Annotated in this window: 56 protein-coding genes, 1 tRNA gene and 2 pseudogenes (1 of these 59 cut by a window edge); 33 read left to right on the top strand and 26 right to left on the bottom strand. The window is 57.5% G+C overall.

Translation table 11 applies throughout. The annotated features are described in order from the left end of the window. Positions 1 to 3,176: the 5' portion of a translocation/assembly module TamB domain-containing protein gene (locus AB4072_RS15410; protein ID WP_441969324.1), read on the bottom strand. It extends 1,117 nt beyond the left edge of the window; only the first 3,176 of its 4,293 coding nucleotides appear in the window; the start codon lies at positions 3,174 to 3,176; its stop codon lies beyond the left edge, outside the window. Beyond that, positions 3,176 to 5,161 carry an autotransporter assembly complex protein TamA gene (locus AB4072_RS15405; RefSeq protein WP_441969323.1) on the bottom strand — a complete coding sequence of 662 codons (1,986 nt, stop codon included), beginning with the start codon at positions 5,159 to 5,161 and terminating at the stop codon, positions 3,176 to 3,178. The genes AB4072_RS15410 and AB4072_RS15405 overlap by 1 nt, the downstream gene beginning before the upstream one ends. Positions 5,162 to 5,434: 273 nt before the next feature. Between AB4072_RS15405 and AB4072_RS15400 the strand changes: the two genes are divergently transcribed. From AB4072_RS15400 to AB4072_RS15390, 3 genes are all read left to right on the top strand, one after another. Further along, a complete protein-coding gene (locus AB4072_RS15400; protein WP_441969321.1) occupies positions 5,435 to 7,021 on the top strand; it encodes a glycosyltransferase in 1,587 nt (528 codons plus the stop codon). A gap of 269 nt (positions 7,022 to 7,290) precedes the next feature. Further along, positions 7,291 to 8,076 carry an ABC transporter permease gene (locus AB4072_RS15395; protein WP_441969319.1) on the top strand — a complete coding sequence of 262 codons (786 nt, stop codon included), beginning with the start codon at positions 7,291 to 7,293 and terminating at the stop codon, positions 8,074 to 8,076. A 26-nt stretch (positions 8,077 to 8,102) separates the two neighbouring features. Continuing rightward, positions 8,103 to 8,864, top strand: coding sequence for an ABC transporter ATP-binding protein (locus tag AB4072_RS15390; RefSeq protein ID WP_441969317.1), 762 nt, complete (start codon positions 8,103 to 8,105; stop codon positions 8,862 to 8,864). Positions 8,865 to 8,885: 21 nt separating this feature from the next. Here the strand turns inward: AB4072_RS15390 and AB4072_RS15385 are convergent, their stop codons facing one another. Continuing rightward, a complete protein-coding gene (locus tag AB4072_RS15385) occupies positions 8,886 to 10,664 on the bottom strand; it encodes a glycosyltransferase family 2 protein (RefSeq protein WP_441969316.1) in 1,779 nt (592 codons plus the stop codon). A gap of 498 nt (positions 10,665 to 11,162) precedes the next feature. Between AB4072_RS15385 and AB4072_RS15380 the strand changes: the two genes are divergently transcribed. From AB4072_RS15380 to AB4072_RS15370, 3 genes are read left to right on the top strand one after another with little or no spacing between them, the layout of a single operon-like run. Beyond that, a complete protein-coding gene (locus tag AB4072_RS15380; protein WP_441969314.1) occupies positions 11,163 to 12,149 on the top strand; it encodes an SDR family NAD(P)-dependent oxidoreductase in 987 nt (328 codons plus the stop codon). A gap of 35 nt (positions 12,150 to 12,184) precedes the next feature. Further along, complete coding sequence (locus AB4072_RS15375) at positions 12,185 to 12,901, top strand: sugar phosphate nucleotidyltransferase (protein ID WP_441969312.1); 717 nt, start codon at positions 12,185 to 12,187, stop codon at positions 12,899 to 12,901. 4 nt (positions 12,902 to 12,905) lie between these two features. Beyond that, entirely contained in the window at positions 12,906 to 13,829 is a 924-nt protein-coding gene (locus tag AB4072_RS15370) for an NAD-dependent epimerase/dehydratase family protein (protein WP_441969311.1), read from the top strand. Positions 13,830 to 13,893: 64 nt separating this feature from the next. Here AB4072_RS15370 and AB4072_RS15365 read toward each other — a convergent pair whose 3' ends face one another. The 3 genes from AB4072_RS15365 to AB4072_RS15355 form a co-directional block, all read right to left on the bottom strand. Next, positions 13,894 to 15,033: a methyltransferase domain-containing protein gene (locus tag AB4072_RS15365; RefSeq protein ID WP_441969309.1), complete on the bottom strand. Its 1,140-nt coding sequence runs from the start codon at positions 15,031 to 15,033 to the stop codon at positions 13,894 to 13,896. 71 nt (positions 15,034 to 15,104) lie between these two features. Continuing rightward, positions 15,105 to 16,532 (bottom strand): hypothetical protein, encoded by a 1,428-nt coding sequence (locus AB4072_RS15360; protein WP_441969307.1) that lies wholly within the window; start codon positions 16,530 to 16,532, stop codon positions 15,105 to 15,107. Positions 16,533 to 16,665: 133 nt separating this feature from the next. Next, a complete protein-coding gene (locus AB4072_RS15355) occupies positions 16,666 to 18,771 on the bottom strand; it encodes a glycosyltransferase (RefSeq protein WP_441969306.1) in 2,106 nt (701 codons plus the stop codon). Positions 18,772 to 19,876: 1,105 nt separating this feature from the next. Here AB4072_RS15355 and AB4072_RS15350 point away from each other — a divergent pair. After that, a complete protein-coding gene (locus tag AB4072_RS15350) occupies positions 19,877 to 20,140 on the top strand; it encodes a GlsB/YeaQ/YmgE family stress response membrane protein (RefSeq protein ID WP_441969304.1) in 264 nt (87 codons plus the stop codon). Between the two features lie 326 nt (positions 20,141 to 20,466). On the opposite strand, the gene mgtE is transcribed toward AB4072_RS15350, so the two are convergent. Then, positions 20,467 to 21,840 (bottom strand): magnesium transporter, encoded by a 1,374-nt coding sequence (mgtE, locus tag AB4072_RS15345; RefSeq protein WP_441969302.1) that lies wholly within the window; start codon positions 21,838 to 21,840, stop codon positions 20,467 to 20,469. A gap of 476 nt (positions 21,841 to 22,316) precedes the next feature. Here mgtE and exbB point away from each other — a divergent pair, with 476 nt between their 5' ends. Both exbB and exbD read left to right on the top strand, forming a co-directional pair. Beyond that, positions 22,317 to 23,189, top strand: a complete 873-nt coding sequence (gene exbB, locus AB4072_RS15340; protein WP_441969301.1) for a tonB-system energizer ExbB — start codon at positions 22,317 to 22,319, stop codon at positions 23,187 to 23,189. Between the two features lie 41 nt (positions 23,190 to 23,230). Beyond that, positions 23,231 to 23,632, top strand: a complete 402-nt coding sequence (gene exbD / locus AB4072_RS15335; protein WP_441969299.1) for a TonB system transport protein ExbD — start codon at positions 23,231 to 23,233, stop codon at positions 23,630 to 23,632. 367 nt (positions 23,633 to 23,999) lie between these two features. Here exbD and AB4072_RS15330 read toward each other — a convergent pair whose 3' ends face one another. Beyond that, a complete protein-coding gene (locus tag AB4072_RS15330) occupies positions 24,000 to 24,251 on the bottom strand; it encodes a hypothetical protein (RefSeq protein ID WP_441969298.1) in 252 nt (83 codons plus the stop codon). 19 nt (positions 24,252 to 24,270) lie between these two features. Between AB4072_RS15330 and AB4072_RS15325 the strand changes: the two genes are divergently transcribed. Continuing rightward, positions 24,271 to 24,423, top strand: coding sequence for an energy transducer TonB family protein (locus AB4072_RS15325; RefSeq protein ID WP_441969296.1), 153 nt, complete (start codon positions 24,271 to 24,273; stop codon positions 24,421 to 24,423). Positions 24,424 to 24,433: 10 nt separating this feature from the next. On the opposite strand, the gene AB4072_RS15320 is transcribed toward AB4072_RS15325, so the two are convergent. From AB4072_RS15320 to AB4072_RS15310, 3 genes are all read right to left on the bottom strand, one after another. Beyond that, entirely contained in the window at positions 24,434 to 24,676 is a 243-nt protein-coding gene (locus AB4072_RS15320) for a hypothetical protein (protein ID WP_441969294.1), read from the bottom strand. Then, positions 24,663 to 25,304 carry an acyl-homoserine-lactone synthase gene (locus AB4072_RS15315; RefSeq protein ID WP_441969292.1) on the bottom strand — a complete coding sequence of 214 codons (642 nt, stop codon included), beginning with the start codon at positions 25,302 to 25,304 and terminating at the stop codon, positions 24,663 to 24,665. Before AB4072_RS15315 ends, AB4072_RS15320 begins: the two co-directional genes overlap by 14 nt. An 80-nt stretch (positions 25,305 to 25,384) precedes the next feature. Further along, positions 25,385 to 26,122, bottom strand: a complete 738-nt coding sequence (locus AB4072_RS15310; protein WP_441969290.1) for a helix-turn-helix transcriptional regulator — start codon at positions 26,120 to 26,122, stop codon at positions 25,385 to 25,387. 176 nt (positions 26,123 to 26,298) lie between these two features. Here AB4072_RS15310 and AB4072_RS15305 point away from each other — a divergent pair, with 176 nt between their 5' ends. From AB4072_RS15305 to AB4072_RS15275, 7 genes are all read left to right on the top strand, one after another. Further along, positions 26,299 to 26,637, top strand: coding sequence for a helix-turn-helix domain-containing protein (locus tag AB4072_RS15305; RefSeq protein ID WP_441969288.1), 339 nt, complete (start codon positions 26,299 to 26,301; stop codon positions 26,635 to 26,637). Positions 26,638 to 26,769: 132 nt separating this feature from the next. Beyond that, a complete protein-coding gene (locus AB4072_RS15300) occupies positions 26,770 to 27,291 on the top strand; it encodes a hypothetical protein (protein WP_441969287.1) in 522 nt (173 codons plus the stop codon). A 9-nt stretch (positions 27,292 to 27,300) separates the two neighbouring features. Further along, positions 27,301 to 27,693 carry a phage holin family protein gene (locus AB4072_RS15295; protein WP_441969285.1) on the top strand — a complete coding sequence of 131 codons (393 nt, stop codon included), beginning with the start codon at positions 27,301 to 27,303 and terminating at the stop codon, positions 27,691 to 27,693. After that, positions 27,690 to 28,052: a DUF3618 domain-containing protein gene (locus AB4072_RS15290; RefSeq protein WP_441969283.1), complete on the top strand. Its 363-nt coding sequence runs from the start codon at positions 27,690 to 27,692 to the stop codon at positions 28,050 to 28,052. The genes AB4072_RS15295 and AB4072_RS15290 overlap by 4 nt, the downstream gene beginning before the upstream one ends. 122 nt (positions 28,053 to 28,174) lie before the next feature. Beyond that, positions 28,175 to 28,717, top strand: a complete 543-nt coding sequence (locus tag AB4072_RS15285) for a hypothetical protein (protein WP_441969281.1) — start codon at positions 28,175 to 28,177, stop codon at positions 28,715 to 28,717. 476 nt (positions 28,718 to 29,193) lie between these two features. Further along, complete coding sequence (locus AB4072_RS15280) at positions 29,194 to 29,532, top strand: response regulator (RefSeq protein WP_441969280.1); 339 nt, start codon at positions 29,194 to 29,196, stop codon at positions 29,530 to 29,532. 647 nt (positions 29,533 to 30,179) lie between these two features. Then, positions 30,180 to 30,524 carry an SWIB/MDM2 domain-containing protein gene (locus AB4072_RS15275; protein ID WP_441969278.1) on the top strand — a complete coding sequence of 115 codons (345 nt, stop codon included), beginning with the start codon at positions 30,180 to 30,182 and terminating at the stop codon, positions 30,522 to 30,524. Between the two features lie 64 nt (positions 30,525 to 30,588). Here the strand turns inward: AB4072_RS15275 and AB4072_RS15270 are convergent, their stop codons facing one another. Then, positions 30,589 to 31,197 (bottom strand): hypothetical protein, encoded by a 609-nt coding sequence (locus AB4072_RS15270; protein WP_441969277.1) that lies wholly within the window; start codon positions 31,195 to 31,197, stop codon positions 30,589 to 30,591. Between the two features lie 118 nt (positions 31,198 to 31,315). Here AB4072_RS15270 and AB4072_RS15265 point away from each other — a divergent pair, with 118 nt between their 5' ends. Beyond that, positions 31,316 to 32,164, top strand: a complete 849-nt coding sequence (locus AB4072_RS15265; RefSeq protein WP_441969275.1) for a D-amino-acid transaminase — start codon at positions 31,316 to 31,318, stop codon at positions 32,162 to 32,164. Between the two features lie 69 nt (positions 32,165 to 32,233). Here AB4072_RS15265 and AB4072_RS15260 read toward each other — a convergent pair whose 3' ends face one another. The 3 genes from AB4072_RS15260 to AB4072_RS15250 all read right to left on the bottom strand — a co-directional run bounded on the left by AB4072_RS15260 (position 32,234) and on the right by AB4072_RS15250 (position 35,284). Further along, on the bottom strand, positions 32,234 to 33,313 hold the full coding sequence (locus AB4072_RS15260) for a hypothetical protein (RefSeq protein ID WP_441969273.1): 1,080 nt from the start codon (positions 33,311 to 33,313) through the stop codon (positions 32,234 to 32,236). 108 nt (positions 33,314 to 33,421) lie between these two features. After that, positions 33,422 to 34,024, bottom strand: coding sequence for a DUF1134 domain-containing protein (locus AB4072_RS15255; protein ID WP_441969271.1), 603 nt, complete (start codon positions 34,022 to 34,024; stop codon positions 33,422 to 33,424). A 192-nt stretch (positions 34,025 to 34,216) separates the two neighbouring features. Next, positions 34,217 to 35,284, bottom strand: a complete 1,068-nt coding sequence (locus AB4072_RS15250) for a Gfo/Idh/MocA family protein (RefSeq protein ID WP_441969269.1) — start codon at positions 35,282 to 35,284, stop codon at positions 34,217 to 34,219. Between the two features lie 469 nt (positions 35,285 to 35,753). On the opposite strand from AB4072_RS15250, the gene AB4072_RS15245 reads away from it, so the two are divergent. The 4 genes from AB4072_RS15245 (at position 35,754) to AB4072_RS15230 (ending at position 40,023) form a co-directional block, all read left to right on the top strand. Next, complete coding sequence (locus AB4072_RS15245; protein WP_441969267.1) at positions 35,754 to 37,043, top strand: ABC transporter substrate-binding protein; 1,290 nt, start codon at positions 35,754 to 35,756, stop codon at positions 37,041 to 37,043. 72 nt (positions 37,044 to 37,115) lie between these two features. Then, positions 37,116 to 38,078 carry a carbohydrate ABC transporter permease gene (locus AB4072_RS15240; protein WP_441969264.1) on the top strand — a complete coding sequence of 321 codons (963 nt, stop codon included), beginning with the start codon at positions 37,116 to 37,118 and terminating at the stop codon, positions 38,076 to 38,078. 10 nt (positions 38,079 to 38,088) lie between these two features. Next, entirely contained in the window at positions 38,089 to 38,922 is an 834-nt protein-coding gene (locus AB4072_RS15235) for a carbohydrate ABC transporter permease (protein ID WP_441969262.1), read from the top strand. A gap of 15 nt (positions 38,923 to 38,937) precedes the next feature. After that, positions 38,938 to 40,023 carry an ABC transporter ATP-binding protein gene (locus tag AB4072_RS15230; protein WP_441969260.1) on the top strand — a complete coding sequence of 362 codons (1,086 nt, stop codon included), beginning with the start codon at positions 38,938 to 38,940 and terminating at the stop codon, positions 40,021 to 40,023. On the opposite strand, the gene AB4072_RS15225 is transcribed toward AB4072_RS15230, so the two are convergent. Beyond that, positions 40,016 to 40,840 carry a 3'(2'),5'-bisphosphate nucleotidase CysQ family protein gene (locus tag AB4072_RS15225; RefSeq protein WP_441969258.1) on the bottom strand — a complete coding sequence of 275 codons (825 nt, stop codon included), beginning with the start codon at positions 40,838 to 40,840 and terminating at the stop codon, positions 40,016 to 40,018. The genes AB4072_RS15230 and AB4072_RS15225 overlap by 8 nt on opposite strands. A gap of 117 nt (positions 40,841 to 40,957) precedes the next feature. Between AB4072_RS15225 and chpT the strand changes: the two genes are divergently transcribed. Further along, on the top strand, positions 40,958 to 41,599 hold the full coding sequence (gene chpT, locus AB4072_RS15220) for a histidine phosphotransferase ChpT (RefSeq protein WP_441969256.1): 642 nt from the start codon (positions 40,958 to 40,960) through the stop codon (positions 41,597 to 41,599). Here chpT and AB4072_RS15215 read toward each other — a convergent pair. After that, entirely contained in the window at positions 41,589 to 42,476 is an 888-nt protein-coding gene (locus AB4072_RS15215) for a LysR substrate-binding domain-containing protein (protein WP_441969254.1), read from the bottom strand. The genes chpT and AB4072_RS15215 overlap by 11 nt on opposite strands. A gap of 98 nt (positions 42,477 to 42,574) precedes the next feature. Here AB4072_RS15215 and AB4072_RS15210 point away from each other — a divergent pair, with 98 nt between their 5' ends. Beyond that, a complete protein-coding gene (locus AB4072_RS15210) occupies positions 42,575 to 43,414 on the top strand; it encodes an EamA family transporter (RefSeq protein ID WP_441969252.1) in 840 nt (279 codons plus the stop codon). A gap of 2 nt (positions 43,415 to 43,416) precedes the next feature. Here AB4072_RS15210 and AB4072_RS15205 read toward each other — a convergent pair whose 3' ends face one another. Together AB4072_RS15205 and ctrA are read right to left on the bottom strand one after the other, a co-directional pair. Beyond that, the gene (locus AB4072_RS15205) at positions 43,417 to 43,854 is read right to left on the bottom strand and encodes an EamA family transporter (RefSeq protein ID WP_441969250.1); all 438 of its coding nucleotides are present in this window, start codon (positions 43,852 to 43,854) and stop codon (positions 43,417 to 43,419) included. Between the two features lie 77 nt (positions 43,855 to 43,931). Then, entirely contained in the window at positions 43,932 to 44,630 is a 699-nt protein-coding gene (gene ctrA / locus AB4072_RS15200; RefSeq protein ID WP_441969248.1) for a response regulator transcription factor CtrA, read from the bottom strand. Positions 44,631 to 45,243: 613 nt separating this feature from the next. Here ctrA and fliJ point away from each other — a divergent pair. Then, on the top strand, positions 45,244 to 45,660 hold the full coding sequence (gene fliJ / locus AB4072_RS15195) for a flagellar export protein FliJ (RefSeq protein WP_441969246.1): 417 nt from the start codon (positions 45,244 to 45,246) through the stop codon (positions 45,658 to 45,660). A 25-nt stretch (positions 45,661 to 45,685) separates the two neighbouring features. Here the strand turns inward: fliJ and AB4072_RS15190 are convergent, their stop codons facing one another. Beyond that, complete coding sequence (locus tag AB4072_RS15190; RefSeq protein WP_441969244.1) at positions 45,686 to 46,336, bottom strand: GNAT family N-acetyltransferase; 651 nt, start codon at positions 46,334 to 46,336, stop codon at positions 45,686 to 45,688. A gap of 178 nt (positions 46,337 to 46,514) precedes the next feature. Between AB4072_RS15190 and AB4072_RS15185 the strand changes: the two genes are divergently transcribed. Continuing rightward, positions 46,515 to 47,519, top strand: coding sequence for a lysylphosphatidylglycerol synthase domain-containing protein (locus tag AB4072_RS15185; protein ID WP_441969242.1), 1,005 nt, complete (start codon positions 46,515 to 46,517; stop codon positions 47,517 to 47,519). 7 nt (positions 47,520 to 47,526) lie between these two features. Beyond that, entirely contained in the window at positions 47,527 to 48,354 is an 828-nt protein-coding gene (locus AB4072_RS15180) for a class I SAM-dependent methyltransferase (protein ID WP_441969240.1), read from the top strand. A gap of 12 nt (positions 48,355 to 48,366) precedes the next feature. Here the strand turns inward: AB4072_RS15180 and AB4072_RS15175 are convergent. Both AB4072_RS15175 and sciP read right to left on the bottom strand, forming a co-directional pair. Beyond that, positions 48,367 to 48,558, bottom strand: a pseudogene (locus AB4072_RS15175) (helix-turn-helix domain-containing protein); the annotation flags it as partial. Positions 48,559 to 48,823: 265 nt separating this feature from the next. Beyond that, complete coding sequence (gene sciP, locus AB4072_RS15170; protein WP_009763782.1) at positions 48,824 to 49,099, bottom strand: CtrA inhibitor SciP; 276 nt, start codon at positions 49,097 to 49,099, stop codon at positions 48,824 to 48,826. Between the two features lie 253 nt (positions 49,100 to 49,352). Between sciP and AB4072_RS15165 the strand changes: the two genes are divergently transcribed. After that, a complete protein-coding gene (locus AB4072_RS15165; protein ID WP_441969238.1) occupies positions 49,353 to 50,174 on the top strand; it encodes a DMT family transporter in 822 nt (273 codons plus the stop codon). A gap of 70 nt (positions 50,175 to 50,244) precedes the next feature. On the opposite strand, the gene AB4072_RS15160 is transcribed toward AB4072_RS15165, so the two are convergent. Further along, on the bottom strand, positions 50,245 to 50,472 hold the full coding sequence (locus AB4072_RS15160; RefSeq protein WP_441969236.1) for a hypothetical protein: 228 nt from the start codon (positions 50,470 to 50,472) through the stop codon (positions 50,245 to 50,247). 167 nt (positions 50,473 to 50,639) lie between these two features. Here AB4072_RS15160 and mnmA point away from each other — a divergent pair, with 167 nt between their 5' ends. The 4 genes and pseudogenes from mnmA to AB4072_RS15140 form a co-directional block, all read left to right on the top strand. After that, entirely contained in the window at positions 50,640 to 51,794 is a 1,155-nt protein-coding gene (gene mnmA, locus AB4072_RS15155) for a tRNA 2-thiouridine(34) synthase MnmA (RefSeq protein WP_441969234.1), read from the top strand. Positions 51,795 to 51,819: 25 nt separating this feature from the next. Continuing rightward, positions 51,820 to 52,461, top strand: coding sequence for a class I SAM-dependent methyltransferase (locus AB4072_RS15150; protein WP_441969233.1), 642 nt, complete (start codon positions 51,820 to 51,822; stop codon positions 52,459 to 52,461). A gap of 189 nt (positions 52,462 to 52,650) precedes the next feature. Further along, positions 52,651 to 52,727: transfer RNA gene (locus AB4072_RS15145), tRNA-Met, on the top strand. A 90-nt stretch (positions 52,728 to 52,817) separates the two neighbouring features. After that, positions 52,818 to 53,012 (top strand): annotated as a pseudogene (locus AB4072_RS15140) (CsbD family protein); the annotation flags it as partial. A gap of 183 nt (positions 53,013 to 53,195) precedes the next feature. On the opposite strand, the gene AB4072_RS15135 reads toward AB4072_RS15140, so the two are convergent. The 3 genes from AB4072_RS15135 to AB4072_RS15125 are packed head-to-tail and all read right to left on the bottom strand — an operon-like array spanning position 53,196 to position 55,341. After that, positions 53,196 to 53,807: a cysteine hydrolase family protein gene (locus tag AB4072_RS15135; protein ID WP_441969231.1), complete on the bottom strand. Its 612-nt coding sequence runs from the start codon at positions 53,805 to 53,807 to the stop codon at positions 53,196 to 53,198. 10 nt (positions 53,808 to 53,817) lie between these two features. Continuing rightward, the gene (locus AB4072_RS15130; RefSeq protein WP_441969229.1) at positions 53,818 to 54,798 is read right to left on the bottom strand and encodes an SDR family oxidoreductase; all 981 of its coding nucleotides are present in this window, start codon (positions 54,796 to 54,798) and stop codon (positions 53,818 to 53,820) included. Between the two features lie 48 nt (positions 54,799 to 54,846). After that, complete coding sequence (locus AB4072_RS15125) at positions 54,847 to 55,341, bottom strand: YciE/YciF ferroxidase family protein (RefSeq protein WP_441969227.1); 495 nt, start codon at positions 55,339 to 55,341, stop codon at positions 54,847 to 54,849. Between the two features lie 222 nt (positions 55,342 to 55,563). Here AB4072_RS15125 and AB4072_RS15120 point away from each other — a divergent pair. Next, the coding region (locus AB4072_RS15120; protein WP_441969479.1) for a DUF3309 family protein at positions 55,564 to 55,708 on the top strand (145 nt) is incomplete at its 3' end.

The following is a 55,708-nucleotide window of genomic DNA, read 5'->3' as shown; positions in this document are numbered from 1 at the left end:
ATGCCTTGCACAGCATCCGTGAAGCTTCCTCCCGATAGGGACAGCGTTCCATCCAGTTGTGGCGCAGTGAAGGTACCGGATGCCCGCAGGTCGAGCGCGGCGCTGCCGGATATTCTCTGCCCGGATACGGAGAGGGCACTGTTGACAACTGCGAGATCGAGTCGACCCTGCGTTGTGATATCGAGAGCGCCTGTCTTGGTGAGCGGCGCACTGCCATTGATGCGCAGCGTTCCCGAGCGGCCGGCATCGATGGTGCCGCTCAGGGTGGTTCTGCCATTTGCAAGACGACCTTCGGCTCCCACATCGACAAGCGGCAGTCCGACGCCGCGGGTTTGCGGAAGGCCGAGGCGCGAGGCACGAACGCTCCAGTCACCGGATGGTGCCCGCGCCATCCCCGTAACGCGCGCATCGCCGGTGATTGTTCCCGTCAAACCAAGGCCAGGCATGACAATGTCGGTTGCGCTTAAGGGTAGGGCCTGGGCATTAACCTTCAGGTCGAGTGTCGAGCCAATGGTGCCATCGATGGCAAGCCGCCCCGTATCCACGGCAACGACAAACCCCTTCAGCGCGATTCCGTTGTCGATGAGCGTGATCGTCGCCGGTTGAGACAATGCGATCCGCCGCTCGCCACGCCGGGCAGTGAAACTCGCGATGTCGAAACGGATCTGATCCGCCGGCACGAGGCGTCCGCGCCCATCGAGATCGAACCCGCGCGCTCGCGCCGTCAACGCGATGTCGCTTGCGCTCGCTGTACCCTTGGCATCGATCCTGATTTGCGAAAATGCCTCGGCCCCGATCACAGCTTGGTCGATGACGATGACGCCATCGACGATGGGCTTTCCATAAATATCGGTGAGGGATGTCTGCACTGTCAGTCTATCGATTTTGACGCTGGCGATGCGAATGCCATTTCCTCGTGCATTGACGGTGACGTTCTGGTGACCGTTCGCCGCGTCGAGGCGGATATCAGCGTTCAGAGAGCCTGAAAGACGTGAGAGAACAAGCGGCGACAGATCGTCGAGATCTTTCGCATCGAGAGTGATTTGTCCGGAGGCGAGATGCGTCGCGTCGACGGCGACCTTGCCATTAGCGCGGACCGAGCCGATGACAAGGTCGAGTTCGTCGAGAAGCCAACCGCCACTGGCTTGCCGCGTAAGCCGCAATTGTCCATTGGCGGGTTTGCGATCGATTTCACCGCGCAGAGAGACACGGGCATCGAACGCGCCCAGCATGTCGTTGACATTCGCCGTCAGCTCAAGACGCGAAATAGGCCGATCGAGTGCGCGCGCATTGGTGATAACAGCGCTCGCCGTAACGTTCGGATGGTCGAGCGAGCCGGTGATGTGGGCAAGGATCTGCCCTTTGCCTTGCAAACGCCGATCGGCCTGTTGCAAGGCCGGGAGATCGATAGTCGCGTTGAGGTCCACATTTCCGGGTCGCGCATCGCCATCGATCATCGCGGTCGCATGAGCACCGGAAAGGTTAAATTGGCGAAACCCGAAACCGTCTCCACGCTGAAAGCTCATTTCTCCCGCAATCGAGAGTTGGCCGCCGATGAGTCCATCAATGGGCTGAACACCCGTCGCGAAGCGCGTCCCGCCGCCACTGAGTTTCGCCGTGACGGGCCCCTTCGACATCAGGCCGCGAATGTCGGCGTTGACATTCAGTGCGCCCTTGAGCGCGAGCGATGCGGCATCTCCGAAGCGCGAGAGATCGGGCGCTTTCATTTGCAGCGTCCCGGTAGCGTCCTCCGAGCCTACGCGGCCCGCGTAACGCGCTTCCATCGTCGGCGTCGAGAGTAGCGCAATGTCAACATCGGCCGTGCGTGCGGGCGAGGCGCTTGCCCGCAATGAAAGTTTGAGGGTGTCACCAACCGCGTTGGCAAGCGCCGAATCCGCAAGAGCGACACCACTGGCGTTGAGGTCGGCGATCAGCGCGATGCGGGTCGCGGGCTCCGCGATATCGCCATTCGGAATTGCGGAGAAGGTCGCGTCGAGCTTTGCGAAGCGACCTGAAGGCAGTTGCGCGTTTTCCGCATTCAACGTTCCAACGATATGTGGCGCGGACAGCGACCCCGACACCGTTCCGTCGAAGGCGAGCTTGCCGATTTCCGCCGCACCGGCCACGGTCTTTCCCTGCATTCCGGGGATCGCGCGAGCGATGACCTTGAAATCGAGGCTCCTGTCTGCGCTCAAACGGCCTGACGCGTCGAGCCGCGCGGTTTGGGAGACAATCGACAGCTCTTGAATGGTGAAGCCGCCGTCGTTCGCAAAGAGCGTCTGCGCGCGCAACCGCGTTGTGCCGGCAAAGATCGACCCCACAGCCTGTGGCAAAAGACCTTCGACACGGGCCTCCATGTCGAGGTCGAGACGACGCATTCCATCGGCTCGACGCAAATGGGCTTGTCCTGTCGCGCCGATAGTGTCGCCCGCATCGAATGCGAGCTGCGCATTGAAGGCATCGAGCGTGCCTTTACCATCGAGTGTCAATTTTACGGGCGGAAGGCCAGAGATGTTGAGGGCACGAGCTAAGATGCCTCCGGCAGGCTCGTCATGCGTCAGTGCGAGTTCGAGCGTTTCCTTCGCGTATACGAGTTTCGCCTTCACGGTTCCCGGTGCATCGAGACGATGCGCCTCGAAGTTCAAACGCAACCCCTCGGACGGATCGCCGAGCGACGCATCGCCTGATGCGACGAGTTGAGCAGGGACGCCGAGAATTGGCTCGCCCAGCGCAAGCTCGCGCAAAGCGAATGCATTGACCTCGATTTTCAGCGGGAGTTCGGGGAGCAGCGGCTGGTCGGCACCGGGTACGAGCTCTTCCGAGGGCAGAGGTTTGCGGAGAATTTCCAGTTTGCCGATTTCCAGGCGCTCGATTTCGAGACGTCGGAACAGAAGCGCCGAGCGACGCCACACAAAGCGCGCCTGATCGAGGCGCAGCCAGACGCCGTCCCGGTCTGCAATGGAAATGTTGCGGATGGTGGAATCGGACGAGAGCACACCATCGACAGCGCCGATAGAGACGCGGGATGTCGGCGTCGACAGCGCACGCGAAATGAAATCCGCGAGAAAGCCTTTGTCCGCTTCGTCGCTTCGCGTCCTGTCCGCGAAGATCATGAAAAGACTGCCAATGAGGACGAGGATGGCGAGCGATGCGAGAATGTGGCGAGGCATTCTCATCAGAAGGCCTGCCCTATGCTGACATAGATCGCTACAGGCTTGTCGCCATCGCGCCTGTTGAGCGGCGCTGCGACATCGAGCCTGATTGGACCAATGGCAGTGTAGTAGCGAAGGCCGAGGCCTGCCGAGACGAAGAGCTTGTCGTCAAAGGAAGGCGCGGCGGAATCGAATGCGTTGCCGGCATCCACGAAGGGGACGATGCCGATGGTGTCGGTGATCTTGATGCGCGCCTCGAGCGAGGCTTCGAAAAGGCTTCGTCCGCCGACCACGAGGCCGAAAGGTCCCGTCGGGCCGAGGCTTTGATAGCGGTATCCGCGAACCGAGCCGCCGCCACCCGCGTAGAAGCGCCAATTGGCCGGAATCTCGGCAAGGGATGGACCGGCAATCGAGCCGAGGCCGATCCTGCCTGCCAGAACAAAGCGCGCTTCCTCGTCGAACGCATAATAGGTCGAGGCGTTGCCCTTCGCGACGAACATGTTGACGGTCGAGCCGAGGAATGCCGGGTAGGGGGCAAGCGACGCCGTGATGCGCCAGCCACGCGTCGGATCGAGCGGGCGGTCAGTCGAATCGTAGGTCAGGGATGCAGGCGTGCCGACGAGGAAGTAGTCGACCTCGCCGAGGACATCGCTCGTCTGACCCTTCTGCAACTGGAGCCCGGCTTGAACCGAAAACGTATCGCTGAAGCGGTTTCGGATCACAGCGGTGCCGTCAGCAAATCGTGTCGTATAGCCGCCGAACCGATCTCCGCCGGTTCTGTCGCGCGCGATCTGGCCATCGATCAACAGATCGTTGCGGGTGCCATAAAGAGCGGGCTTCAGAAAGCTTGCACGGAAACGGCCGCCGAGATCCGACCGGTCAAAATCCTTGATGCGCTTGACATGCGTGCCGTCGTTGCGCGGCAGCAGCAGAAGATCGGATTCAAGACGAAGCCGCTCGGCTCCGCCAAACAGATTGCGATGCTCCCAATAGGCGCGCAGGGCAGGGCCATCGACAGTCGAGTAATTGGCGGACAATCCGACAAGGCGGGGCTTTCTTTCCGTCACCTCCACGAAGATCGGCAACTGACCCAGCGAATCGAGATGATCCGCCTCGCGAATGCGGACGGAGCTCAGCGCAGGAATCGAGGCGACCGACTTTCGAGTGTCTGCGATCGCCTTAGGCGAATAGGGGTCGCCAGGCTCCACGTAGACAAAAGATCGGACAACCGAAGCAGGCACATTCTGAGATCCCGAAACGCTGATCTCACCGAAGGGCGCGACGGGTCCGGGCGCGAAGATGTAGGTTACATCCATTGTCTTCGCAGCATGGTCGACAACCGGTTCCACCGCCACGGTCTTCGCGAGGGGATGCGATGTCGCCCGGAAATGATCGAGCATTCGGACTTCCGCTGCCTTCAAATCGGCCGAGCGCGCCGGCGCGCCTGGCTCGACCTCGATGACACTCGGCGGAAGGTCGGTGGAAGAGAAGGACTCCTTCGTGCCTGCATCGATCACCCGGATCTGACGCAAACTGAAAAGCGGGCCGGGATTGGCCCGCACCTTGATCGGTACAGCGGAGACGCCGCGATAACGCTCGGCTGCGCGAGCGGCGGCTGTGATATCGCCACCAAAGGACAGGGGGGCGCCGGCGACATCGATTTCGAGGGTCGCGTTATAAAAGCCCGCACCCCACAGGGCATCGAGCAAGGGGGCAAGATCGGCTTGGGCCCGCCAAGCGAGCGAATCGCCCTCGACCGGGGCGTCCGCCCGCAAGCGATAGAGCGTCGAGGCGTCCTGCAGGAGGTTTGTGAGCGAGCGGCTGCCCCCTTCTACATCGAAAGTCACCATATAGGGGAGGGCCGCCTGCGAGGCCGCTGGCGGTTGATCCGATGAGCCAAAAAGACCCAAGAAATCGAAGGCCTTCGCTTCAGTACCAGTGAGGGCAATCAGGCAAACGAGAATGCGCGCCGACAATGAAACCGGATCTCGTCGAGGCAAAAACCGCATTCGGTACTCCTGATGCCCCAGAACCGCCGCAACAATGCGGACATTTTATGGTCTTCGATTGCCGAAAGGGAATGCCATGCCCGGCGGCAGTGCAGATCCTTGGGAAATGTTTCTATTCCTGTGATGGTCGCGAACCCAGACTCCAAGTCCCTGCCGCCCCAAGCCCCTTAAACCCAAGCGTTTCGTCCCTCCCGCAATTGCTATAAAACACCGGTTCCGGTATTCCCGGCTTTGCGGAACATTAAAACGTTAGGGTAGCATTTGCGGATTGCAATGTTGAGCACCGAGGCGTCGTCGGGAGGCGCTGCGCGGGCGATGCAGCGTCTGGCGACGGGTTTGCGGGCACGGGGGCATCAGGTCGATGTGTTTGTGACCGGAGACGTCCGGAATCCCGCCCATGAGATCAAGGTTCTGCGGCGAACGGAGGAGACTCCGGAAGGACATTTCGCCGAGGCGGGCAGTTCCGTTTTCGACTACGATTATGTGTCCGCTCGCCGAACGGATGTCTCCAATACGAATTTCTCGACACAGATTGCCGGTTTCGATCTGAGCGCGCTTTCCGCGATGCGCGGCTACGACATTATCAACGTCCACTGGACTGGATTCATGATGTCGCCGCCGACGCTGGGAAACCTGATCGACCTCGGCGTCCCGACGTTCTTCACGCTCCACGACATGGGGCATTTCACCGGTGGCTGCCATTATTCTGCAGGTTGTCCCGGATATGCGGGTACGTGCGAGCCTTGCCATCAGGTCGATCCCGATGAATTGGGCCTGGTCCGCCGCAGTCTTGCCGAGAAGCGGGCTCGCTATCGCAAGCCCAATGTCCGGGCCATTTCACCCTCGGCGTGGCTTGCGCATGAGGCGGACCGGAGCGGGGTTTTCGCCCAAAATGTGCAGGTGATCAGCAATGGGCTGGAGACCGACATTTTTCAGATCCGCGACCGTGAAGCCGCTCGTCGCTCGCTTGAACTGGATCCCGACACACGCGCTATCCTTTTCGGCGTTTATGACGATGCCGAGAATCGCAAAGGTTACAAGAACCTCCTGGGCGCGCTTCAGCGATGCCTGCAGGATCCGCGTTTCGCGGAGCTGGTGGTTCAAGGGCGGGTCCGATTCCTCTCGTTCGGGAAATCGGCCCGCGACCTGACTGAACTCGGTGTACCGTTCATCAATCTCGGTTGGGTTGCCGACGATGCGCGCCTCAGCGAAATCTACAACGCTGCCGATCTGTGCATCCTGCCCTCGAGTGAAGACAACCAACCGAATGTGATGCTCGAGGCAATGGGATGCGGCGTTCCCGTCATCGCCTTCCGGACCGGGGGGATTCCGGAAACCATCATCGATGGCAAAAATGGCCGCCTGATCGAACCCTTCGATCTCGACGCCATGGCTGCGGCCATCTCAGAATTGGCGGCTGACGCGGATCTCGCCCGGGCGATGGGCGGCGCGGCCGCCGAGCACATCGCCGGTTACTCCCTCGACCGGCAGGCGAGGGACTATGAAGACACCTTTGCCGCCGCTCTTTCGCAAACGGGATGGAAAAGTGCTTCCGTGAGCGGCGTCGAGGAAGGCCCTGGCGGGGCGCGAACGGTTTCCGTCCCGTTCCGGCTCGATGCCGCCCTCGACGGAAATCCGATCGCCCCGATTCTCTGCGCCCAGATTACGATTCTCAAGGAGCAACTGGCTGCGGTTTCGAACAATCGGGATATCGTATTGGAGCAACTCATCGCGACCGACAGGCAACTCGTCGCGGCGAACGAATACGCCACGGCACGGACCGTCGAGCTCAATCTCTTGAAAAAGATCCCAATCAACCGCTGGATGTTGCGGCTTCTCGTCGCTATGAAGAAAATATGAGCGCGATTCGAAGAGAGGAAGCGTTCGGCAAAAGTAAAAAATTTTAATTTTAGTAGGTTCTATAGCAAACTTGCGTCATTGGCTCGTTTATCAAAAGTGATAAGCCAGCGTTAACTTTATTATATTGGTATAGAGAGTGATTGGATTGTCTTATTCTATGAATTTCGATGCATATAGGTGCTTTCCGTTGAGGGCGGGTTGCCCCGCCACGGCTTGGTCATCTCGCCGAAATGGGCTAAGAGCCGGCTCCACCCCCTAGGTTTTATGAAATGATCAAGGCTGCGATCACCGATATTATTGATAGTCTGAAGCGGGCCGATCTCTGGCTGTTTCTCGGCTGGCACGATGTGCGGCAGCGCTATCGTCGTTCAATCCTGGGCCCTTTCTGGATCACCCTGGCGAGCGCGATCGTCATCGGGTTCATGTCTCTCGTTTATTCGGGCCTGTTTCGCCAGGATATTAAGACCTTCATGCCACTCGCGGCCTCGGGTTTGATCATCTGGGGCTTCATTGCTAGTTGCCTGGTCGACGGATCGAGTGTTTTCATTTCATCAAGCGCTACGATCAAACAGATTCCCGCGCCGTTGCCACTGCACGTCTTCAGGCTGGTCTGGCAGCAAGGAATTTATCTTCTGCACAACGCCACCGTCATCGTTCTTGTGATGATCTTCGCCCAGGTCCAATTGACATGGGCGACGCTGTTGGTTTTTCCGGCGCTCATGCTCGTCGTTCTGAATTTGATTTGGATGGCGCTGCTGCTGGGCTCGATCGGCGCTCGCTTCCGCGACATTCCGGTTATTATTCAAACCTTCGTTCCGGCGCTTTTCCTTGGAACACCCGTTTTCTGGCAGGTCAGCTTTCTGCCGGAGGGCCGTCGCTGGGTCGCCTATATCAATCCGTTCACTTATCTCCTTGAAGTTGTCCGCATTCCAATCCTCGGCACATCGCCGTCGGTTGGCATTTGGACGGCTTGCATTTTGATGGCGGTTGTCGGCTGGACTGTGGCCCTCACCACCTATGCCCGTTCCAGAAGCAAACTCGCCTACTGGATCTAGCGTCTCGCCCGACTGCGGAGTTTACCATGGCTATTGTCGAAGCTCGTGACGTTAGCGTCAGCTACCCGGTGTTCACCTCATCGGCCCGTTCGATCAAGAATCAGCTCTTGGCGCGGACGACCGGCGGACGCGTCGCCGGCAAGTCGGCCCGATACGTGGAAATTCAGGCGCTCGACGGCGTGAATTTCAAATTCGGTCCCGGCGATCGTGTCGCACTGATCGGTCACAATGGTAGCGGGAAGAGCACGCTTTTGCGCGTCATGGCCGGCATCTATCATCCTGCGTCAGGCACCATGGATGTGAAAGGTCGGGTCGCTGCCCTCTTCGACACGGCTTTCGGCATGGATCAAGACTCGACAGGCTATGAGAACATCCTGCTGCGCGGACTCTATCTCGGATTGACGCGTCCCGAGATCGAGCAGCAGGCGGACGAGATCGCCGAATTCTCCGAACTGGGCGAGTTTCTCGACATGCCGATCCGCACCTATTCCGCCGGTATGGTCGCACGACTCGCCTTTGCCGTTTCGACCGCCGTCAATGCCGATATTCTCCTCGTCGATGAGGGCATCGGTGCAGGCGACGCCGCTTTTCTCGCCAAAGCAAACAAGCGCCTTGCCAGCTTCATCGAGCGCGCACCGATCGTGGTTCTTTCCTCGCATGATCCGGCGATGCTGAAAAAGTTCTGCACGCGCGGGCTTGTGCTTCAGCGCGGTCGTTTGATGTTCGACGGCCCGATCGAGCAGGCTTTCGATAGCTACGATGAGATTGTCGGCGCGTCGGTGGCATAGCCGGGCCACAGGTGAGACTGATCAATATTGATCAGTGTGTCGGGCCACAACCTTCCTAACCAGCCTGATGCTGGCGCCCACCAACCGACGTAAGGGGCGGGTAAGTCTGACAAAGTACGCGTTTCTTTGTGTGAATTTCAGATATCCGCTCGCCAATCGATGTGCGCGGGAGGATGTCACTTGCCTCTGAAAGTCCTGAAGGGTGGTATTCGCGCTCAGCAGACTATCATTTTGGTCCCTTAGAAGGGATAGCTCTACCTCAAAGGCAGCGACCTGTTCGCGATATCTCCGTTCGAGTTCACGCTGAGTGATGACATTGACTCGTCTCAGATCGATCAGACGCTCTTCTGATTTTTTTGCGAGGGTGATGTTACGCTCGCTCTGCCCCGTTTTCGATGCCCGATCGCTCGATGAGACGCACCCTTGATGGCGCCGCTCGTATAGGCTCTCGCTGTCGCCGGAGCGGTGGTAGACGCACTCGAATTGAGAGAGGATTGGTCGGAAGCTCGATAGAAATGCATCAGCGAATGGAGATGCGAGTAGATGGAGGCGCGCACCCGCGGCGCTTGCTTCGATCAGTTTCAGCGCGAGGAGACCGCGTTTCACGTTGTCCAGTTTGTGGCCGATAAAACCGATATCGACAGGAACCGCATTCGGAGGAAGATCCTCCATCAAACGCGTGTCCCCGTAGCGGTCGCCGAATATAACCAATACATCGGCCAGAGGATCCTGGCGATAACGTTCATGAAGGGCATCCAAAACGCGCGTACTGGCTTCGCTCAGTGAAGCGTCCGGCAGTAGCGCGACCTCACGAAAGCACTTCCCCATCGCGACCTCACAGATCTCATAATATGCGAGGCCGGCTTCCAGATGGGACGAGGCGTTTGAATAGGTCTGTAACTGTTTGAATTTTGGAAGATCGATTTCCGGCTCGATGGCATTCGCGGCCTGGACGATGCGAATGATTTCTTTATCCGTCAGGGGATCGGAATATGCCGGAGCGGCGCGGGTCCAGGTTTCCGCCATTCGTGACAGGGCGGCATAGTACGGGGCACAGACCTTAAGATAAACATCCGGTTCGAAGAGCTTTGTTGGAGAAATCTGCTTTGTCGAAGTCGCGGCAGCGGCGCGAACCAGACTGCCCGGGCTCTGGCGGTAGAAAAGAATAGTGCCTGGAACCACCCTGAGGGAGATGCCATGCGCGATTGCTTCCGCATTGAAATGCCAGTCTTCGTAGGCATAACCCGAGTTGAGATGCAGATCGTCATAGCGAACTGTCTTAAAAATTGTGTAGTGCGCACATATTCTCGATATGTACGGGTGCATATCAATAAACGCCAGGGGCGTTACTTCCTCTAGGTCTCTTTGGTTCGTAATGTAGTAAAGACTTCCGAATGCGAGCACATATTGAGGAAAATACAGAGAGTTCTTCTCGCGGGTTCTGACGTATTTAAGCGTTTCGAGAATGTATGTGTCCGAAATCAGATCGTCGGCGTCTGACGTCAGCAAATATTCGCCGCGAGCCCTGTCGATACCATCATTCCTCGAAAGTCCGAGGGAGCCGTTATCCGATTCGATGATTTGGACGTCGGCAAAATCTGACAGGTCAAACGAGTTGAATACGTCGCGCGTGGCGTCATCAGAGCGGTCAAATACCGCGACCAGTTCCGTTCGCAGCCCCGCGCCGGCCGCAACACGCACCGCTTTCGCCAGCGAAAGCAAGGTCGGCTTCAAAACCGTCGCCTCTCGGTGCATGTTGAGAATGACGGATGCATCAAACGGCGGCAGTTCGCTACTCAACGCAAATCCCTGCTATGACTGGCTGTCGTGAAAGTTCCCCGGCTTTATTGGGCACGGTCGGACAACGGTCAATAGTAGAGGCTAGCCCTCTCCGGGGGGAGTTCGCTGCTCGGCCTGACGGGTCATTTGGTCGCAAAGACATCGATCTTCCTCGCCAAGGCATCGGGCCCGGGGCGGCAGAGCCCCAGAGCGTGGTCATGCTTTTTCAAATAAATCTTAACTATTTGAAAGAAATCAATTGAAAAATATGAAAATTCTTGTGTGACCATCCACCATAAATAAATTTCTATCGGCTTTAGCGTAGGTTAAGATGTCTAGTTGACTGCATTTTGACAATGATACTTGCTTTTGACGTTCTTCCTTAAGCTTGAATTTCGGTTTGAGTGAATATTGCTTGAGCATTGACGTGCCTTGGCGTGTGACGTACACGAACCAAAGTGACAAATTCCGGTGCGAAGGGCCGTAGGTCGCATCGCGATCCGTTCGAATGAGAGTGGTATGACGACCAACAAGAAAATATTGGTGACGGGAGCAGGTGGGTTCATCGGGAGCCATCTTGTCGAGGCGCTGGTGCGCGATGGCTTCGATGTCACCGCGATGGTGCGATACGGCTCGTCCTCAAGCTGGGGAAATCTTGAGTTTCTGGATCCCGAGATCAAGAAGAACTTTCGCGTCGTCGCGGGCAACATTGAAGACAGCGATTTCGTCTTTCGCTCCGTCGAAGGAGTGGACGCCGTTTGCCACCTCGCAGCTCTGATTGCGATACCATATTCTTACGTCGCGCCCCGTAGCTACATCAGAACGAATGTCGAGGGTACGCTCAACGTGCTTGAGGCGGCAAGGCGCTTCGCCGTGGGGCGTGTCGTGCATACGAGCACGTCGGAGGTTTACGGTACGGCGATAACCTCGCCGATCGACGAGAGCCATCCGCTCCAGGGGCAGTCGCCCTATTCAGCGTCGAAGATAGGCGCCGACAAGATTGCTGAGAGCTATTATCGTTCCTTCGGGACTGGTGTCGTAACCCTGCGGCCATTCAACACCTATGGCCCACGCCAGTCGACGCGTGCCTTCATTCCGACGATCATTTCCCAGGCACTTCAGGCGGATACGATCAAGTTAGGATCTCTGACGCCTCAGCGCGACATGACATTCGTTGCTGATACGGTCGCCGGGTTCATCGCGGCGGCGACGACGCCTGGAATCGAAGGTGAGACCATCAATCTCGGCACTGGCAGCACATACAGTATCGGTGACTTTGCCCAGCGTATCCTGTCCTTGATGGGAGTGAACAAGCCCATCGTGCAGGATGCGGAGCGCATGCGGCCGGAGAAGAGCGAGGTAATGAAGCTCATCTCCGATAATTCGAAGGCTGACCAGTTGATGGGTTGGCGCCCGCGGGTGGAGCTCGACGCCGGTCTCACACAAAGCATCGAGTTCGTCACGCGCCACATCAATCTTTATCGTACAAATACCTATACCGTTTGAGCGGCCAGACATTTTTGAATTAGGGTGGTCCAATCATGAAGGCTGTCGTTATGGCGGGGGGCAAGGGAACCCGCCTCCAACCGTACACTGCAGTATTTCCGAAGCCGTTGATGCCGCTCGGCGATATGCCTGTAATCGAGCTTCTTCTTCATCAACTGCGCAGCGCCGGCGTCACCGAAGTGATTCTCGCCGTCAATCACCTGCATCATCTCATCCGGGCGTTTTGCGGCGACGGATCAAGGTTCGGTCTTAAGATCGACTACAGCCTTGAGGATTCGCCCTTGGGGACGGCTGGCCCCCTGGGGGCCATCATCGACCAGATCGATGACAACTTTATCGTCACCAATGGAGACCTGCTGACGACGTTGGATATCGGTCGTATGGTCGCGACCCATCATGAAACAGGCGCCGACGCTTCCGTCGGATTGTACGAAAGAGAAATTAGGATCGATTTCGGCTTGGTTGAGACAGACGAACAGATGCGTCTTGTCGGCTACCGTGAAAAGCCCACATACAAACATCTGGTGAGTATGGGGCTCTATGTGCTCAAACCCTCATCTGTACGGCCCTACCTCCGACCAAACGTACATCTTGATATGCCTGATCTCGTGAAGATCCTAGTCGCAGGGCAAAAGCATGTTCAGTGTTACAAGCAAGAAAATTGCTTTTGGCTGGATATAGGTCGACCTGACGATTACGCTCAGGCGCAAAAGATGTTCGCCGATGAGCGGCAACTCTTCCTACCCGAGTGAATCGATGCGCGCAGTCGTTACTGGAGCGAGCGGCTTTTTCGGGCGGCATCTTCTTGTTGAGCTTCATCAGCGGGGCGTCGAGACGCTGGCGGTCAATCGACGGGAGGACGTTGTTTGTTGCGCGACGCAGCAGGTCGTGCTTGCGGGCGGCGCCGAGGTAACTGATATTTTTGAGGTTCTACAGAGTGCCTCACCTACGATGGTATTTCACTTGGCGGGGCGAACGTCCGCTCCGTCTGTCGCAGATCTTTATCGCGCCAACGTTATCTACGCAGCAAATCTTCTGCAAGCGGCCGAGAAGTTGCCATCCCCTCCTGTCGTTGTTTTGGCGGGTAGTGCAGCAGAGTATGGCTACGTTCCTCCAGATAAATTCCCCGTCTCGGAGGATTGGCCCTGCAGACCGGCTACTCCGTATGGCATCACGAAGTTAGCACAGACGCATCACGGATTGGCGGCTTTTGAGAAGGGAGTTCCGGTCGTCGTTGCGCGCCTGTTCAATATTATCGGACCCGGCATGCCGGAGCATTTGGCGCTCGGTAGTTTTGCTGCCCAAATTGCCGGTATGGGAAATGCTGGCGGAATTCTGCGAACCGGCGACTTGGATAGTGAGCGCGATTTTCTGGATGTAACCGAGGCCACGCGTCTCATTGTTGATTTGGCCTTTACTTCTCGCATCAGTGGAAACGTGGTCAATGTTTGCTCTGGTTACGGCTTGAACCTAGCTGAATTGACGGATGCTCTTGTTCGAATTTCCGGGATACCGGTCAAAATCATGCAATCACGAGCAAGCCATGGGACGAACCCACTCAGGCGCTTCATCGGTGATCCGACTAAGATTAGAAGCTTGGGACTCTCACCATCTTTGCCTCGCTTTGAAGATGTCCTTTTTGGAATTTTGAGCGAGGCCAGAAAAAGAAATTTAAAATAGCAGACGCAAAACTGCATCCTCTAAAGTTAGAAATTATTGCTTGATATTAGATACCTACCTGCTTCTAACAAGGACGAAAAGAGCGCACAAGTTTTGCTGCAATTCTACGCGCTAGCCTCAAGGCCGAACCAAGGCCACGCGATTTAAGAACGCGTTGATAAAGTTGAGATGCCTTATACGAGCGGGACTGTTGAAACTCGTACCATCGCGTCAACTCATCGGATTGAGCGTTATATTCATTGCGCAGTACATCGATGCCTGTCGCGTACTCATCTCTGATCTGTTCAATTTGGTCGCGCAAAATGTTTGCTTGGCGGGCGTAAAACAAACCTCTTCTCCGCACATTCGCGAGTTCTTTTTCGGCTTTGTCCTTCGCTTCACTCCGTTCAAGTAAAAAACTATTTTGTTCCTTAAAGAAAGTTATAGCAAGCCAAGGTTCCATGAAGGCGTGGAATGACAGCGGGGCGACAATGGCTGTATGAGGCAGCTTTGTACCCCAAGCCCCTATGAAAAAACGGCAACTCTCTTTATTTGGTGCGATATTTGATTGGGCTGGTACGGCTGCGCTAGCCTCAATCTCAGCGCACTGCAGTGCCAAAGACATATGCCCAGAAACATTCTCCATCTGCGCGTGGCCGGCAGGATAAAGCATGTAGCCTTGGGTTGGGGTGCCAAAGAGCCACTGTGTAGCAGGACCAAGAATGCTCGTCGTAATTTTCTGTAATTCGTCGAAAGTATAGATACCCAAATGATAAGGATTTTTCGTCTCCTCAACCTGATCATTGGGGCAACTGACAACTATAGCACCATTCTCTGTGCGGAATTGTAGGAACCCCGAGAGGAGGCCCCCCACGTCGGGCACGTGCTCCAAAGTTTCAAAGGACACAATGAGGTCGAAAGGATCTGCATCGCGCAGCGTATCGTGCAACTTGCAGGCATCTCCTTGCACGAAGGAAATATTTTCTCTGCCAAACACCCGCTCAGCAGTTGCTACGGCCTCGGAGGAAATATCAACTCCAACAACTTCAGCAGCTCCCCACTCTGCCAGTAGAAAGCTGCCATAGCCTTCTCCGCAAGCGACGTCCAGCACCCGCTTGCCCCGGCACAAATCTCGCACGCAATAATAGCGTGCAACGTGCTCTGCGGCCAACATTGCGTTGTACGCGGAGGACGCCCCTTCAAAATGGATACGTTCGTCAGACATTCTCGTCTCATAAGCTGGCGCATCTAAAGCACTAGGGCGCACAATGTGATTTTTGCAACGCTTCTACCGAGCTACTGCCCGTATCCCAGCATCAGACGCCGATCAAGAGCTTGAAGGTTGCCATTTGGCCCAACAATGGAATCGAAGATCTCCAGATTCTCTGCCACAAATGTAAACTCTGTAGGCTCAACGAACGGAAGCATAGAGTCCGACTTAAGTTCCTGGATCAATTGATAGTAGATTATTTTGAATTCGTTGAGCAAGGCGGAAAAGCGAGTAACAAAATTACCAGCGAAGCCCATCGAAGATACATGAAGACGAGCGGAGGGAGCGCATGATTGAATGATCTTCAGACACATGAGCTCAAGATCTTCGCTGCTTTGTTTTGGAAATAAAACTCGAAGATTGATAGGGGTTACAAAGGGAGGTAGATTTTCGACCCATTCCGGTGCGATGCTGGAGGACTCGAAAAATACGAGGATACGACTGTTTGAGGTAGCATCTTTACTGTCTCTAAGCGGAGCAAAAATTGCCGTGTCCTGCAGATTTTTGAGTCGATCTGGCAAAAAAACGACTTCAGTAAATGTATCCGCTCCCACGAGCTCGCATAACGTGTAATAGTCAACGCCGATTTCAGGTGGGACATGTATTGTTGAGAAATATCCTTGGCAATCCCAGTAATAACGCCCGAGCTCAATTGCGGGCTCTATAGCGTTCGCGCGGCTCATGGCGAGGCGAATGTCTTGATCTTCAAGTATTTTTTTTCCACGAATCTTCGAGCTTCCAGATCGATAAAGCTCAGCTGATTCTTTAAATTGAGAAATAGCGTCATTGAATATCCGCAAATACGTCTTCGGCGTAAATAGACGTGACGGCGGGATTTGCCGAGCCGAAATACGATCAGCTTCGTGATTTCGGCTGTTTTGTCTTTGTCGGTAAAAGAGAATTGTGTTCTCTGCTACTTTGAACTTGAATCCAAGACCTATCGCTTCACAGTTGAAGTGCCAATCTTCGTAGGCGTATCCATTTGAAAGAGGTACGTCTTTGTATTGAAGTACCTCAAAGAGTGACCGGGGGAAAAAAATCTTTGATGTAAAAAGATGGTACTTAATCAAAGCGGGAGCAAAAATTTCATCTTGATTGAAATACTCTACAACATGATAGTTTTTTCCAAAGCCCATCAATATTTGAGGCACTATAATCGCCTGCTCTCCGAGGCGCTCCGCTTCAAAGTACATGCGAGCTATGTTCGAGAAGGGTATGATATCGTCACCATCTGCGATCTCGAAATATCGCCCCCTGGCCACGGAGCAACCTTCGTTGCGAGCTAAACTCACCGAACCTAGGTCGACATAGAGCGCCTGCACGGCCGCAAACGCAGCGAGGTCGGAATTCTCGAACGCACTTTTGGTCGCAGAGTCTGTGCGATCGAGTACCGCGACGAGTTCTACCCCAATACCCTGAGATCTCGCAAAGTCCGCCGCTTCGGAAAGAGCCATGAGCGTCCTAGCGACGTATTTGCCTTCTCTATGAAATGTCAGGATGATAGACACATCGATGTTTGGCATAGGCGATATTCAATCTCTGCTATTCTAGGTGACGGCGAAATTGCAATTGAACGGTTCTAGTTGCCTAGCTTCCCGTTTTTGAACCAAAAATCATTGCAGCTGCGGAACTATAGTTCTTCGCCGAGTGACGCTCCTCAACGAGCGCGAATGCTTGAACGGCACATTTCTTTCGAAGGTGTGGCTCGGCATAGAGAGTTTCGACGGCGGCAACGTAAAGTTCTGCGTCAACATCGTCGTTTCCCGCGCAAGTGATTAGAACCCCGGTTTCGCGATCGTGAATCAGTTCCGGGACCCCGCCAACCGAAGGGGCGATAATGGGGCAACCAGCCTCAGCCATTTCTAGCAGAACAGTCGGCATGCCATCGAAAAGCGAAGTGTACAAGAAACAAAAGTAGTTCCCAGCTTGAACGTCCTCGAAGCTTTCAAATTTGCCATGATAGTGAACGTTTGGCTGATCGAAAAGGCTAGTTGCATCTAGATCGTCAAGTGTTGCGCTGCCGAACAAGTCAATGCGGACATCAGGTAAACGCTTGGCTAGAAGCTTCGCGATTTTCAAAAGAAGGCTCGGGCGCTTCTCTCGATCTAGGCGCGACAACCAGAGCAAGGACAAGGACGCGTTTGAAGCTTCCAACTGAGCGACGTTGAGTTCTTTCTTGATATCGAGTTTCGCATACATAAGCTGCCATTTTTCAGGCGCAATACGTATTCGGTTCTGATCGGAGACAGAGATCCCTGCATTGTCGCAGACAATCTTGTCGAGGAATTCGATGTGCTCCGAGACAAAGTGGAAAGCGGAGGGCTCGACAAACGAAAACGCGTCATAAAAATTTCGACCATCTGAGAAGCGATAATATACTGGGTCGTTCTGTTTCAGAACGGGCGCGAAACGCGCAAAGAATTTTTGACCGAACGAGCTGGACTTAACGTGTATGCGCGCGTTCGGAGCGGACGCTTGCAACAGCTTGAAGCAGATGAGTTCACGATCCTCATCACCCAGATTGGGGAATAAAGCCGGTAGATTGATGTGAAGTGTTCCCTTAGGCAGTTCGTCAAGCCATCCATAACGCTCGAATGGCTCGCCAAATAGCACGAGAATCGATGCGTCGGGCCTCAGCGCAACCAGTTCGTGCATGACGTTCAAAATGTATCGGTCTGCTCCTCCGACGGTCAGAAACGGTAGAAGAAAGACTTCGTCAAATTTGCGATCTCCCACGAGTTGGCAGAGTTGCGCATATGCGGTGCCAACGCCGATGTCCGAGGACAGATAGTTAAAATAAACCGCGTCCCTAAAGCACTCGATCTCAATGGCGGGATCGATCGCATTTGCTGCGAGCATGAGCTCTTGAAAGACCGGATTATCAAGAATGGCTTTTCCAAGTGGTTTGATATCGGTTCGCCAATCTCCCTCGCGCCTAAAGCGCTCAGCGTGAGGCGCGCACTGAGGTAGATAATATTCAGCTTGGAATAGTATTGATGGCGCAATTTGGCGAGTCGAGATCGAATTGGCCTGGTTTAAAAGGCCGCCTTTTCGTTGACGATAAAAAAGAACGACCTCTTGAGCCGCGTTGAACGTGTAACCCAAGGCTATGGCACTGCAGTTGAAGTGCCAATCTTCGTATGCATACCCTTTGGTTAGGCGCGCATCTTGATACTTCAATTCATCAAAGAGAGAACGATGGAAAAAGACCCTGGAGAGGTATGGGTGATCCTTGATCAGGGAGAGCGGGGAGATATCCGCCAAATCCGAATATTCCGCTATGTGGTAGGTTGTCCCAAAAGCTAACAGGAACTGCGGGACGAGAATGGTCTTATGACCGGCACGCTCCGCATGAAAGAACATGCGTTCGATGTAATTGAAAGAGACTAGGTCATCGGCGTCTGCCGTGGCCAAATAGGTGCCAGAGGCCGCCGCGCACCCATCATTTCGCGAAGGCCCGAGAGAACCGTTGGAAACACGAAGCACATTAACGGTAGCGAAGGCAGACAAGTCGAAGCTTTTGAAGGCGCTCTGGGTAGCCTCATCGGCACAGTCAAACACCGCCACAAGCTCGGTTGTAATTCCAATGGCGCGGGCGTAGGTCGCCGCCTCAGCCAGGGATGCCAAACTGCGACGGACGTATCGCCCTTCCCGGTGCAAAGTTAGAATGAGCGAAACATCAATCGAAGGCATTCTCGTCATCGCCATTTTTTAAGGGAGCACACAACCGAAGTTTCTAACATGATGCGTTGCCAGGAGTCACTGCTATCGTCAGATGTGGCGCTATTGTACGCCTGAAGGGCTTGGCGGTGCGTGGAAGCAAAAATTTCGAGTTAAAATATGGTGTCGATTTTGTAAATACAGGTAAATTTTTTATAAGCTTAGAATTTATGAAGATACTTTAGTAATGTTCTTTTCATATTGGCCAAAATAAAATTAAGAAATTCAGATTATGATAGGAGCTTATAGTTTTTTGAAATTAAAAGGCATGATTTAAACTGCGTTGTATGGCGGGAATTTTCTTCGTGATGAGATGTGGATGTTGAGCTCTTCATCGCATTCTTGTTTGGCGCTGCGATTGAAGCTGGGCGCGGTGCCCGGAACTCTTGCGACGAATGCTACACTTGATTTAATCAGGTCCAGAAGATGATGTTGCTGGGATGTAGATGGCTGATATTGACCTGCCCCTGAGATTCTTTCAAGAGAATATAGTCCGGTCTTTTTAAGGGACGGATCATGAAGCGATCACGGTTTACGGAAGAGTAGATTATCAGGATTTTGCGCGAAGGCGCTCGCGTCTTACGGCCTGGTGGACGGATCGTTATGGTTGAGCCCAAGATTACTCGGGGCAGTTCGCTCTTCTACAGGTTCATCCACCAGGAAATTCGTCAACATGTCGGAACCCCTAGCTGAGGGCGATACCGAATCCTGACCGGGGTCCGTACGATTCTAACAGACCATTTCTACGCTGGTTGCGACCCGCTATAAGAGAGCCTTCATAAGGCTATCCCGTCGCTCCATTTGAAGAAGGGCTTTTGGTTTCGTTTGCCATCTATCCGCTTAGTGGCGGATTTAAACCATGGGCTATATTGTCGTCGGCGTTAGCGAAACGGGGATTGAGGCTGAAAAGATACGTCGAGCCCTTGCTAGGGCGCCTTCTCGTTGTATTCTCCTCGTCATCGAAAACGTCCGAAAGCGTAGCAATCGATGGTCGACTTGGGCTGTAAGCTAATTTATTCATTGCAACCTTGGCAGCCCCCCCGCGTTGTCTCTGTGAGAACATGAGCGAGGTTCTATCATGGGCATCATCTGGACCATTATCATCGGTTTCGTCGCTGGCGTCATTGCGAAATTCATCATGCCGGGAGATCGGGAGCCGTCCGGCTTCATCTTGACCACGATCCTCGGCATCGTGGGCGCCTTTGTCGCGACCTATCTCGGTCAGGCATTGGGCTGGTACACGGCGGGTGAGGGCGCAGGGTTCATTGGAGCCATCGTCGGCTCGGTGATCGTGCTCTTCGTCTGGGGGCTTATCGCCGGCCGCAGCTCTACGACAATCTAGTCGGTAGACGCCGAGATCCGCTCGCGCTTAATCGTGCCGGGCTATTCTCGGCGTCTCCGTAGTGCGCCGAACAACGCAGCCTTAATCGGACAGTCGCCTTTGCAACCGCGCCACGCGAGATATGAGCCGCTAGCGCCAGGGGTAGGCTGGGGCGCGGTTCTGTCGCTGCGGCCGCAAGGCCGAGTCCTGCTGCGACATAGACGACCCCTCCATCGCGGACAGGTTCGATATCCTCTCTTCAGTGAGTGAGGCTTGTTCTGGCTTCATATCATTCTCCCCGCGAATAGTTTGAGCCGAGGGTCACACAACCCTCATTGGTTCGCTTCTCAGAGCAACGTGCCGCTCAAGAACATCACGGCGACCGTAAAGTAGATCACGAGCCCCGTGACATCGACAAGAGTGGCGACAAAGGGCGCTGAGGCACTGGCGGGATCGAACCCGAGGCGTTGCAGAATGAAAGGCAACATGGCGCCTGCCAGGGAGCCGAACGTCACGATGCCGATGAGTGCGGTGCCGACAGTCAACGCGACAAGAACCCAGTGCTCGCCATAGTCGAAGAATCCCAATTTCTGCCAGAGCGAGATCCGGATGATGGCGATGACGCCGAGGATGAAACCCAGTGTGATGCCCGAAGGAATTTCACGCAACGCAACGCGCCACCAGTCGTGAAGATGGATGTCGCGCAGAGCGAGAGCGCGGATGAGCAGGGACGTGGATTGTGAGCCGGAGTTGCCGCCCGAACTCATGATCAGCGGAATGAAGAGCGCGAGAACGACGGCACGCGAGATCTCGTCTTCAAAATACTGCATTGCGCTTGCCGTCAGCATCTCACCGAGAAACAGTGCGCACAGCCAACCACCACGCTTCCTGATCATTTCGGGAAAGCTGATATCCATATAGGGTTTCGTAAATGCCTCGACACCACCAAACTTCTGCACGTCCTCTGTGCTCTCTTCCACGATGGCGTCGATGATGTCGTCTACCGTCACAATTCCGAGAACATGTCCGGCCTCGTCGACAACGGGCACCGCAAGAAGATTGTATTTGGAAATCAGCCGAGCGAGATCCTCACGATCGGTGAGAGGTGTCGTCGTGATGGGGCTTAGGGTCCGTGCAACGGATAGGATAGGCGCGTCAGGCTCTCCCGTGATCAGGCGCCGCAGGCTCACCGCCTGTTGCAGGGTTCTGGTGATGGGATCGAGAACGTAGATCGCGTAGATGGTCTCGCGCGTACGCTCGACAGCGCGAATATGCTGCAGGGTCTGCTCGACCGTCCAGCTTGCGGGAACGCTCACGAATTCCGTCGTCATCAAACTACCGGCTGTATTCAAGGGAAACGCCAGAAGCTGTTTGAGCGACGCCTTCGTTTCCGGATCGAGGTGCGCAAGGAGGTGTGACCGCGCGGGCTCCTCGAGCTGGCGGAACAAGTCGGCTGCGCGGTCGGACGACATGCCGGCCAGGAGGGCGGCGGCCTGCTCAATGGGGAGGCGCCCGATCAATTCCGCCGACGCGTCTAATTCCGGTTGGTCGAGTACCTCAACCGCCCGCTCATGCGGAAGAAGAGAAAGCACGTCCGAGGCGGTCCCGGGCTCCTGATCGTTGAGCGCCTCGACAATGTCGGCGATGTGCTCGTCAGCCAATTCGGCTGCAAGGGCGGCAGGATCCAGTCCTGCTTCTGGGGCGAGGGGAGTATCTTCCATGGCTCACCTTCTGTCGAACTGCCGCCAGCAGCACGACGCGGTGGCCGACCTCAGCGATCAGACCGCGTGGGCCGAAGGCGGCACGAACAATCGACTATGACTGTCGCTAGGCATGAGGGTTCAGGTTCCTTGTTGAAGGTCCTTGCCGCAGCAAAGACAGCTGGGGAACTGTGCCCTTTGTCCTTGCTGTCAAGAGACAGGCTATTCAAAGCTCCTTCACGAAACGGCGAATACCGGGGCGCCTAGATTGGAATTTATCTAAATCATTGATATTGCGAGGCAATTGTCATTGCGGTAGAGCTTCCGCTGCCGACGCTCTCGCTTTTGTGGGAGACGGCGTTACAGATTTTAACCCGTAGTGAGCGCGAGCGAAGGCGTCATTGTTCGGAGCAGATTTCAAGTCGGGTCCAGTGAGGCGGGGGCGATGCCGCTCCTCGAAATGCGGGGATCCACCTCAATGATTCAGGACCGCGATTATGCTTGATGATGGCTTTTGTCGAAGAGAACGGCGCGGGGCGATTTGCTTGCGCGGACTTTTTCTTATGGGTGGCACGGCATTGACGGTTGGCATGTCACATCCCGCTCTGGCACAGAATACTGCGCCGTCCGCTATCGTCAGTCTGCCGCACGACCTTTCACCTTGGGCGATGTTCACCAATGCGGATATCGTCGTGCAGACGGTCATGATCGGATTGGCCTTCGCCTCCCTCGTCACATGGACGATCGGCCTCGCCAAGGGCGTGGAATTGCTTGTGGCAAAACGCCAGGCCAATCATGCGCTGCGGCTTGTTCAGACGGCGGCCGATATTTCCGACGCTGCTCGAAGTCTGAAAGGTCGTTTGGCTAAGAGCGCTGCGGAAAATTTACTCCACGCAGCCCGGGCTGAGTTAGAGCGTTCGCAGGACTTGCCCGCAGAGGGCATCAAAGAGCGTGCGGCTGTCGCGCTCTCGCGGATTGAAGCCCGAGCCGGACGCAGCATGGCGCGTGGAACAGGCGTTCTTGCCACCATCGGGTCGACAGCGCCTTTCGTCGGCTTGTTCGGAACGGTTTGGGGCATCATGAATTCGTTCATCGGCATCAGCAAAGCGCAGACGACCAATTTGGCTGTCGTGGCTCCCGGCATCGCCGAGGCACTGCTCGCAACGGCCATCGGGCTCGTCGCGGCGATTCCGGCGGTCGTCATCTATAATGTCTTCGCGCGCTCGATTGCGGGCTATCGCGCAATGCTCGCGGACAGTTCCGCCGCCATTATGCAGCACCTGTCACGCGATCTCGACAGACCCAGACCGCATGCGCGCGTAGCTTCGATCCGGCCTGCATCCGCAGCACATATTCGGACTGCGGAGTAAAGCCGGTGGCCGTCCGCCTGCAAGAAAATCACGATGAAGAGATGGACGAAGTTGCTGATATCAACGTCACGCCCTTCATCGATGTAATCCTCGTTCTTCTCATCATCTTCATGGTGGCGGCCCCCCTCTCGACGGTGGACGTCGCCGTCGATCTTCCGACCTCGAATGCTCAGCCTCAACCTCGCCCCGACAAGCCGCTCTATCTGACGGTCAAGAGCGATCTCACGCTTGCCTTCGGTGAATTGCCAGTCGTGCGCGAGGCATTGGCGGGAACGCTCGATGCTCAGACGCTCAACGATCGAGAACAGAGAGTTTTTCTGCGGGCCGACCAAGCCGTCTCCTACGGAGAGTTGATGAAGGTGATGAACCTTCTTCGCTCTGCGGGCTATCTGAAAATCGCCCTCGTCGGTTTTGAGGACATGGGCGGAACACCGCTGCGATGAGCGGTTTCGCGCGCGGATCGGTTGCAGGATCGGCGCTGCTCCGCTGGGGTGGCGCCTTTGCAATCGTCAGCGCCGTTCATGCTGCGGTCGTGTGGGTGACACTCAGCCGCGTTGCCCCGGAGACGGAGGCGCACGGATCTTCACCTGTCCTGATGATCGAGCTAGCTCCCCTGGCAGTGGCGCCGACGTCGCCTTCGCCCGAAATCTCGTCGGCTGCGTCCCCTAGCGAACCCGAGCCTCTCCCGGCGCCTTCACCACCTGAGCCAGAACTGCAGCTGCCTTTGCCAGAGATTCCGAGCCCGGTTGTCCTGCCGACCAAACCACAAGTTCGCGCCCCGTCTCCGCAATTTGAAGAGCGTGAAAAGGTTCAGAAGAAACCCGAGCCGCCGAAGCGCAGGAAAGACAATCCCAAACCAACCGATGCTGCCCCTGCAAGCGTCGCCGCACCCGCGTCGGAGGCGCGTGCCGAAACATCGGCTGCGAGCGCACCGGGCGTTTCGTCGCCGTCTTCAGCGATCGCTTCCTGGGGGGGCTTGGTGAGAGGCCATATTGGACGGTTCGCAACATCGAGCCGCTTATCCGGCTCAAGGGCTCGCACGGTCGGCTTGGATGTCTCCATCGATCGACGGGGACGAATCATGAATGCACAGATCACCCGGAGTTCGGGCGATCAGACTTTCGATGGGGAAGTTCTCCTCATGCTTCAGCGTGCAAGCCCGGTTCCGGCCCCTCCGATTGAGGTCAAAGGCGAGATCGTCAATCTGAGCACACCGTTCACGTTCAAACCCTAAGGAACGGGATTCAGTGTTGTGTGCCGCCACCGGGATGCTGGGCCAGTGTGAGCCGCACGGTACCGGACGCATCGATACTGAGATCGGCTCTGATCGTTTCCGGCTTCTCGAACAGATGCATGAAAGCGAGAAGCCTCAACCGGGTCACTGGTGACAAGCGCGCGACCACATCGAGCACCGTGTCGGCAAGTGCGTCGACGAGTTCTTCGCGAAGAGGTGCACCTATCGTCGGGTTCTCATCAGGCGGCTGCATATGGGATCCGATTGAGGAGAGGGGAGAGCTGTCCCTGTCTGACAAGAGATGTTTCGCGCAATCGCGCGAACTGTCGCACGCTTTCGAGACTTTGCTCAGAAATGGCGATTGAAGCGGCGACACATGGCTCGCCTTCTATCGTGATCGGAAGTCCGAGAGGACGAACGTTGAAGCCGACCTGCTGCCAGCGAGGCAACCACCACATCTCGACGACAGCTGTAACCTCCGTGATACCTTCATCGAGGCAGAATTCCTGCAGGGCCGCGAGCAGCCGGCAGTCCGTTCTGCCGACACGCCGCTCCTTCACCACGAAATACCGGGTCCATTCGAAAATGTGGAAGGAGCGCGGAATGCCCCGGGTGGCGAGATGCGGAAAGACATCGCTGATCATGTGGGGAAGGATGGTCGGATAAAGCCGCTGTCCACCCACGACCCGGTCTTGGTCGATTGCAAGAAGATAGACGGCGTGCTCATCGTCATAAGCGTCGATGTCCAGTCCGTCGGCCCGCCTCAGATCGTTCCAGCCACGCTCCTCGGCGAAGATCTGATGCCTGAGCCGGTAGAATTGCTGGACATGTTTCTCGTAGCGCGTGCGATTGTCGCACGTGACGACATGAACGAAGGTCATCTGCTATCCCCCACTTGTTTTTCTGGAGGTAGTGTCGCGCTTTGTTTGTGGGTTGGGTATTGTAGGAAATTACAGGTCTTTCAGACTTCGATCAGCCTGTGCTGAAGGGCCTTCGCTACCGCTTGCGTTTTATTGGCGGCGCCCAACTTGTCGCAGGCGCTGACGATATGGGCCGTTACCGTTCGTTCCGTAATCCCGAGAATTTCGCCGGTATCGGCTGCGGATTTCCCTGCGGCAGCCCAATGAAGCGTTTCCCTTTCACGTGCCGTCAATACCTGGATCCGCGCCGATATATCGGGTAGCAGGACCTGACGCGCCCGCTCGAAGGCGTACATAGCCATCAGGTGGATTGCGGGTTTCGTTCGTGATGACAGATCGAGGTCGATGCCACTCATGGACAGACACGCCTCGTAGCCCTTAAGGCCATGAATCGGCAGGCAAAAACCATTTTTCATCCGAAAATCGGTCGCCCTTTCCATAACTTCGACTGCGCCCGGCTCTCGTTCTCGATGAAAGGGAGCCTCCGCCCATTCGAAGGGCCTGACCGTGTTGCGGCATAGCCGGATGATAGGGTCGACGCGAACGTAATCCTCACGAGTGTAGATGTCGAACCATCCGGTGGGCCAATGCTTAAGAAGGACGACCTGTTCGAACGTCTCACGCGGGCTCGGGAGGCCGGTGATGATGAAATTCTCGAAACCAAACAGGCTCAAGGATTTACTCAGGGCGTCGACAATCTCTCTCGGCGTCGCAAGCCGATCCAGGCTTTCGATAAACGAAAAGGCTTCCGTTGCGTAGTCGAACGCGCGATCAGGCAACGCCGATCCCCTGAAACATTTAAACAATCATGACGGGCAATTACCAATAATGCAACTATTGGTTATGCGCGAATTCTCTGCTAGAGGGGGTGAGGAAAGCGGAGCACTCTGTGGAAAAGAAAGCGCCAAGCCTGATCGATAAGCATGTCGGTAGCCGCGTTCGCTTAAGGCGGACGATGATCGCGATGAGCCAGGAGACGCTCGCTGAAGCGCTCGGACTAACCTTTCAGCAGGTTCAAAAGTACGAAAAAGGGGTGAATCGGATTGGTGCAAGCCGGCTTCTCGGGATCGCCAGGATGCTTGGTGTCGGCGTCGATTATTTCTTTGAAGACTTGCCCGACCTGCCGCTTTCGCCTTCGAGGCCCGACACTCACATGCAGCAATTTCTCACGCTTCCCGAGAGCGACCGCTTGGTCCGTGACTTCGTGCGGTTGAAAGATGCGGATGCGCGACGAAGAGTGGCCGACCTCGTCGAATGGATGGCGGGCGTGGGCGCCGACAAGGCCGCGGTCTAGGACCTTTTTCTGCGCAATCATCCGATGCGAAGGCCGCTTATCCCGCGACCGGATACGCCGCGCATGAGTATCGGCACGGGAACTTGCGATGGTTCCATTAGTTACCGTGTTGCGATGAAAGCGAGGTGAACGATGGGTTCGGAGACGCACGGCGGAGATGAGAGACACGCGCAAGAGGGAAATCCGGCGTGGGACGAGTTGAAAGACGACGTCACCCATCTCGCGCAAGAGGCCAGGGCGCAAGGGCGCCATTTTGTCGACGCGGCCCGTGAGCAGGCTGCCGACTATGCGGAGGAACGGAAGGATGGAATCGCGAATTCTGTCTCAAACTTAGCCAATACGCTTCGGGAGGCGACGCAGACGTTCGATGATCGGCCCAACATTCGCGCGATTGTAGACAGTGCTGCAGAGGGATTGGATCAACTCGCCGACGCCATCCAGGAACGTCAAATCTCCGAGATCGTCACGAGCATCGAAGGCGTCATGCGGCGCCACCCTGTGCCGGTGGCCGCGTTATCCATCGGACTTGGCTTCCTTGCCGCACGGTTCATCAAGAGTACTGCGCGCGATTTACGCGATAGCGGGGCTCCGTCCGAGCACGAGAAACCAGGATTGCGCGGAAAGCGAATTCGTCGCTCGAAGGTCTATGGGTGAGGAACTACGATGTCAGGCGACCCTCAGACAATTCAAACGCTGGTCGGCGATGTTCTGCGTGAATCGAGCGATCTCGCTCAGAAGGAGTTCGCACTCTTTCGAGCGGAAATGAATCATAATATCCGCGCGCTTTTCGCTGGTCTTGCGATGTTTGTCGTTGCCGCGATCTTCGCGATCGCGGCAATCATGCTGCTTACGAAATCGCTCGTAGAGTGGCTTGCCACAATCCTTCACTCAGAAGCATTGGCTGCTCTCATCGTCGGCGGCGCTCTGGCGCTCGTCGCGATCGGGCTCGGGCTTTATGGGCGTCGCGCGATCTCCGCCGTCACACTAGCGCCACGTCGCACCTCGCGCTCGATCAGGCGCGATGCAGAGATTCTTTCCGAGAGGTCGCCAGGATGACGCGGGCACTGGACGATCTCGAGCGCGACATTGAGGTCAGTCGCGCCAAACTCGATCAGACGATCGATCGCCTGCAAAGACGCATGACGGTCTCCGGGGTTGTCGATGATGCCTTGGGCGTCATGCGCGCGGGACGATATGTATCTCTCTTCGATACCACTCTCGTGGCGGTTCGCAGGAATCCAATTCCGGTTTTTCTCGTCGCGGCTGGGATCGGCCTTTTCATGCAACGGATGCGCAAAGAGGCGCGTGAAGATTGCAGTCTTCCGATGCAGAAAAAAGAAAAGCCGACGCAAGCGGAGCGCAAGTCTCCACTCCCGCAACCGCCTGATTTACGCGCGGGGCCCTACGATTTTTGAGGAGGATGTTGATGACCGAGACGAAAAGGAACGGCGACAGATCGCTTGAAGAAAAGTCCGGAACCGAAAGAACCCGCAGGATTTCGGCGGGGACATCGCTTGGCAACATTGGCGAATCTCCAATGCCACATGTGCAAAATAAGGAGCAGCCGCGCCAGGGCGAGACTGTTGGAATGCGTGAGGCCGCAGATCACACCGGGCGCGGCGCGCGCGGTAAGGCGGAGCGTGTCAAGGAGCGCGTGGGCGAGAGCTACGAAGAGACCGCTGAATGGGCCCATGATACTTATGATCACGCGTCCGCGTGGGCCGAGGATCTTTACGATCGAGGCCACCACCGGTTGGAGGCTGCGCGTGCCCGATCCGCAAGGAAGGCGGCACGATTGGGACGACGTGTCAAAGACTACGCCGCCGAAAATCCTTTGATGATCGGTGTCGTGGGCTTGGCCGCCGGATTGTTGATTGGCGCACTCCTTCCTCGGACACGGCGTGAGGATCAGGCCTTTGGCGAATGGTCCGATGAGGTCCGTCACGAAGGTCTTCGCTACGCGCAGGACATGACACGGCGTGGGCGCGATTATGTCGAGGAGGCGTTTGAGGAGGACGATCCAGTCTTGCGCGAACACGAATCCGAGGAAGGGCTTAAAGATGAGGGTCCGCTGACTTGAGCGTAGCGCCCAGGCGAATAAGTTGTTCCGACGTTCACCAGCCTCAGCCTCGCCCTGTCGGAAACCGATAGAATCCTAGAGGTGGGAAGCGCGTTTCCATCGGGCGTTATCCCTCAGTGACATCCAATGTCGCACCGTCTTGTTCTCGCTGAGATCGCAGCGCCGAGCGCACCTGTTTTACGAGTACCGGAGATTTGCATCCCTTAAGTAAATTAATTGAATCGACTCAATATAGGATAAAATTCAAAATAAAAGCTTGGCTGTATAGGCCAAAATTTCAAATTACTTCACTTCTTCAATAATCAAAATTTAACCAGGACAGCGGTATGGCTCTGGGAATTAAGTATACGAGGGAACTCTGTGAGCCGATGCTCGTTCTCTACGTTGTTACGGGCGGGGCGGCTCGGAAATCTCGATAGAGTCGGGTCATCAGCAATCGGCAGAGAGCGTTACGTTGAAATTCCTGGAGTAAAGGTATGCGTATCCTTATTTTGGAAGACGATCCATTTATTGCTCTGGATCTACAGTGGATTGTCGAAAGCGAGGGCCACGAGGTCGTCGGCAATTTCAATTCAGTCTGGGACGCCCGAGAACATCTTCACGATGACTTCGACTATGCTCTACTCGATATCGATGTCATCGGCGGAAAAAGCTTCTCGATTGCAGGCGAGCTCCAGCGCAGGCGAATTCCCTTTGCATTCGTCTCGGCTTCCGAACCCAGCGAATTGCCTTCGCATCTGAGTGCGGCCTGTTTCATCGCTAAACCATTCGAGTGGAACGCTATTCTGCGCTCGCTGCCGGTGGGTTTCCCCTAGGCCTACACCACGACGACGCACCACTCACGAAGCGCCTTGCGTCGCTAGCACTGGCTTCAAATCCGCATGCTCCCCTTAAGACTTTGAGCTTTCTGTGGAAAAGAGCACCCTTCCGAGAACCGCGATACGCCGCTCGCGTCAGCAGGCCACGCACGTTCAGGGCAATGTCAGAGGATGGTCAGCCCATACCCCTTCGACGACGAGCCGCTCATTCGTCTCGTTATCTTCTAAGTCCTTGAAGAAGCTGGATTTCCGGCAATCGAGGCAGTCCAGGCAGATGAGGTTTTACGGATCATTTCAGATCTCCGCCATTAAGAGCCGCTTTTCTCGCAAGGCTTTGTAATAATTACGGAATTCTGTTCATGCGGGATCTTTGGCAAGCTGTACTCGTGCCAGCGTTGACCGGATAAGAAGAGCGAGGCTGTGCCCCGCAGCGAAGTCCTTTAGAAGCGAAGATTCGAGTGAACGACTTCTGGCAGTCCGAAGGATGGTCTTGCTGGGGCGATAAAGCAGCCATAAGCTCAACTTCGCCGCGATTCTTGAAAGTACTTTCAGGGATCGGTCCCCGGTCCGTAGAAGTCATTGTGAGCCGATACGGCCGAACCTTTAAAAACAGCCGATTTTGCCATCCACCTTTGGAGGAATTCATGGCCACCAAGACGACCGCCGCTAAAGCAAAGAAGCCTGCGGCGAAGCCCGCTGCCAAGGCTGCCGCCCCCAAGAAAGCTGCGACGAAAACGGCGTCCACCAAGCCGAATGCGCTTCAAAAGCCCCTGCAGCCCTCCAAGGAGCTGGCTGTTATCGTCGGCTCCAACCCCATCGCGCGCGGCGAAGTCGTCAGCAAGATGTGGGAATACATCAAGAAGCATAATCTCCAGAATCCCGAAAACAAGCGTGAAATTCTGGCTGACGACAAGCTGCAGCCGATCTTCGGCAAGAAGAAAGTGACGATGTTCGAGATGAACAAGCATCTCGCACAGCACTTGAAGTAAGCCGCTGGATGAGAGCCTCGTGGCAGGCTCTTGCAAGGGCTGCCACGAGTGAAAAATGCTTAGATCAGGAGGCCTTCTGCCAATCCTCCAGTGGCAGAAGGTCCGGTTTTGCTCCGGGTGCCCGGGGCCATGGATCCACGGCCCAACTGCTGTGGTCCGCCACCTCTACGATGACCGCCGTGAAATGCGGATAGCGCCCGTCGAGGAAAATGCCCCGCGATTGGGGCGATGCGACATCATGATGGACAAGAAGGCCCTGCTCCTTAAGGAGGAGTAAGAGGCTTGTCGTGTTCGCGGTTTCATCGAGACAATCCATTTGCCCGTTAATGCCGGAGAGAGATGGCGGAGATCTTGGCACGTCCGGGCGTCCGCCGAATTGGGTCGCCAGATAGGTCGTATAGATCCTGACCGCATCGCTCAACGCCTTGCGCTCCGCCTCCGGGCTGTAGCGGCCCGCGCGCATGATTGCACCGACCTGGCTGAACCAACCTGAAGAGACGGAAATCTCAGTTCGGCGCACGCACCCATAGCCATGGCAGGCGATGATCACGGTGTTCAGCGGTGCGACATAACCCTGGTCGCGAAACCAATTGCGCACCGCGGGGTCTGCGGTTGCCGCATGAGCGCCAACCGTCATGGCGCATGAGAGGCCGAGAGCTGTCATGACTTTCATCGCGCAACCTCTACAAATTCAAGGGAGTCGTACTTTCGGATGTGGCGTCAATCGAGGTATGTAGCTCACGACCTCTCGCGGGCGAGTCTATCTCCCCGTTTCTTTCTCTGGAGCGCGCATGTCTCGCATCGTTTTCCTCAATGGCTCATTCCTCCCCCTTGAAGAGGCCAAGATCCCGATTATGGACCGCGGGTTTCTGTTCTCCGATGGCGTTTACGAAGGGTTCGGCGTTCTCGGCGGACGTGTGATCGACAACGATCTGCATCTTGCCCGATTGGAGCGTTCTCTGTCGGAGATCCGCATTGCCAATCCGTATTCTCGCGAGCAATGGGCGACGTTCGAAAGCGAGCTCGTACGCCGCAACAACATCGACGAAGGATTTCTCTATCTACAGGTGACACGCGGCGTCGCAGATCGCGATTTCTTCTTCCCGCAGGACAGCGCGCCGACGGTCGTCATGTTCACGCAAGAGAAGTCGATTGTTCGATCGCCTGCTGCCGACAAGGGCATTGCTGTCATCAGCGTTCCGGACTTGCGTTGGAAGCGCCGCGATATCAAGTCGCTCTCGCTTTTGGCACAAGTCCTCGCCAAGCAAGCCGCCAAGGAAGCGGGCGCACAAGAGGCCTGGTTGATAGAGGACGGGTTTGTGACCGAGGGTGGCTCGTCGAGTGGTTTCATCGTCACGAAACAGGGACACATTATCGTCCGGCCGCTATCGAACGCCATTCTGCCCGGCATCACGCGCAAGTCGCTTCTTCGCCTTGCAGAGGAAACGGGCGTTGTTCTGGAGGAACGCTTCTTCACTGTCACTGAGGCCCATGACGCCGCAGAGGCTTTCCTGACGAGTGCGTCGAATTTCGTCGTTCCGATTATATCGGTCGATGGACGCCCCGTGGGCGACGGAAAGCCGGGGCCGGTGACGCGTCGTTTGCAGGAGCTCTATCTGGCCATGGCGCGTGCGTCTTAAGATTCGGCTATCGAAGACTCCGGTTCTTTGAATGATCTCGTTGCTTGATGGAAAGCCCCTGAGCTTCGCCTACTTCGTGCCTCGATTCCCTTTCCTGCGTGGTGCAACGCTCTTCTCCGCCGTTCTCATGATGAGATCCGCGAGTTCGGATATCTTACGACGCAATTCTTCATTCTCCGCGAGAATGGCATCTTCCTGAACGCCATTCTTGCGGATGTTTTGTAGCTCGCGCTCCAATTTCGCACGCTCATCGCGGACGGTCGACAACGCGTTTTCCAAGGCAACCTTGTCTGCCTTCAGCGTATGAACCTCTGCTGAATCCCTGTCTCGCTCGCGCTCGAGGCTGCGAATGTGTTTTTCGAGAATGGCACAGCGCCCCTGCGCGGCAATCAGATTTTTTGAAAGTTCCGCAGTCTGCCCGCGCTCGTCCGACAATGCGTTACGATGTTCGGCCGAGGCTCGTTCGAAGTCGTCTCCGCGAGCCACATGGGTCATCAATCGAGTCTCCAGATCCGAGATGGTAATGCGTTTGGCATCGAGTTCGCTCAGAGCAGCCGTGTGACGTGCATCGAGGTCGGCAAAAACCGTCTCCTGCACTTCGAGTTGCTCCTGAGAGGAGGCAAGACTTTCCGTCAGGGTCGTGAGCGAATCCGTCGCTCGGGCAAGGTCTTTGTTCGTGGTGGAGAGATCCTCCAACGCGGCCCGATGCGCGGCATCCAGAGCCGCGAGTGTCTCGCGTGTTTCGAGGAGGGCCGAGCTCGACGATGTGAGTTCTTCCTCCGCGCGGGCCAGACGGTTCAGGAGTTCCTGGAGCTCAACTTCCAGGCGGTTGGTAATGCCATCACTCTCCGTGAGCGTAGCTTCGAGCGCATTGATGCGAAGTGCCCGTCGGCCGAGTTCCTCCATGCTCGCGTGCTTGGCCGCCAACGCTTCGTCGGCTTTCCGTTCGAGCCGCCTTTGCAGCACGGCGAATTCCGCGCGCAGGTGGTCTTTTTCGGCGGTCAGTTCCGGGATCGAGAGAGGAAACAACGCCTCCACCCGGCGGCGAGCAAGGCGCTCCGCGCGGGCGTTGATGGCGGGAATGACAAGAAGCGCGATGAGGGTTGCGGCGAGAAACCCCAGCGCGAAAATCATGACGTTTTCGACCACGCGGACGCAAGCTCCAGGGTGCTCGGCGGGAAAAGCTCAAGCACCCTGCCATGGGCCCACATAGCTTTCCAGAGCCATCCCGCTCTAGAAAGATCGTTTTAGGGCGCGTTAGAACGGATTCCAGGTGGGATCCGGCGTGAACTTCAGATAGCCCATGTTGACGCCCAACCGCGCGCCGACGCCGGTCTTGATTGGCACCACCACCATGTCGTCGGCTTTCGCGGCGCTGACGCCAAAGCCGCCGATGAGATAGGCGGAGCCGTTGATCCCGACAAAACGCCGGTAAATGGCATCCATGTGCTGAAGATTGTAGACCAGCATCATGGTGCGTGCGCCATCGCCGCCCACGTCGAAGCCGAGGGATGGTCCCTGCCAGAAGATGCGGCGCTCGCCGGCATTGCGGCTGAAGAGCTTACCCTCACCGTAGCGCAGACCACCGAAGAATGCGCCGGAGGCTTCCTGGCCGAGAATGTAACCGTTCGGCTCGCCCCAGCGGCTCACGGCCTCCTGCACGGCCAATGCCAGCCCGCGCGAAGCCGAACCGAAAAATTGATGACCGGATTCCACCAATTCATTGGAATTGTAGCTGCCCGGAGCGCCAGGATTGCTGGCATACGCTCTCTGGACACCTTGCGCCTGTGCGCTGAGCGGCAGGGTATAGAGTGCGGCGGCAATCGAAGCCGCCAGGAGAAATTTCTTTCGCGAGCGCATGGCAATCTCCCTCGCATCAGATGACGGAGCACGGCACGGACGGCCGTACGAGAGGCAGGACTTTACCGTCATCAACCCTAACAATGTCTGTACGTCATGGGCCTCAACGACCTGACGTGCGGCGTAATGACCGATCCGCGCCTAATGGGACATCGCGGCAGAGATGAGGCGGCTGGCTTTGGTCAGGGGATCTTAGAGCGAAACGACACGGCCGGTGCGCACGGCCTCGTCGGCCGCGAGGACGATCTGGAGGCTTTTGACCGCGTCGTTCATGTGGTCCGTGAGGTCGAGGTCCTCATCGATTGCTTGCAACAGAAACCGTTGCTCCCGCTCGCACAGGGCGTCGTGATCCGGCTCGTCGGCCGTTCCGATCCGCTCATCGGCCCGCGCGAATTTGCCGTCAGGGCCAAGTGCCGAATGGTGCAGAAGAATCTGGTTCGTCTTCGTGTGGGCGTTGATGTCGGCGGATTTCACGTCGCCGGCTGTCTCCGACATGACGATGCTCACGCTGCCTTTCGGCCCGATCACGTCCTTCACGAAATAGGCGGTCTCGCTCATCATCGGCCCCCAGCCGGCCTCGTACCAGCCGACCGAGCCGTCATCGAAAGTGATGTGGAGATGGCCGTAATTGTACATGCCGTCGGGCATGTCATCGGTAAGGCGCGCGCCGACAGCATGCACCTGACGCGGCTGTGCGCGAGTAATCTGGCACATCACGTCCACATAATGAACGCCGCAATCGACGATGGGCGAGAGGGATTGCAGCAATCTTTTATGCGCGTCCCAGGCCCGCCCGCTGGATTGCTGATTGAGGTTCATGCGGAAGACCTGCGGTGTCCCGAGCGTCTTCGCGATCTCGACGAACTTGATCCACGAGGGATGGTGTCGAAGGATGTAGCCGATAACGAGCTTGCGCTTCGTTCTATGTGCGGTGTCCACCACCCGCCGCGCCTCGACCGCCGTGTCAGCGAGCGGCTTTTCCACGAAGACATGGGCTCCCGCCTCCATGGCCTTGATGGCGTAGGGCGCGTGCGTGTCCGAAAAGGTATTGATCGAAACCACGTCGGGTTCGAGGGCCGCCAGCGCCTCGTCGAAACTGGTGAAACGCGCGGCTTCTCTCAGCGGGTCGGGGAGTTCGACGCTCGCGATTCCGCGGGTGCACAGGCCAACGACTTCGAAGCCTTCGATCCGGTCATAGGCCAGGGCATGGGACATCCCCATGCTGCCGAGCCCGACGACGAGAACTCTCTTCGCACCCATCTCGCCCCCGTCGCGTGCTCCGACTAAGATCTGCGGGATAGCGAGCCGAGCGTCAAGGGCGTCGCCGTGTCGTTGTCGTTTATCTCAAGTAATTATCTTCGGCTGGCCTGTAAGTGGTCGATGGTTTGGCCTTCAATGGCGATCATCGAATAAATGTCCGAGCAGGCAGGCCGCTTCTGTACTCTGCAAAGAGTGGATTGATTTGTTGAATACCCTCTAGGAGGACAAAGACAAAAGTAAATATAGACAATAGTAGGGTGTAAACGCTCCGCAAAGCGCTTGTGAGCTCCCAAGCGCGGCGATACCAATATAAGGTCAGTTGCTCGCTACCACCTCTGGTCGAGCCGTTCGGCGCGACTCCGGAGATCACGAGCCAATCCCAAGAACGCAACAAAGCGCAGGGGCGACATTGGGGATCGAACACACGGCGTTTCAAGGCGCCATCAAGCCTGTCGGAGGAATAACCACGATGAGACCTCTTCACACCAAGTCCCGTTTGCGTCGCGCAGGCCACCTGCTTGCGACGGTCTCTCTTGCCGCCGCCGCGATCACCTTCGCGCAGACCGCCGGAGCTCAGACGCTCACGATCGAGAGCTGGCGCAATGACGACGCTGATGTCTGGAATGGCCAGATCATTCCGGCCTTCAACAAGAAGTATCCGAACATCAAGGTGCAGTTTAAGGCCGATCCGCCGACCGAATACAACGCGGCGCTCAATGCGCGCCTTGCGGGCGGAACCGCGGGGGATCTCATCACGTGTCGTCCCTTCGATGCCTCCCTCGACCTGTTCAAGAAGGGGCAGCTGCTCGCGGTCAATGACGTGAAGGGCATCGAGAATTTTTCCGACGTCGCCAAGAGCGCCTGGTCGACGGATGATGCCAAGAGCACCTTCTGCATGCCGATGGCATCGGTGATCCATGGCTTCGTGTACAACAAGGCGATCTTCGATGAACTGAAGTTGACTCCTCCGAAGACTGTGTCTGAGTTCCACGCGGTTCTCGACAAGATCAAGGCGCACGGCAAATATACTCCCATCGCCATGGGCACCGCCGACCAGTGGGAGGCCGCGACCATGGGCTTCCAGAATATCGGCGTGAACTATTGGAACGGCGAAGAGGGTCGCAAGGCGCTCATCGAAGGCAAGCAGAAGTTCACCGATCCGGCCTACGTCAAGGTGTTCGCAGAGCTTGCAAGCTGGGCGCCCTACATGGGTAAGGGCTATCAGGCGCAGAAATATCCGGATGCGCAGAATCTCTTCGCGCTCGGCCGCGCTGCGATCTATCCGGCTGGCTCTTGGGACGTGCCGATCTTCCGCAAGCAGGCCGATTTCGAGTTCGATGCCTTCGCTCCGCCGGTGCCGGATGGCCAAAGCAAGTGCTATATCAGCGACCACACGGATATCGCGCTCGGCATCAACGCCAAGTCGAAGAACGTGGATGCCGCCAAGACATTCCTGTCATGGATCGCTTCCTCCGAATTCGCTGACATCTACGCCAATTCCCTGCCGGGCTTCTTCCCGCTCTCGAAAGAGAAGATCACGGTCAAGGATCCGGTGGCGGCGAAGTTCGTCGGCTGGCGTTCCACTTGCGACAGCTCCATCCGCAACTCCTATCAGGTTCTGTCACGCGGGACGCCGAACCTCGAGAACGAGCTCTGGAACGTCAGCGCGCAGGTGATCAACGGAAGCATGAAGCCCGAAGAGGCCGCGAAGAAAGCTGAAGACGGACTCGCCAGCTGGTACGAGCCGCATAAGAAGTAGCGCCATCTGAGAGAAACGATGCGGGCCGTTACCTGAACGGCCCGCATCCATCGTTTTCCGAACCGGATCAGCATGACGGATTCTCAAGCCCTGCCGATGCAACTGGAAAAGCGCGCTTCCGTGCGCACGCGTTTCCCCGTGCACATCGCGGTTTTTCTCGCACCGGCTATAGCGATCTATTCGATTTTCTCGATCTACCCGTTGATCGATACGATCCGCCTCAGCTTCTACACGGCTGACGAATTCGGCGCGCGCGACTTCATCGGCCTCGGCAATTTTCAAACGTTGCTGAGCGATCCTGCATGGGCGGGGCATTTTTGGAATGCGCTGCGCAACAATCTGGTCTTCTTCGCCATCCACATGGTGGTTCAGAACGGCATCGGCCTGGGGCTTGCGATGCTGCTGAGCCTACCGCGTCTGACCGGCGGCAGTATCTATCGCACGCTTCTGTTTCTGCCGACCATGTTGTCGGTGGTCATCATCGGCTTCATCTGGCAACTCATGCTCAATCCGCTCTGGGGCATTGCGGAAACGATTTTGAGCGCGGTCGGCCTGGGGAGCTTCTTCGGTCCTTGGCTCGGGCAGGAATCGACAGCGCTTCTGACCGTCTCTCTTATTTCGGTGTGGCAGTTCGTCGGCATTCCGATGATGCTGATCTATGCGGCTCTCCTGAACATTCCCGACGATCTCGTCGATGCCGCGACGGTCGACGGCGCGGGACCGTTCAGCGTGTTTTGGTTCGTCCGGCTGCCGCTCATCCTGCCGACGCTCGGCGTCGTATCCATTCTGACGTTCGTCGCGAATTTCAATGCCTTCGATCTGATCTACGCGATCAAGGGTGCCTTGGCTGGGCCGAATTTCTCGACCGACATTCTCGGCACATTCTTCTATCGCACGTTCTTCGGCTATCAGTTGCAAGTCGGAAGCCCCACAATGGGTGCGACGGTTGCGACCGCGATGTTGATCATCATTCTGATCGGCGTGCTGCTCTATCTCTTCGGTGTGCAGCGACGTCTGCAGCGGCACACGTTTTAAGGAGGAGGGCATGAGACCGAACATCAAGCCTGGCCGCATTGCCGTTCACATCGCGCTGATCCTCTACACGATCTTGGCTATCGGCCCGATCTTCCTCATCATCATCAATGCGTTCAAGACCCGGCGCGCGATCTTCTCCGATCCGCTCGGCTTCCCCGATGCACGCACATTCACCACGATAGGATTCGATCAGGTTTTCGCGAAATCCGATTTCGGACTCTATTTCGTCAACAGCCTCACGGTGACGTTGGTTTCCTTGGGCCTCATCATCCTCATCGGTGCGATGGCGGCGTGGGCTCTCACCGAATATCGCTTCACCGGAAACACGATCATCGCGCTTTATCTTGCCATCGGCATCATGGTGCCGATCCGTCTTGGCAGCGTGAGCATCCTGCGGATGATGGTCGACCTGAATCTCGTCAACACTCTCACGGCTTTGATCCTCATCTACGTGGCGCAAGGGTTGCCGCTCGCGATTCTGATCCTGGGCGAGTTCATCCAGCAGATTCCGAAGGACCTGCGCGATGCCGCGCGCTGCGACGGAGTGAGCGAATATCGCATCTTCGGCAGCATCATCCTGCCTCTCATCACCCCGGCCATCGCGACAGTCGCGGTGTTCACCATGGTGCCGATCTGGAATGATCTCTGGTTCCCTTTGATCCTGGCGCCCGGCGACGGCAAGCAGACGGTGACTTTGGGCGTGCAGCAATTCATCGGCCAATACGTCACCGATTGGAATGCGGTGCTCGCCTCACTGACCCTGGCGATTGCGCCGATCCTCATCCTCTACCTTCTCTTCTCGCGTTACCTCGTGCGCGGCCTGACGTCCGGCGCCGTCAAGTAAATGGATTAGACCTCGATGGCTGACGTTTCCCTTCACGGCATTGCGAAGTCCTACGGATCGGCCGAAATCCTGCGCGACATCAACCTGTCCATCGACGACGGCGAGTTCGTGGTGTTCGTCGGCCCTTCGGGGTGCGGGAAGTCCACGCTGCTGCGCACCGTCGCAGGCCTGGAGACCGTAAGCGCCGGGGAATTGCGGATCGGTGGAAGGCGGGTCAACGAGATGCCGCCCGCCGAGCGAAAGATCGCCATGGTCTTCCAATCTTATGCGCTCTATCCGCATATGTCGGTCTACAAGAACATGGCTTTCGGCCTGAAGTTCGCGAAGATCGGTAAGGAGGAAGTCGATCGCCGGGTGAGGCAGGCCGCCGATATCCTGAAGCTGTCGGCGCTTCTCGATCGCAAGCCACGCGAATTGTCCGGCGGGCAACGTCAGCGTGTCGCCATCGGCCGCGCCATCGTGCGCGAGCCGAGCGTTTTTCTGTTCGACGAGCCGCTCTCGAATCTCGACGCAGCGTTACGCGTCAACACCCGCCTCGAGATCGCCAAGCTCCATCGGGAGTTGGGCGCGACGATGATCTATGTGACTCACGATCAGGTGGAGGCCATGACGCTGGCCTCCAAGATCGTGGTCATGAATCACGGACGGATCGAGCAGGTTGGAGCACCGCTCGATCTCTATCACCATCCGAGTAATCTCTTCGTCGCGGGCTTCATCGGCTCGCCACGCATGAATTTCATCAAGGGGCAGGTGCATTCCATCGGCGAGGGGAGCGCGACCATTGCCTTTGCCGGGGCTCAGACGATGGTCGAGATTGCGGACGGCAGACTCAAGGCCGGTGACGGGGTCACGGTCGGTGTGCGACCTGAACATATGGCGGATGAAGATCCGCGAACGATCCCTCTGACGGGGCGCATCGATGCAGTCGAGCGGCTCGGCGAGGCGAGTTACGTCTACATGAAACTCGATGGAGGCGATGACGTGATCGTCCGTTCACCGGGCGATACGCAGGCGGTTCCGGGCGGACATTACGTGGCGCATGTTCCGCCGCACGCTTTGCATATCTTCGATGGACAGGGGAGCGCGGTCCGCCTCAGGTGACTTTGGCCGGAAGGTTGATTTTCTCGGCGAGAGCAACATCACCGAGAGCGGCGAAGGGGCCGTTGAGATAAGCCCGTTCTCCATGGCCATAAGTGAGAGACTGACGATCGGGGCCGATAACGCAGCCGCCGGCCTTCGTCAAAATATGATCTCCCGCCGCCGTATCCCATTCCATCGTCGGGCCGCAGCGAACATAAAGGTCGGCTTCGCCCTCGGCTATCAGACCGAACTTGAGAGCCGAGGACGTGGGGCGGCGCGTGCCGATGGCGAGCGAGCCGAGGCAGATCTCTGTCGCATCGTCTCCGTGACGGCGGCTGACGAGGGTAATCAGGTCGCGGCTCGGTGCGGAGCGCGTCCTGATGGCATGCCAGTGAAATGTCCCATCCGGCTGGAGCGTTGCACCAAGGGCGGTTTCGCCAGCCGCCCAGAGGCGGTTCAGCACGGGCGCGGCAACGGCGGCAGCGATTGGGCGAACGCCTTCGATGAGAGCGATATTCACGCTGTACTCGCCAGTGCCGTGGATGTAGTCCCGCGTTCCATCGAGTGGGTCGACGAGGAAGAACAGATTGTTCGTGCGGACCTTGCTGCCCGTCTCCTCGGCGATGACGGGAACATCCGGCCAATGTGCGTTCAAGCGTTGAATAATAAGCCGTTCGGCGGCGAGATCTGCGGCGGTGGTCGGCGAGCCGTCTTCTTTGAGGCGAGGCGCGATCGCACCCTGTTCCATGCTGCGCAGGAGCCGGCCTGCTTCCAGGGCGATCTCGGCGAGCGTCAGGGCAATCGCATCGGCATTGGTGGTATCGAGGTGCATGGGCATGTTTGTGCCCCTTCATGCCTTTTGTGTCGACTCCCATTGCGGCTTTTCAAAGCGGTCAAGGCCGGTTATCGGAGAGCCGTCACGTCATTTGCCGCAAGCCGGCCTCCTGGAGCCCCGATGGCCACGATCAATCTCGACTCGCTCGATCTCGCCGCCCTTCTCTGTTCGCGCGTTTGCCATGACGTGATCTCGCCCGTCGGGGCAATCGTGAACGGGCTTGAAGTCTTGGAGGATGACAACGATGCCTCCATGCGCGATTTCGCGCTGGAATTGATCAGCAAGAGCGCGAAGCAGGCTTCGGCTCGCCTCCAGTTCGCACGGTTGGCTTTTGGTGCGGCGGGCTCTGCAGGGGCTTCCATCGATCTCGGCGATGCGGAACAGGTCGCGCGCGGCATGTTCCAGGATGACAAGATCTCGTTTTCCTGGACTTCGCCGCGCCTGCTTTTCCCGAAGAACCGGGTCAAGCTTATCCTCAATCTGATCATGGTGGCGGTGGGCTCCATTCCGCGCGGCGGTTCGATTGCCGTGGCCGTCACGGGCGATGCCGAGCGTTGCGAGTTTACTCTAAAGTCGAAGGGGCTGAACTCTCGCATTCCACCGCACGCCGAAGGGCTTCTTGCCGGAGACACGGAAAGCGGAACGGTCGATGCTCATGGCATCCAGACCTATTATGCAGGCATGATCGCCCGGGCCTCCGGTATGAAGGTGGCGTTGAGCGCCGAGGGCGATGAGGTCACGATTCGCGCCGTCACGGCGTAGGCGTGTTCTCGGCTTCCTGCTGAAGCCACTCGCAAAAGACCTGAGCCTTCCGATTGCGGCGCGGTCGACGCGCCGCAACATAGGCATGTTCGCTCAAAACGAAACCGAACGGGGCTACCAGCCGGCCGGCGCGGATGTCGTCGATAACCATGGGCCACGGAGCGATGCAGGCTCCCAGACCGCCCGTCGCCGCTTCTAGCATGTAGTAGAAATGCTCGTAGTCGGTGCCACGCAGATCAGTGTTCTTCCAGCCGATTCTTGCCGCCCAATCCACCCAGGCATCGGGCCGCGTGATCGTGTGAAGGAGGGGCGCGCGTTTCAGATCGTCAACGCGTTTTAGATGGAGCCTTTTTGCGAGGTCGGCTGAAAGCACCGGGCCGAAGTGCTCCTTCAACAATTCGGTGATGATGGCGTCCTTGGGCAGTGGATGCTCCGCGAGGCGGATCGCCACCTCGTATCGCTCGCGCGCGAAATCAATGGGCGCGTAGGAAGCTGACAAACGCACCTCGATGGCGGGATGCGCGGCTTGAAAGCGATGGAGGCGCGGGATCAGCCAGCGCATGCTGAAGGTGCCCGTGCAGGAGACATCGAGCGCACCTTCCTCCTCGTCCACCACAGCGCGTACACCGGCTTCGATGCGATCGAAGCCCTCCGTGAGATGCGCGAGCAAGGTCTGCCCGCTTTCCGTCAGACGAAGGGCATTCTTCGGTCCCTCGAAAAGGCGGATCCCCAGAACCTCTTCAAGATGGCGGACATGCCGCGAGATGGCCCCGTGCGTCACGGCCAACTCATCGGCGGCCAAAGTCATGCGGCCGAGGCGGCCGGAGGCCTCGAAGGCGGCGAGGGCGTTCAGGGAAGGCAGGCGGCGTCGGGCCATGTGAGAAAATAGCACATCATTTGTCAGGACATCTCGATTATCAGCCCGCCTGCGAAGTGACACAAGGGCACATAGTTGGCAATCTTTCGGGGGCTTTGGTGAGTTTATTCGTGTTCGTCGCCGTTCTCATGGCGGCGCTGATGCATGCGGGGTGGAACGCGGTCATCAAGGTCGGCCTCGACCGCACCTCGACCCTTTTGCTGCTGGTGCTTTCGCAAATTGTCCTGGCGCTTGCACTGCTGCCCTTCTTTCCGCTGCCGGGTTATTCCGCGTGGCTTTGGATTTTGGCATCGGCGGCGATTCACACCGTCTACAAACTCTTTCTCATGCGGGCCTATCAGCATGGCGACCTCTCGCAGGTCTATCCGCTGGCACGGGGAACCGCGCCTCTCATCGTCGCCATCATCAGCATTCTGATCCTGGGTGAGGGGACGACGTTCCTGAAGACGTTTGCCATCGTCCTCATCGGGCTCGGCGTATGTCTCATGTCTTTGCGAGGCGGGGCATCGGGTCGCATGCCACCGAAAGCGTTCGTCTATGCCATCGGCACGGCTCTGTGCACGGCGTCCTACACGCTCGTCGATGGGCTCGGTGCGCGCATCTCGGGCTCGCCCTCCGGTTACATTCTTGCTGCCACGATTCTCGATGGGCTCTTCACTTGTGCAATCGTTTTCGTCACACGCGGGCCGCGTGCCTTCACCGCCCTGGCGCCCGCCTGGCGCAGTGGGTTCTTCGCCGGGGCGTTGTCGCTGGCGTCGTATTGGGTGGTGATCTGGGCCTTCACGCAGGCGCCTATCGCTCTCGTTGCGGCGTTGCGCGAAACCAGCGTGCTCTTCGCCATGATGATCGCGACCTTCTTCCTCAAGGAGCGTATCGGTGCGAGCCGTATCGCGGCCGCCGGTCTCATCGCGCTCGGCATCGTCTCGATGCGAGTGTAACGCTAGGCCTTGTAGGCAACGAGCACGGCGCCAGTTGCGATGAACGCGATGCCGATCCAATTCGGAACCGACAGGCGTTCTCCTAAGAAAATCACGGCGAAGATAGCGACGAGAACCACGCTCAATTTGTCGATGGGCGCAACGCGGGCGGCATCACCGATCTTGAGCGCGCGGAAATAACAAAGCCAGGACGCGCCGGTGGCGAGACCCGAGAGAGTGAGGAAGACGTAGGATCGACCCGAGATCGAGGAGAGCGGTTGCCACTGGCCACTGGCGGTCAATATCGCGCCGAGTACCAGGAGAATGATGGCGGTGCGAATGAGCGTCGCGAAATCGGAGTTGATCTGCTCCACGCCGACCTTGGCGAAGATCGCCGTCAGTGCCGCGAACGCTGCTGAGGACAGCGCCCAGAACTGCCACGAGAGAAAAGCGGATCGCATGTCGGTTCTCCTGCCATCGCGAAAAGAAAAAGCCCGGCGCAGAGGCCGGGCTTCGTATTCTAGCACCGCATCGCCGCTCAGGCGACGCGCTGATCCGCCTCGGTCGGCTCGCGCAGCACATAGCCGCGGCCCCAGACGGTTTCGATGTAGTTCTTGCCTTCCGACGCATTGGCGAGCTTCTTGCGGAGCTTGCAGATGAACACGTCGATGATCTTCAATTCCGGCTCGTCCATGCCGCCGTAGAGATGATTGAGGAACATCTCCTTCGTCAGGGTCGTACCCTTGCGGAGCGAGAGCAGCTCCAGCATCTGGTATTCCTTGCCCGTCAGATGGACGCGAGCGCCGCTGACTTCGACCGTCTTGGTGTCGAGGTTCACGATCAGGTCGCCGGTGGTGATGACCGATTGCGCGTGGCCCTTCGAGCGACGCACGATGGCGTGGATGCGGGCGACGAGTTCGTCCTTATGGAACGGCTTCGTCAGATAATCGTCCGCTCCGAAGCCAAGACCCTTCACCTTATCCTCGATGCCGGCCATGCCGGAGAGGATCAGGATCGGCGTCTTTACCTTGGCGACACGCAAGCCGCGAAGAACCTCATATCCCGACATGTCAGGCAGGTTCAGATCGAGCAGGATGATGTCGTAATCGTAGAGTTTGCCGAGGTCGATGCCCTCTTCTCCGAGATCCGTCGCATAGATGTTGAAGTTCTCGGATTTAAGCATCAACTCGATGCTTTGCGCCGTTGCGCTGTCGTCTTCGACAAGAAGTACGCGCATTTTTATTCCCCAGCCTTTAGCCCTTGGGCCTTGGATTCACCAAGATTGCCGCCTCGCCACCGGGCCAGTGACGAGAGCCCTTTGGAACTGATTCGCTACGCTAATTGAGAATGGTTAACAAACACTGATTCGCGCACGCAAGCGCTTAACGAACAAAGTTCGTCTCCTTGTTGTTGAAAGCTTCCGCGAGCCGATTCGCAGAGTGCCATTCCATTCACTCCTAAATGCCGGGAAACCTTTCCCCAACAAGGCTTTCGCCCTTTCACGGACCGGCTTTCCCTCAAGCCTTCTCCGTGACCGGTACAATGTTAACGAAAGCGGTAAACGAATGGTTATCGGGTCCGGCTTGTGGACAAGTCAGCAGCTTCGGGAATGAAACGACGCGGAAAATTTTCAGCGTCGCCAGCCCCGGACGGTAAGAAAGAGTCAACTTCCATCAGCGATGGTGGCTCACGATCCGGTGGGTAACTGAGCGACCCACAGGCTCGTGAGAGCATGGTCCGGAAAAGGGAGCCGGTTTTCCCTAAGGGATCATGCGGCATCGAAATGAGAGTCCGATCAATGCCTTGGTGAGATCGGTCTCTCAAGCAGCGACGTGTGGAGTACGAATAAGATGAAGCCGCGGGATACGCTCATCCGCCTTAAGCGCTTTCAGGTCGACGAAAAGCGTCGGCGTGTCGCTCAGATCGAGATGATGATTGCCGAATTCGACCGCATGGCGGCGGACCTGGACCGAGAGATCGCGTCAGAAGAGCAAAAGGCTGGGATCTCCGATCCGGCTCACTTTGCCTATCCGACCTATGCTCGCGCAGCCGCCCAGCGCCGGGACAACTTGCGCCAGTCGGCGCAAAATCTTCATACGCAGCTTGATGACGCCAAGGCCGAACTGGGCGAGGCGTTCGAGGAATTGAAGAAGGCCGAAAGCCTCGAGGACCGCGAGCGGTCTGTGGATAGGGTCGTCGACGCGGTTCGCGATCCGTCCATGATCGGCCATGCCAGCCAGCCGCGCGCCATGCGCGCCACGGCTTAGGCGATCGTTCCTTCCGATTGCAGTTTCAAAGGCGCGCCGCCGGGCGCGCCTTTTTTGTTTTCGGCTTCCCGATGATCGGGACGAGGGGACCCACCTCGAGAGGAAGAAAGCCGCTGAGACGCGGATCGTCCGCGATTTCGACCGCGCGCTTATAAGGGGTGAAACCGGAGCGAATGTAGAAGGGCAGGGCGCTTGGGGAATCCAGCGTGCAGGTGTGCACGAAGAACCGCTTGATGTCCTTCGTATAGGCGCGCCGGATGGCCTCGTTCATCATATAGCGGCCCGCTCCCTGCCCGATGGCTTCCGGCACGAGGCCGAAATAGGCGAGCTCCGCTTCGGCTTTTGGCCGAAAATCGAGTTCGAGCAGGCCGAGGTCCGTCGTGCCATCCGTCAGAACATAGGCCTCGATCTTCGGGTCCGTCAGGATCGCGAGGAGTTCCTCATCTGGAATCACGGCACGGCCGAACCAGAGCCACGGCGCGCCAATGCGATTGAACAGGGCCCGATAGCGCTCCACGTCTCCCTTGATGCGAACGAGGGAGAGACCCTTGGGCTTCGGGAGGCGCGAAAGGCGCGGGCGCTCGCGCATCTCGAGATAAGTGACGATGGACGCGACCTTGCCCGGTGGTAGATCCGTATAGCCGTCGAGATTCAGATGAGCGGGTGATTTTGCCATCGGGCCACCATTGTACCGGCGAGAAGTTGTTTCCCACCGAGATGTCACGAGCGCCCGAGAAGGGCAATGGCCCTTGGCGAGCAGACCGCTACCGGGCCTTGTGTCGCGTCCGCCCCCCTTGCGGAGCAATGGGTTGTAAGGCACAGAAGGAGAAACGGGGAGCAGCCTGGCCGCATCGATGAAAAATGTGCGTGAGTTTATGTGGCCTCTCATCGGGCTTGTGGCGGTCGTTGTTTCCGGATGGCTTCTCTATAAAGAGCTTCGCGGCATCTCCCTCGACGATATCTGGGGAAGCCTGACAGCCGTTCCGGCCCACCGCTTTGTGATGGCGGGCCTGTCGACCCTCGTCGCTTATGCCGCCTTGGCCTGGTACGACCGGATCGCCCTGCTTCATCTGGGCGTACGCCATATTTCCTGGCTCTTCGTCTCCGTGACATCCTTCACGACTTATGCGCTCTCGCACAATATCGGCGCATCGGTGTTTTCCGGGGCGCTGGTGCGTTATCGCGCCTATTCATCGAAGGGCCTCAGCGCGGCCCAGATCGCGGTGCTCGTCGCACTCTGCTCCTTCACCTTCGGGCTCGGCACGATCCTCCTTGGCGGTCTCACTTTGACCATCGATCCGAGCCTCCTGCACCGGCTGGAAGGTGAGTTGCCTTCGGCCCTGACCAACCCGCTCACCGCGCGTCTTGTCGGCTGCGTCCTTCTCGGCCTTGTTGCGCTTTATGTGATCGGTTCCATTCTGCACCTGCCGCCAGTGGTGATCCGCAACGCGAAACTCGAATATCCGCGCCCGGCCATCATGGTGCGACAGCTGATTGCGGCTCCCCTCGAACTCCTGGGCGCCGCCGGCATCATTTATTTCATTATGCCGGCCCATTTGGAGCCGAGTTTTCTCGTCGTGCTCGCGGTCTTTCTCGCCTCGTTCTCGGCGGCCCTCGTCAGCCATGCGCCGGGTGGCCTTGGCGTCTTCGAGTTCGTCTTCATCGCGGCCATGCCGGATATTCCAAAGCCTGATATCCTGGCGGCGCTCATCGTGTTCCGCCTGTTCTATCTTCTCATCCCTTTCGCCCTCTCTCTGGTCGTGATCCTCATCTTCGAGCGCTCGCGTCTCACTCAGGCCTGGAAAAAGCGCGACGGCTCGGGCCAGGGGCCGGTGCCGCCGACGCTGCCGCTGATCTAGGCTGCCGATGCGGATTTTCTGGCGAAGACTCCGGTTCGGCTTCTCCACGCTGCTCGGGCTCAAGGCTCGCGGCTTCTTCATTCCCTACCGATATGCCGACAGCGTGGAAGAGGCGGATTATCCCGCCCTGCGCCCGCTCTTCGAGGCGGCGATGCCGCGGTTTCAGGATCTCCTGCGGGCGATTGACCGCCATGCGGCGGACCTTGAACGCATCGCGGCAGGAAAAACGCAGGCCCGGTTCGATCAGGATTGGTTCCCACGCCTCGATGGCGCCGCCGCCTATACTTTCGTACGCGAGATCAAGCCACGCCGGATCGTCGAGGTCGGCTCGGGGCATTCGACACGTTTCATGGCTCAGGCCGTTGCGGATGGGGCCTTATCCACGGCCATCACGTGTATCGATCCGGCACCCCGTGCCTCGCTCGCGAAGCTGAAGGTGCAGCATATTCCCCATCTTCTGAGGGATGCCGATCCGACGGTTTTCTCGACGCTTGAATCAGACGATATCCTGTTCATCGATTCCAGCCACATAGCCATGCCGGGAACCGATGTGGACCGGCTTTTTCTCGATGTTCTGCCGCGTCTTGCCAGCGGTGTTTTTGTCCACATCCACGATATCGCTCTGCCGGATGCTTACCCGGCCGCGTGGAACTGGCGTTCTTACAACGAGCAGCTCCTCGTCGGCGCGCTCTTGCAGGGTGAAGGCTACGAGCTTTGTTTTGCCAGCCACTTCCTCGCGCGCGGCCAGCATCCCGCGCTCAAGCAGGGTGTGCTGTCGCGACTGCCCTTGTCGCAAGGCGCGGTTGAGACGAGCCTCTGGCTGAAGAAGCGCTGACGGCTCGGCGTTTCAGCCGACGAAATGCGCTCGGCTCGGCTGCGGAACGGAGATGCCCGCCTCCATGTATTCGTTGAGCTTGTTACGCAGGGTGCGCACCGAGATGCCGAGAATTTTCGCGGCGTGAGTGCGGTTGCCGAGGCAGTGTTCCAACGTCATCAAGATCAGGTGACGTTCCACATCGGCGATGGTCTGGCCGATCAGATCCGGACTTGGTCGTACCGGCTCGGCGAAGTCGAAGAGATCCGGGATGCGCGCGTCGGGCGCGGGCATGGGAAGGTGTTGATGGTACGGATTCGATTGGATTGAAACTGCGTCCACGGCCATGCCTGTCTCGACGGGATGTCGACCAAGATTTGCCTGAACATGGTTAGAAATCTCTTAATGGCGGCTCGAAACTTCGCCCTAAAAGCGAAAGGCGTCGCCTTGTCGGGCGACGCCTTCAAAATCGAGGTCCGGGAAGGGACGGTTATTGGCGGTATTGCTGGATGCGCGTCGTACGCAAGCCCGCAAGCCCATGCTGGTCGATGGACATCTGCCAGCTCAGGAATTCTTCCGTGGTCAGAGTATAGCGCTGGCAGGCCTCCTCCAGGCTCAGGAGCCCCCCGCGAACGGCGGCGACAACCTCGGCCTTGCGGCGGATAACCCAGCGACGGGTGGAAGACGGGGGAAGATCAGCAATCGTCAGCGGACTTCCATCGGGCCCGATGACATACTTGACCCTCGGGCGGTGGGGTTCGGTCATGATACGCTCACACAAAAATTCAACGACCTCGTTGATCTGTAAGCTAAGCGATGCCGCTTAATGTTTTCCTAAACGCCTGGAACACCTTCACAAACGTGCCCCGATTTCGCCGCATTGGTTAATACGCTCTAAACTGCCCCCTTTCGCCGGGGCCGTCTTGGGTTCACATTTGCCAGCGCCTGAGGCGCAGTCATACTATGGGCTCTCTTAAACTTGGCTTGCTCCGCCGCCCATGCAACAAACGCGAACCGCCTTGCTCACCACGCTCGCAATGTTCGCTTTTGCGGGAAATTCACTCCTTTGCCGGCTGGCGCTGAAAAATACCGGTGTCGACGCTGCAACGTTCACGTTGGTGCGGGTCGTGTCCGCCGCTCTCGCACTCTGGCTGATTCTGCGAGTGCGCAGTCGTCCGCAAGGTATCGCAGGCAACTGGTACTCGGCGCTCGCACTCGTTGTGTACGCATCTGCGTTTTCTTTCGCATACATCCAGCTTCCGGCGGGAACCGGCGCATTGCTGCTCTTTGGTGCGGTGCAGGCGACGATGATTGGATATGGTCTTTGGACAGGGGAGCGCCTGCACGCCCTGCAATGGGCTGGACTGTTGTTGGCCGTCGGCGGTTTGGTCGGCTTGGTTTTGCCCGGAATCTCGGCGCCGCCGCTATTATCCTCTCTTTTGATGCTGGGTGCAGGTGCCGCGTGGGGAATCTACTCATTGCGCGGGAAGAGTTCGGCCGACGCAACAGAAACGACGGCCGGGAATTTCTTGCGAGCCGTGCCGTTTGCGGCAGCACTCGGCCTGCTTTTTCACGCAGAACTCTCGTTCGAGGCGGCTGGACTAGGGTATGCTGTGCTTTCTGGGGCAATCACTTCCGGCGTTGGCTACGTCATCTGGTATGCCGCTTTGAAGGACCTGAAGGCGACGATCGCGGCCACCGTGCAATTGAGTGTTCCGGTGATCACTGCGATCGGCGGCATAATTTTGCTCGGTGAGGCGCTGACGTTGCGTTTGTTCGTCAGTTCGGCCGCCGTTCTTGGTGGCATCGCGTTGTTGGTCGCCAAGAAAGCAGCCAAATAGGACCGCGCTCGCGGCTATCGAATGGCAGCTCCGGGTCGGATCGGCCTGGAAGCAAAGCCGGTGAAGTTCGTCAACCCGAAGGGGGCGCTCCGCCGGCCATGCTCTCGCTCATATAGGGCCGTCCGGCGTCGGTGAGGACGCGGTCCAGCGCTTCGATCGCTTGGAGAACCCGTGTCAATTCATCCGCCATTTCGACCGAGGGGAGGGGCGCGGCCGCAACCTCCCGGGCGACCTCACGCCGCCGCTTCACCAGTTTCTCTCTTGCCGCCACCAGTTCATCGATCTCGTCGGAGTTCATTCTTCATCCCCAGAGAGCCCGGCATGGGCGGCCTGATATTCTAGCCCCTTTTGAGCCGGGCTCCAGCATGTCTGGAACATTGCAGCGGCAATCGCTATAAAGAGGGCTGTTAATCAGATTTTGGCCCCTCCTGTGCGCCGCCTTGAACGTCGCCTCTGGATGGAATGATGCTCAATTCGCTCGATCTTCCCAAGAACCCGTCGCAGACACGGGTTGTCGTCGCCATGTCCGGCGGCGTGGATTCCTCTGTCGTCGCGGCCCTCCTCAAGCGGGAGGGCTATGATGTGCTGGGCATCACGCTACAGCTCTACGATCAGGGGGAGGCCGCGCACCGCAAGGGTGCTTGCTGCGCCGGCCAGGACATCTACGATGCCCGCCGAGTCGCCGAGGCGATCGGCATTCCTCATTACGTGCTCGATTACGAGGCCCGCTTCCGCGAGGCCGTGATCGACCGCTTCACCCAGAGCTATCTCAACGGGGAAACGCCGATTCCGTGCGTCGAGTGCAATCGCTCGATCAAGTTCCGTGATCTGTTGGAAACCGCCAAGGATCTGGGCGCCGACATTCTGGCGACGGGCCATTACGTGGCAAGCCGCCATCTGCCCGATGGCCGCCGTGCGCTCCACCGTGCCGCCGATCCAGATCGGGACCAGAGCTATTTTCTCTACGCCACGACTCCCGAGCAGCTGAGCCTGCTGCGGTTCCCTTTGGGCGAGCTACCCAAGGACGATACCCGGGCGCTTGCACGCGAATTCGGCCTGAATGTCGCCGACAAGGCCGACAGCCAGGATATCTGCTTCGTCACCCATGGCCGCTACAGCGACATCATCGAGCGCTTGAAGCCGGGTGCGGCGCAGGGGGGCGAGATCGTCCATGTGGACGGGCGGGTGCTCGGCCACCACGAGGGAATCATCCACTACACGGTGGGGCAGAGGCGGGGCCTCGGCCTTTCCGTCGGCGAGCCGCTCTATGTCGTTCGGCTCGATGCGGGGTCCGCTCGCGTCGTCGTCGGACCGAAGGAGGCGCTCGCTACCCGTCAGATCCGCATTACCGACATCAACTGGCTCGGCGACGCGCCGCTGGAGGCTATCGGAGACGCGGGGATGGAAGTCGCCGTGCGGGTGCGCTCCACCCGCGATCCGCGCCCCGCGCTCCTGCGCTCCACACCTGAGGGCACGACGGTCGAATTGTTTTCGGCCGAGGATGGGGTGTCACCCGGTCAAGCTTGTGTCATCTATGAGAGCGATAATCCTCGAGCCCGCGTGCTCGGGGGCGGCACAATCGCACGCTCTCAGGCCGAGGCTACACCCGCCGCAGCTTGAAGCTATCTGACTTCGAAGGATTTCCATGACGGATGGACCGACCACGGCCCTGATGCAAAAAGCTTATGCGCGTTGGGCTCCCATCTATGATGTCGTCTACGACAAATTGACCGAGCCGGCGGCTCGCGCCGCGGTGGAGGCCACTGTGGCTTGCGGTCCGCGCGTGCTCGAGGCCGGTGTCGGCACAGGCTTGTCCCTCGGCTATTACCCGAAGAATGCCGAGGTTTACGGGGTCGACCTGTCGGCGGACATGTTGCAACGGGCCAAGGAGAAGGTCGAAAAGCAGGGCCTCACCCATGTGAAGAGCCTGCAGGTCATGGATGTGACCCGCCTGAGCTTTCCCGATGAAATGTTCGATGCGGTCACCGCGCAGTTCATCATTACACTGGTTCCTGATCTCGATACCGCCCTGTCCGAATTTGCGCGCGTTCTGAAGCCCGGCGGCGAAATCGTGCTCGCCAATCATTTCGGCCAGCCATCCGGCCCTGTCGCGGTTTTGGAGGAACTGATTTCTCCTCTCGCCAAAGCCATCGGCTGGAGTTCTGCCTTCAAGTCAGAGAGAGTTGAAGCCTGGGCACGCACCACCGGGCGCATGGAAGTGGTGGAACTCCGCTCCCTCTTCCCCGCCGGCTTCTTCAAGCTCATGAGAATCCGCAAGAAGGCTTGAGCGCGCGAGATCGTCAGCGTCCCGGTACGTTCTCTCCAGGCGGAGAGGTAAAGCTTCGCTCTGGCCGGCCGAAACCAAATGCGCGTTCTCACTATCGGGATCATCCAGAAGAGGCACTGCCTTCTTGACACCGACCGCCAATTTTCCCTATACCGCCCCTGCCTGACGCGGGGTGACTCCCGGTCCTGGGGCGGAGTAGCTCAGTTGGTCAGAGCAGAGGAATCATAATCCTTGTGTCGGGAGTTCAAATCTCTCCTCCGCTACCATTAATTTTACCCGCCCTTATCAAAGACTTAGCCTTGCTTGCGGACACGCGTTTGAGCTCGTGACCTCAACGAGCAGGAGCAGATGGGCGGAACCGCGTTCAAGGAAATTGGAAGCAGGTACGAGGCAAGGTCAAGGAACAATCGGGGAGGCTCACGGACGACGACCTCGACGTCATCAATGGACAGCGTGACCAGTTGGAAGGAAAGATCCAAGAGCGCTATGGGTTAGCGAGGGACCGCATCCGCCATGATGCGGACGCGTGGTACCGACAGCAGACCTGGTAACCGCAGCCGATCGGTTCAGCGTGGAGAAGGTTGCCTGATATTGGAACCCGAGAAGGATTTCGGCTCCGAGCACAAGGTTGCGAACCTCGCTCAAGGCACTTCGGACCTTTTCCCTTACCTGGTTCATCGGACCGCCCTGGCATTAGGAAGTTTGCCTCCCGGGCATCTTCGGTCGACAAGAGTTCAATGGTCAATGCTCCAGGCATCGATGACCTCCTCCGAGGGTGCTGTCTCGATTTGCTCGCTGAAACGGCTGCGATAAACCGATAAGAGAGCATCATGCGTCTCGGTGGACGAGCTGCATAAGCCGTCGGAGACGAGGATAACCCGATACCCATAGTCGACCGCAGCGAGCACCGTTGCCAGAACGCAAACGTCCGTCTCGGCTCCTGTTATGATCAACGTGCTCACAGCACGATGGCGAAGGTAGGCGAGAAGCCGGACGTTGCCGAATGCTGAATAGACGGACTTGTCGAATATTGCTGCCGGTGGCGCGAAGCGGGAAAGCGGATGAAGTAGTTCCAACATTTGGCTGTCGATATACCTGCGCGTCAGTCCTTGCCATTTTACAAAGAATCTCTGCCACATGCCGGGCATGTTTTCCGGATCCCTCGGCGGGATGAAACGTGTGAAGATCGTACGTGCCGGACATTGCTCGGTTATCCGGATGACGACGGGAATGATCGGATCGATCGAGGGCGTCGCCCAGGGACCTCCAGGCGCAAATAGTCGTTGCATATCGACACAAAGGTGAACGCTGTTCTTGCCGATTGGCCGGGTCAATCTGTCGTTCATTTTATGAGCATCAATAGCCTCCGACAATCGGCAGGATCTCCCCCGTGATGTAACTCGAACAATGCGACGAAGCGAGGAATACGAACGCCGGAGCAATTTCTTCAGGTTGGGCCGGCCGTTTCATGGGAGTGTCGCTTCCGAAATCCGCGAGGTCGTCGGGGAGCTTGTCGGCAGGATTCAGCGGTGTCCAGACCGGGCCGGGCGCGACGGCATTGACGCGGATGCCACGCTCAAGAAGCTGCGCCGCCAGCGACCGCGTGAAGGCATGGATCCCACCTTTTGTCGTCGAATAATCGAGGAGAGTCTTGCTGCCGAATAATCCCGTCACCGATCCGGTGTTGATGATGACACTTCCTTGACGCATGTGAGGAACCACTGCCTTGGCCATATGAAAATAGCCGTAAAGGTTCGTCTTGATGGTGAGATCGAAATGTTCCTCGGTCAGATCCTCGAGGCGGTGGTTGTGAAGCTGAAATGCGGAATTGTTCACGAGGATGTCGAGCCGACCGAACTCTTCCAGCGTCCGCTCGACACTATGATTGCAGAAGGCAGGATTGGAGACATCTCCGGACAGAAGAAGACAACGCCGACCTTCGCGTTCCACGGCTTGTTTGGTGGTTGAGGCATCGTCGTGTTCGGTGAGATAGATGATCACTACGTCGGCGCCTTCGCGCGCGAAAAGGACAGCGACTGACCGACCGATGCCGGAATCTCCGCCTGTAATGATGGCGACCTGCCCCAGTAGCTTGTCTGAGCCCTTGTAAAAAGGAGCATCGTACATGGGGGCCGGGTCGAGGTCCTTCTCGCGCCCCGGTTTCTCAAGGTGCTGCTTGGCAAAGGGAGGTGCGGGATAAGTTCGCGCGCCGGCCTGGACGGCTTTTGTCTGACCGCTCCCCGAAGAGTTCGCGGAGTCGACCTTGGTCTGGATCTCGCGATGTTTCCGGGCCGCCCCTTCGGCCTCCTGACGAAAGTCGGTCGACAATTCGGTCATGTGTTTATCCTCCGGCCTCGAGAGCCCCAAGGGGCGGGGAGCGAGTGGTTATGCCGCCGCGCGCTGGTTGACGCTCGCCTTCGCCATCTTCGATAAAAGTTTGTCCGTTTCCCGTTCCTCGGCCAGATTCTGATCGAGAAGCTTCGCCGCATCCTCTAAGCCAAGTTGCTCGGCCCACGTGCGCAGCGTGCCATAGCGCGAGATTTCATAGTGTTCGACAGCTTGGGCCGCCGCGACAAGGGCGGCATCGAGAGCGGTGCTATCTTCGAACTTGCCCATGACGTCCTCACCCTCCTCGATAATTCCTTTGATCGCTTCGCAAGTAACACCTTGAGCCCGCGCCCCAATGATTTCGAAGACTCGGTCAAGCCGATCGATCTGTGTCTCGGTTTGCTGGCGGTGATGCGCAAATGCCTTTTTTAGCTCGTCCGTTGCCGTAGCCTTTTCCATCTTCGGCAGTGCTTTCAGGATCTGCTTTTCGGCAAAGTACATGTCCTTGAGGGTATGCAGAAACAGATCGTCAAGATTCTTTTCGCTGGGCATCACACGTCTCCTGGGTTGAAGCTGACGAACGTCAAACTCGGAAGTGGCGAACTTGATCCGAATGATTTGGAACCGGAGCATTCAAAAAGCTGACGGATCGGACGATGAATCGGATGAGCGCGAATTTCTTTCTTTCCGAGAGGTTCGCGTTATAAGCTTACTTAAAGGCTGAATTACCTTCGAAGTTTATATTCTCGCCATGGGTGGGTATAAGGGACTCGCATGAGCACTCTTCTCCTCATCATCGTGATCCTTCTGCTGATCGGAGCGGTTCCGCGATGGTCCTACAGCCGTGACTGGGGCTATGGGCCGAGCGGCATTCTTGGGATAGTCCTCATCGTTCTTCTTGTGTTGTTCCTGATGGGCC

Source organism: Microvirga sp. 2MCAF38 (genome assembly GCF_052115485.1).
In the GTDB taxonomy this organism is placed as follows: Bacteria; Pseudomonadota; Alphaproteobacteria; order Rhizobiales; family Beijerinckiaceae; genus Microvirga.
The sequence above is the reverse complement of the archived record's forward strand: the minus strand, read 5'-3'. Positions and strand labels throughout refer to the sequence as shown.

Bases quoted from the DNA above. Each gene is read 5' to 3' on its own strand.
- AB4072_RS15350 (WP_441969304.1), top strand. From the start codon at position 19,877: ATGGGCATCATCTGGACCATTATCATCGGTTTCGTCGCTGGCGTCATT.
- AB4072_RS15275 (WP_441969278.1), top strand. From the start codon at position 30,180: ATGGCCACCAAGACGACCGCCGCTAAAGCAAAGAAGCCTGCGGCGAAG.
- exbB (WP_441969301.1), top strand. From the start codon at position 22,317: ATGCTTGATGATGGCTTTTGTCGAAGAGAACGGCGCGGGGCGATTTGC.
- AB4072_RS15360 (WP_441969307.1), bottom strand. From the start codon at position 16,532: ATGGCTCTTTCCGAAGCGGCGGACTTTGCGAGATCTCAGGGTATTGGG.
- AB4072_RS15245 (WP_441969267.1), top strand. From the start codon at position 35,754: ATGAGACCTCTTCACACCAAGTCCCGTTTGCGTCGCGCAGGCCACCTG.
- AB4072_RS15390 (WP_441969317.1), top strand. From the start codon at position 8,103: ATGGCTATTGTCGAAGCTCGTGACGTTAGCGTCAGCTACCCGGTGTTC.
- AB4072_RS15135 (WP_441969231.1), bottom strand. From the start codon at position 53,807: ATGAACGACAGATTGACCCGGCCAATCGGCAAGAACAGCGTTCACCTT.
- AB4072_RS15185 (WP_441969242.1), top strand. From the start codon at position 46,515: ATGAAAAATGTGCGTGAGTTTATGTGGCCTCTCATCGGGCTTGTGGCG.
- AB4072_RS15395 (WP_441969319.1), top strand. From the start codon at position 7,291: ATGATCAAGGCTGCGATCACCGATATTATTGATAGTCTGAAGCGGGCC.
- AB4072_RS15150 (WP_441969233.1), top strand. From the start codon at position 51,820: ATGACGGATGGACCGACCACGGCCCTGATGCAAAAAGCTTATGCGCGT.
- AB4072_RS15180 (WP_441969240.1), top strand. From the start codon at position 47,527: ATGCGGATTTTCTGGCGAAGACTCCGGTTCGGCTTCTCCACGCTGCTC.
- fliJ (WP_441969246.1), top strand. From the start codon at position 45,244: ATGAAGCCGCGGGATACGCTCATCCGCCTTAAGCGCTTTCAGGTCGAC.
- AB4072_RS15320 (WP_441969294.1), bottom strand. From the start codon at position 24,676: ATGCAGCCGCCTGATGAGAACCCGACGATAGGTGCACCTCTTCGCGAA.
- AB4072_RS15405 (WP_441969323.1), bottom strand. From the start codon at position 5,161: ATGCGGTTTTTGCCTCGACGAGATCCGGTTTCATTGTCGGCGCGCATT.
- ctrA (WP_441969248.1), bottom strand. From the start codon at position 44,630: ATGCGCGTACTTCTTGTCGAAGACGACAGCGCAACGGCGCAAAGCATC.
- AB4072_RS15240 (WP_441969264.1), top strand. From the start codon at position 37,116: ATGACGGATTCTCAAGCCCTGCCGATGCAACTGGAAAAGCGCGCTTCC.
- AB4072_RS15160 (WP_441969236.1), bottom strand. From the start codon at position 50,472: ATGAACTCCGACGAGATCGATGAACTGGTGGCGGCAAGAGAGAAACTG.
- AB4072_RS15330 (WP_441969298.1), bottom strand. From the start codon at position 24,251: ATGGAGACATCCAAGCCGACCGTGCGAGCCCTTGAGCCGGATAAGCGG.
- AB4072_RS15355 (WP_441969306.1), bottom strand. From the start codon at position 18,771: ATGCCTTCGATTGATGTTTCGCTCATTCTAACTTTGCACCGGGAAGGG.
- AB4072_RS15270 (WP_441969277.1), bottom strand. From the start codon at position 31,197: ATGAAAGTCATGACAGCTCTCGGCCTCTCATGCGCCATGACGGTTGGC.
- AB4072_RS15250 (WP_441969269.1), bottom strand. From the start codon at position 35,284: ATGGGTGCGAAGAGAGTTCTCGTCGTCGGGCTCGGCAGCATGGGGATG.
- AB4072_RS15190 (WP_441969244.1), bottom strand. From the start codon at position 46,336: ATGGCAAAATCACCCGCTCATCTGAATCTCGACGGCTATACGGATCTA.
- exbD (WP_441969299.1), top strand. From the start codon at position 23,231: ATGGACGAAGTTGCTGATATCAACGTCACGCCCTTCATCGATGTAATC.
- AB4072_RS15325 (WP_441969296.1), top strand. From the start codon at position 24,271: ATGAATGCACAGATCACCCGGAGTTCGGGCGATCAGACTTTCGATGGG.
- AB4072_RS15400 (WP_441969321.1), top strand. From the start codon at position 5,435: ATGTTGAGCACCGAGGCGTCGTCGGGAGGCGCTGCGCGGGCGATGCAG.
- AB4072_RS15380 (WP_441969314.1), top strand. From the start codon at position 11,163: ATGACGACCAACAAGAAAATATTGGTGACGGGAGCAGGTGGGTTCATC.
- AB4072_RS15265 (WP_441969275.1), top strand. From the start codon at position 31,316: ATGTCTCGCATCGTTTTCCTCAATGGCTCATTCCTCCCCCTTGAAGAG.
- AB4072_RS15130 (WP_441969229.1), bottom strand. From the start codon at position 54,798: ATGACCGAATTGTCGACCGACTTTCGTCAGGAGGCCGAAGGGGCGGCC.
- chpT (WP_441969256.1), top strand. From the start codon at position 40,958: ATGGCCACGATCAATCTCGACTCGCTCGATCTCGCCGCCCTTCTCTGT.
- AB4072_RS15295 (WP_441969285.1), top strand. From the start codon at position 27,301: ATGTCAGGCGACCCTCAGACAATTCAAACGCTGGTCGGCGATGTTCTG.
- AB4072_RS15230 (WP_441969260.1), top strand. From the start codon at position 38,938: ATGGCTGACGTTTCCCTTCACGGCATTGCGAAGTCCTACGGATCGGCC.
- AB4072_RS15370 (WP_441969311.1), top strand. From the start codon at position 12,906: ATGCGCGCAGTCGTTACTGGAGCGAGCGGCTTTTTCGGGCGGCATCTT.
- AB4072_RS15315 (WP_441969292.1), bottom strand. From the start codon at position 25,304: ATGACCTTCGTTCATGTCGTCACGTGCGACAATCGCACGCGCTACGAG.
- AB4072_RS15300 (WP_441969287.1), top strand. From the start codon at position 26,770: ATGGGTTCGGAGACGCACGGCGGAGATGAGAGACACGCGCAAGAGGGA.
- mgtE (WP_441969302.1), bottom strand. From the start codon at position 21,840: ATGGAAGATACTCCCCTCGCCCCAGAAGCAGGACTGGATCCTGCCGCC.
- AB4072_RS15255 (WP_441969271.1), bottom strand. From the start codon at position 34,024: ATGCGCTCGCGAAAGAAATTTCTCCTGGCGGCTTCGATTGCCGCCGCA.
- AB4072_RS15235 (WP_441969262.1), top strand. From the start codon at position 38,089: ATGAGACCGAACATCAAGCCTGGCCGCATTGCCGTTCACATCGCGCTG.
- AB4072_RS15375 (WP_441969312.1), top strand. From the start codon at position 12,185: ATGAAGGCTGTCGTTATGGCGGGGGGCAAGGGAACCCGCCTCCAACCG.
- mnmA (WP_441969234.1), top strand. From the start codon at position 50,640: ATGCTCAATTCGCTCGATCTTCCCAAGAACCCGTCGCAGACACGGGTT.
- AB4072_RS15365 (WP_441969309.1), bottom strand. From the start codon at position 15,033: ATGTCTGACGAACGTATCCATTTTGAAGGGGCGTCCTCCGCGTACAAC.
- AB4072_RS15290 (WP_441969283.1), top strand. From the start codon at position 27,690: ATGACGCGGGCACTGGACGATCTCGAGCGCGACATTGAGGTCAGTCGC.
- AB4072_RS15225 (WP_441969258.1), bottom strand. From the start codon at position 40,840: ATGCCCATGCACCTCGATACCACCAATGCCGATGCGATTGCCCTGACG.
- AB4072_RS15125 (WP_441969227.1), bottom strand. From the start codon at position 55,341: ATGCCCAGCGAAAAGAATCTTGACGATCTGTTTCTGCATACCCTCAAG.
- AB4072_RS15205 (WP_441969250.1), bottom strand. From the start codon at position 43,854: ATGCGATCCGCTTTTCTCTCGTGGCAGTTCTGGGCGCTGTCCTCAGCA.
- AB4072_RS15215 (WP_441969254.1), bottom strand. From the start codon at position 42,476: ATGGCCCGACGCCGCCTGCCTTCCCTGAACGCCCTCGCCGCCTTCGAG.
- AB4072_RS15285 (WP_441969281.1), top strand. From the start codon at position 28,175: ATGCCACATGTGCAAAATAAGGAGCAGCCGCGCCAGGGCGAGACTGTT.
- AB4072_RS15280 (WP_441969280.1), top strand. From the start codon at position 29,194: ATGCGTATCCTTATTTTGGAAGACGATCCATTTATTGCTCTGGATCTA.
- sciP (WP_009763782.1), bottom strand. From the start codon at position 49,099: ATGACCGAACCCCACCGCCCGAGGGTCAAGTATGTCATCGGGCCCGAT.
- AB4072_RS15305 (WP_441969288.1), top strand. From the start codon at position 26,299: ATGATCGCGATGAGCCAGGAGACGCTCGCTGAAGCGCTCGGACTAACC.